Origin of the sequence: Psychromicrobium xiongbiense, assembly GCF_030271165.1 — a bacterium.
In the GTDB taxonomy this organism is placed as follows: domain Bacteria; phylum Actinomycetota; class Actinomycetes; order Actinomycetales; family Micrococcaceae; genus Renibacterium; species Renibacterium xiongbiense.
The window spans coordinates 170,264-213,756 of the sequence record NZ_JASSZH010000005.1 but is presented as its reverse complement, the minus strand read 5'-3'; the positions used below and the strand labels follow the sequence as shown (position 1 = coordinate 213,756).

42 protein-coding genes (1 of these 42 cut by a window edge) are annotated in these 43,493 nt (G+C 63.3%); 24 read left to right on the top strand and 18 right to left on the bottom strand.

The window, feature by feature from the left end:
- Positions 1-34: 34 nt before the first annotated feature.
- A complete protein-coding gene (gene rpsT, locus QQM37_RS02205) occupies positions 35-301 on the bottom strand; it encodes a 30S ribosomal protein S20 (protein WP_285724558.1) in 267 nt (88 codons plus the stop codon).
- A 396-nt stretch (positions 302-697) separates the two neighbouring features.
- Between rpsT and lepA the strand changes: the two genes are divergently transcribed.
- Positions 698-2,554 (top strand): translation elongation factor 4, encoded by a 1,857-nt coding sequence (lepA, locus tag QQM37_RS02200; protein ID WP_285724556.1) that lies wholly within the window; start codon positions 698-700, stop codon positions 2,552-2,554.
- Positions 2,555-2,622: 68 nt separating this feature from the next.
- Positions 2,623-3,849, top strand: coding sequence for a radical SAM family heme chaperone HemW (hemW, locus tag QQM37_RS02195; protein ID WP_285724554.1), 1,227 nt, complete (start codon positions 2,623-2,625; stop codon positions 3,847-3,849).
- Positions 3,850-3,892: 43 nt separating this feature from the next.
- Here hemW and QQM37_RS02190 read toward each other — a convergent pair whose 3' ends face one another.
- Positions 3,893-4,327 (bottom strand): DUF4870 domain-containing protein, encoded by a 435-nt coding sequence (locus QQM37_RS02190; RefSeq protein ID WP_420030108.1) that lies wholly within the window; start codon positions 4,325-4,327, stop codon positions 3,893-3,895.
- A 107-nt stretch (positions 4,328-4,434) separates the two neighbouring features.
- Entirely contained in the window at positions 4,435-5,325 is an 891-nt protein-coding gene (locus QQM37_RS02185; protein ID WP_420030107.1) for a DUF3097 domain-containing protein, read from the bottom strand.
- Between the two features lie 101 nt (positions 5,326-5,426).
- Between QQM37_RS02185 and hrcA the strand changes: the two genes are divergently transcribed.
- From hrcA to QQM37_RS02170, 3 genes are all read left to right on the top strand, one after another.
- Positions 5,427-6,440, top strand: a complete 1,014-nt coding sequence (hrcA, locus tag QQM37_RS02180) for a heat-inducible transcriptional repressor HrcA (RefSeq protein WP_285724550.1) — start codon at positions 5,427-5,429, stop codon at positions 6,438-6,440.
- 117 nt (positions 6,441-6,557) lie between these two features.
- Positions 6,558-7,691: a molecular chaperone DnaJ gene (dnaJ, locus tag QQM37_RS02175; RefSeq protein WP_285724548.1), complete on the top strand. Its 1,134-nt coding sequence runs from the start codon at positions 6,558-6,560 to the stop codon at positions 7,689-7,691.
- Positions 7,692-7,700: 9 nt separating this feature from the next.
- Positions 7,701-8,474 carry a 16S rRNA (uracil(1498)-N(3))-methyltransferase gene (locus QQM37_RS02170; RefSeq protein ID WP_285724546.1) on the top strand — a complete coding sequence of 258 codons (774 nt, stop codon included), beginning with the start codon at positions 7,701-7,703 and terminating at the stop codon, positions 8,472-8,474.
- A gap of 23 nt (positions 8,475-8,497) precedes the next feature.
- Here the strand turns inward: QQM37_RS02170 and QQM37_RS02165 are convergent, their stop codons facing one another.
- Positions 8,498-9,376, bottom strand: a complete 879-nt coding sequence (locus tag QQM37_RS02165) for a GerMN domain-containing protein (protein WP_285724545.1) — start codon at positions 9,374-9,376, stop codon at positions 8,498-8,500.
- Between the two features lie 370 nt (positions 9,377-9,746).
- On the opposite strand from QQM37_RS02165, the gene QQM37_RS02160 reads away from it, so the two are divergent.
- The 5 genes from QQM37_RS02160 (at position 9,747) to QQM37_RS02140 (ending at position 15,548) form a co-directional block, all read left to right on the top strand.
- On the top strand, positions 9,747-10,925 hold the full coding sequence (locus tag QQM37_RS02160; protein WP_285724543.1) for a PhoH family protein: 1,179 nt from the start codon (positions 9,747-9,749) through the stop codon (positions 10,923-10,925).
- Entirely contained in the window at positions 10,922-11,395 is a 474-nt protein-coding gene (ybeY, locus tag QQM37_RS02155) for an rRNA maturation RNase YbeY (protein ID WP_285724541.1), read from the top strand. Before QQM37_RS02160 ends, ybeY begins: the two co-directional genes overlap by 4 nt.
- A gap of 8 nt (positions 11,396-11,403) precedes the next feature.
- A complete protein-coding gene (locus tag QQM37_RS02150; RefSeq protein ID WP_285724539.1) occupies positions 11,404-12,831 on the top strand; it encodes a hemolysin family protein in 1,428 nt (475 codons plus the stop codon).
- Entirely contained in the window at positions 12,821-13,750 is a 930-nt protein-coding gene (era, locus tag QQM37_RS02145; RefSeq protein WP_285724536.1) for a GTPase Era, read from the top strand. Before QQM37_RS02150 ends, era begins: the two co-directional genes overlap by 11 nt.
- A 364-nt stretch (positions 13,751-14,114) precedes the next feature.
- Positions 14,115-15,548, top strand: a complete 1,434-nt coding sequence (locus QQM37_RS02140; RefSeq protein WP_285724534.1) for an LCP family protein — start codon at positions 14,115-14,117, stop codon at positions 15,546-15,548.
- Positions 15,549-15,677: 129 nt separating this feature from the next.
- Here the strand turns inward: QQM37_RS02140 and QQM37_RS02135 are convergent, their stop codons facing one another.
- A complete protein-coding gene (locus tag QQM37_RS02135) occupies positions 15,678-17,633 on the bottom strand; it encodes a M13 family metallopeptidase (protein WP_285724532.1) in 1,956 nt (651 codons plus the stop codon).
- A gap of 320 nt (positions 17,634-17,953) precedes the next feature.
- Here QQM37_RS02135 and leuA point away from each other — a divergent pair, with 320 nt between their 5' ends.
- The 3 genes from leuA to QQM37_RS02120 all read left to right on the top strand — a co-directional run bounded on the left by leuA (position 17,954) and on the right by QQM37_RS02120 (position 21,372).
- On the top strand, positions 17,954-19,708 hold the full coding sequence (gene leuA / locus QQM37_RS02130) for a 2-isopropylmalate synthase (protein WP_285724530.1): 1,755 nt from the start codon (positions 17,954-17,956) through the stop codon (positions 19,706-19,708).
- A gap of 84 nt (positions 19,709-19,792) precedes the next feature.
- Positions 19,793-20,548, top strand: coding sequence for a DNA repair protein RecO (gene recO, locus QQM37_RS02125; RefSeq protein WP_285724528.1), 756 nt, complete (start codon positions 19,793-19,795; stop codon positions 20,546-20,548).
- Positions 20,548-21,372: an isoprenyl transferase gene (locus QQM37_RS02120; protein ID WP_285724526.1), complete on the top strand. Its 825-nt coding sequence runs from the start codon at positions 20,548-20,550 to the stop codon at positions 21,370-21,372. Before recO ends, QQM37_RS02120 begins: the two co-directional genes overlap by 1 nt.
- Before the next feature lie 6 nt (positions 21,373-21,378).
- Here QQM37_RS02120 and QQM37_RS02115 read toward each other — a convergent pair whose 3' ends face one another.
- Positions 21,379-22,557: an alpha/beta hydrolase gene (locus QQM37_RS02115; RefSeq protein WP_337250227.1), complete on the bottom strand. Its 1,179-nt coding sequence runs from the start codon at positions 22,555-22,557 to the stop codon at positions 21,379-21,381.
- Positions 22,554-23,609, bottom strand: a complete 1,056-nt coding sequence (locus QQM37_RS02110; protein WP_285724524.1) for an alpha/beta hydrolase — start codon at positions 23,607-23,609, stop codon at positions 22,554-22,556. Before QQM37_RS02110 ends, QQM37_RS02115 begins: the two co-directional genes overlap by 4 nt.
- A 159-nt stretch (positions 23,610-23,768) precedes the next feature.
- Here QQM37_RS02110 and QQM37_RS02105 point away from each other — a divergent pair, with 159 nt between their 5' ends.
- Positions 23,769-24,845: a quinone-dependent dihydroorotate dehydrogenase gene (locus tag QQM37_RS02105; RefSeq protein ID WP_285724579.1), complete on the top strand. Its 1,077-nt coding sequence runs from the start codon at positions 23,769-23,771 to the stop codon at positions 24,843-24,845.
- A gap of 49 nt (positions 24,846-24,894) precedes the next feature.
- On the opposite strand, the gene QQM37_RS02100 is transcribed toward QQM37_RS02105, so the two are convergent.
- Entirely contained in the window at positions 24,895-25,506 is a 612-nt protein-coding gene (locus QQM37_RS02100) for a DUF3043 domain-containing protein (RefSeq protein WP_285724522.1), read from the bottom strand.
- Between the two features lie 105 nt (positions 25,507-25,611).
- Here QQM37_RS02100 and QQM37_RS02095 point away from each other — a divergent pair, with 105 nt between their 5' ends.
- From QQM37_RS02095 to QQM37_RS02075, 5 genes are all read left to right on the top strand, one after another.
- Positions 25,612-27,102, top strand: a complete 1,491-nt coding sequence (locus QQM37_RS02095; RefSeq protein WP_285724520.1) for a dipeptidase — start codon at positions 25,612-25,614, stop codon at positions 27,100-27,102.
- Positions 27,103-27,205: 103 nt separating this feature from the next.
- The gene (locus QQM37_RS02090) at positions 27,206-27,571 is read left to right on the top strand and encodes a HesB/IscA family protein (protein WP_285724518.1); all 366 of its coding nucleotides are present in this window, start codon (positions 27,206-27,208) and stop codon (positions 27,569-27,571) included.
- A gap of 219 nt (positions 27,572-27,790) precedes the next feature.
- On the top strand, positions 27,791-28,663 hold the full coding sequence (gene ctaC, locus QQM37_RS02085) for an aa3-type cytochrome oxidase subunit II (RefSeq protein WP_285724516.1): 873 nt from the start codon (positions 27,791-27,793) through the stop codon (positions 28,661-28,663).
- Between the two features lie 13 nt (positions 28,664-28,676).
- A complete protein-coding gene (ctaD, locus tag QQM37_RS02080) occupies positions 28,677-30,395 on the top strand; it encodes an aa3-type cytochrome oxidase subunit I (RefSeq protein WP_285724514.1) in 1,719 nt (572 codons plus the stop codon).
- Positions 30,392-30,793, top strand: a complete 402-nt coding sequence (locus tag QQM37_RS02075; RefSeq protein ID WP_285724512.1) for a cytochrome c oxidase subunit 4 — start codon at positions 30,392-30,394, stop codon at positions 30,791-30,793. Before ctaD ends, QQM37_RS02075 begins: the two co-directional genes overlap by 4 nt.
- A 77-nt stretch (positions 30,794-30,870) precedes the next feature.
- Here QQM37_RS02075 and QQM37_RS02070 read toward each other — a convergent pair whose 3' ends face one another.
- A complete protein-coding gene (locus QQM37_RS02070; RefSeq protein ID WP_337250226.1) occupies positions 30,871-31,179 on the bottom strand; it encodes an HPr family phosphocarrier protein in 309 nt (102 codons plus the stop codon).
- Between the two features lie 99 nt (positions 31,180-31,278).
- Between QQM37_RS02070 and QQM37_RS02065 the strand changes: the two genes are divergently transcribed.
- A complete protein-coding gene (locus QQM37_RS02065; protein WP_285724508.1) occupies positions 31,279-32,061 on the top strand; it encodes a GntR family transcriptional regulator in 783 nt (260 codons plus the stop codon).
- Between the two features lie 116 nt (positions 32,062-32,177).
- Here the strand turns inward: QQM37_RS02065 and qcrB are convergent, their stop codons facing one another.
- From qcrB to ctaE, 4 genes are all read right to left on the bottom strand, one after another.
- On the bottom strand, positions 32,178-33,872 hold the full coding sequence (qcrB, locus tag QQM37_RS02060; RefSeq protein ID WP_285724506.1) for a cytochrome bc1 complex cytochrome b subunit: 1,695 nt from the start codon (positions 33,870-33,872) through the stop codon (positions 32,178-32,180).
- A gap of 2 nt (positions 33,873-33,874) precedes the next feature.
- Positions 33,875-34,906 (bottom strand): cytochrome bc1 complex Rieske iron-sulfur subunit, encoded by a 1,032-nt coding sequence (gene qcrA / locus QQM37_RS02055; protein ID WP_285724504.1) that lies wholly within the window; start codon positions 34,904-34,906, stop codon positions 33,875-33,877.
- Between the two features lie 65 nt (positions 34,907-34,971).
- Positions 34,972-35,760 (bottom strand): cytochrome bc1 complex diheme cytochrome c subunit, encoded by a 789-nt coding sequence (qcrC, locus tag QQM37_RS02050; RefSeq protein WP_285724502.1) that lies wholly within the window; start codon positions 35,758-35,760, stop codon positions 34,972-34,974.
- A 93-nt stretch (positions 35,761-35,853) separates the two neighbouring features.
- Entirely contained in the window at positions 35,854-36,492 is a 639-nt protein-coding gene (ctaE, locus tag QQM37_RS02045) for an aa3-type cytochrome oxidase subunit III (protein ID WP_474198333.1), read from the bottom strand.
- Positions 36,493-36,718: 226 nt separating this feature from the next.
- On the opposite strand from ctaE, the gene trpD reads away from it, so the two are divergent.
- The gene (gene trpD, locus QQM37_RS02040; protein WP_285724577.1) at positions 36,719-37,735 is read left to right on the top strand and encodes an anthranilate phosphoribosyltransferase; all 1,017 of its coding nucleotides are present in this window, start codon (positions 36,719-36,721) and stop codon (positions 37,733-37,735) included.
- 49 nt (positions 37,736-37,784) lie between these two features.
- Here the strand turns inward: trpD and QQM37_RS02035 are convergent, their stop codons facing one another.
- The 3 genes from QQM37_RS02035 to QQM37_RS02025 form a co-directional block, all read right to left on the bottom strand.
- Positions 37,785-38,066, bottom strand: coding sequence for an Lrp/AsnC family transcriptional regulator (locus tag QQM37_RS02035; protein WP_285724498.1), 282 nt, complete (start codon positions 38,064-38,066; stop codon positions 37,785-37,787).
- A 14-nt stretch (positions 38,067-38,080) separates the two neighbouring features.
- Positions 38,081-38,572, bottom strand: a complete 492-nt coding sequence (locus QQM37_RS02030) for a DUF3054 domain-containing protein (RefSeq protein WP_337250225.1) — start codon at positions 38,570-38,572, stop codon at positions 38,081-38,083.
- A 104-nt stretch (positions 38,573-38,676) separates the two neighbouring features.
- A complete protein-coding gene (locus tag QQM37_RS02025; protein WP_285724496.1) occupies positions 38,677-39,549 on the bottom strand; it encodes an alpha/beta fold hydrolase in 873 nt (290 codons plus the stop codon).
- 117 nt (positions 39,550-39,666) lie between these two features.
- On the opposite strand from QQM37_RS02025, the gene QQM37_RS02020 reads away from it, so the two are divergent.
- Both QQM37_RS02020 and QQM37_RS02015 read left to right on the top strand, forming a co-directional pair.
- A complete protein-coding gene (locus QQM37_RS02020; protein ID WP_285724494.1) occupies positions 39,667-40,332 on the top strand; it encodes an ArsR/SmtB family transcription factor in 666 nt (221 codons plus the stop codon).
- Entirely contained in the window at positions 40,316-41,032 is a 717-nt protein-coding gene (locus tag QQM37_RS02015; protein WP_285724492.1) for an SRPBCC family protein, read from the top strand. Before QQM37_RS02020 ends, QQM37_RS02015 begins: the two co-directional genes overlap by 17 nt.
- 12 nt (positions 41,033-41,044) lie before the next feature.
- On the opposite strand, the gene poxB is transcribed toward QQM37_RS02015, so the two are convergent.
- Both poxB and QQM37_RS02005 read right to left on the bottom strand, forming a co-directional pair.
- A complete protein-coding gene (gene poxB, locus QQM37_RS02010) occupies positions 41,045-42,769 on the bottom strand; it encodes a ubiquinone-dependent pyruvate dehydrogenase (protein ID WP_285724490.1) in 1,725 nt (574 codons plus the stop codon).
- Between the two features lie 103 nt (positions 42,770-42,872).
- Entirely contained in the window at positions 42,873-43,355 is a 483-nt protein-coding gene (locus tag QQM37_RS02005; protein WP_337250224.1) for a VOC family protein, read from the bottom strand.
- A gap of 131 nt (positions 43,356-43,486) precedes the next feature.
- Here QQM37_RS02005 and QQM37_RS02000 point away from each other — a divergent pair, with 131 nt between their 5' ends.
- On the top strand, positions 43,487-43,493 hold the 5' end (the start) of the coding sequence (locus QQM37_RS02000) for a helix-turn-helix domain-containing protein (protein WP_285724486.1). It continues 818 nt past the right edge of the window; 7 of the gene's 825 nt are visible here — the first part of the coding sequence; its start codon is at positions 43,487-43,489; the stop codon falls past the right edge of the window.

Genomic DNA, 43,493 nt, shown 5'->3' with positions numbered 1-43,493 from the left:
CCCCCCCCCCCCCCCCCACGCCCAAGGTACAAGATTAGCCAGCGAGGCCGTTGACCTTCTTGGCAATGGCGGACTTGCGGTTGGCCGCCTGGTTGGCGTGAATCACGCCTTTGCTCACGGCCTTATCCAGCTTGCGGCTGGCGGTAGCGAGCGCCGTGCTTGCCGTCTCCTGGTCGCCCGAGGCAACAGCCTCGTTGACGGCCCGAACAACGGTCTTCAGCTCAGACTTGACCGAGACATTGCGCTGACGCGCCTTCTCGTTGGTCAGAATGCGCTTCTTCTGGGACTTGATATTAGCCACGTGGTGAACTCTTCCATCTATGTCTTGCGTCAAACATTTGGTCTAGAGGGCGTTGGATCACCCATTGACAGAGTGGGGAAACTCGATTTCGGTGAACGTCCGGGGATCCATCGTGCCCGCCGACCTGCACGGACACACACAGCAGTAAACTTTAGCAGATCAACTGCTGTTCGTCAGGACCGCAGTCGATCCACTCATGCGGGCGCGTCGCGGCGGGGCCTGTCACGGCAGATCCGGACAGAACAACGAACTGACCAATGCTGAGCAATCTGCGCGCTCGTGGGAGAATCGAAGGTGCGTATTTCGCAGACCGGCCCCGCGACAGGGGTGAAAGTCTCCGAAGGTGCTGCACCCAGCTCTACCGCTTAAACCGTCGACAGTGAGGAAGTCTCTGCAGTGTCACCCATGGCCCGCACCGCACCGGTGCCCGCCGCGACCGATCCGGCGATCATCAGGAATTTCTGCATCATCGCCCATATCGACCACGGGAAGTCCACCCTGGCGGATCGGATGCTGCAACTGACCGGCGTCGTCGCGCAACGCGATATGAAGGCGCAGTACCTGGACCGGATGGACATTGAACGTGAGCGTGGCATCACCATCAAGTCCCAGGCTGTGCGTATTCCCTGGGAAGTGGATGGACAGGCCTACTGCCTGAATATGATCGACACCCCCGGCCACGTCGACTTCACCTACGAGGTGTCTCGCTCGCTGGCCGCCTGCGAGGGCGCCATCCTGCTCGTTGATGCAGCACAGGGCATCGAAGCGCAGACCCTGGCCAATCTGTACCTCGCGATGGAAAATAATCTCACCATCATCCCGGTGCTGAACAAGATCGATCTGCCGGCCGCCCAGCCGGAGAAGTACGCTGCCGAACTGGCCAACCTCATCGGCGGCAGGCCAGAGGATGTCCTGAAAGTATCCGGCAAGACCGGCATGGGCGTTGAAGCGCTCCTGGACCAGATCGTCCACGAGCTGCCCGCTCCGACCGGGAATCCGGACGCCCCTGCCCGCGCCATGATTTTCGACTCGGTCTACGACTCCTACCGCGGCGTGGTCACGTATGTCCGTGTGGTGGACGGCAAGCTCTCGCCGCGCGAGAAGATCCAGATGATGTCCACCCGTGCCACCCACGAACTGCTGGAAATCGGCGTGAGCTCCCCGGAGCCGACCCCGTCCAAGGGCCTGGGCGTGGGTGAGGTGGGCTATCTGATCACCGGGGTGAAGGACGTCCGTCAGTCCAAGGTTGGCGATACGGTCACCACCTTGCACAAGCCCGCAGCAGAATCCCTGGGCGGCTACGAGGACGCCAAGCCGATGGTGTTCTCCGGCCTGTACCCACTGGACGGCACGGATTATCCGGTATTGCGTGACGCGCTGGAAAAGCTGATGCTCAATGACGCTGCACTCGTCTACGAGCCGGAGACCTCCGCTGCGCTGGGCTTCGGCTTCCGGGTCGGCTTCCTGGGCCTGCTGCACCTGGAGATCACCCGGGAACGTCTGGAACGCGAATACAACCTGGATCTCATCTCCACAGCCCCGAACGTGGAGTATGAGGTGACGCTGGAGGATAAGAAGGTGGTCCACGTGACCAACCCCAGCGAATACCCTGTCGGTAAGATCGACGAGGTCCGTGAGCCCATGGTCTCGGCGACGATTCTTGCCCCTAACGAGTTTGTCGGAGCCATCATGGAGCTCTGCCAGAGCCGCCGGGGCATTCTGGGTGGCATGGACTACCTTTCCGAGGACCGGGTGGAGATCCGCTACCGGCTGCCGCTGGCGGAAATCGTCTTCGATTTCTTCGACATCCTCAAATCCAAGACCCGTGGCTATGGCTCGCTTGACTGGAAGGCCGATGGCGACCAGGTCGCTGATCTGGTCAAGGTGGACATTATGCTCCAGGGCGAGCAGGTGGATGCCTTCTCCGCTATCACTCACCGCGACAAGGCCTACTCCTACGGCGTGATGATGACCGGAAAACTGCGTGAGCTCATTCCGCGCCAGCAATTCGAGGTGCCCATCCAGGCCGCGATCGGCGCCCGGATCATTGCCCGCGAGAACATCCGGGCCATCCGCAAGGATGTGCTGGCCAAGTGCTACGGCGGTGACATCACCCGAAAGCGCAAACTGCTGGAAAAGCAGAAGGAAGGCAAGAAGCGCATGAAGATGGTGGGCCGGGTGGAGGTCCCCCAGGAGGCGTTCATCGCGGCGCTGTCCTCCGACGAATCCTCCAAGGACAAGTCGAAGAAGTGATCCACCCGTGGATCTGAAACCGATGGATCTGAAACCCGTGAATCTGAGTCAGGCCACCGAGGATCGTCATGCCCAGCATTCTTCCTGAGGGCGAGCCCGCCCCCGCTGATGGTCTGCTTCCGGCCCAGGCTGCGGAGGGTGCGTCGTCCCGAGCCTTCGGGCTCTACGCCCACATCCCGTTCTGCGCTGTCCGCTGTGGCTACTGCGATTTCAACACCTATACCGCGCTGGAACTTGGCGGGGGTGCTTCGCAGGCAGCGTACGCCGGCACCGCAGAGCGGGAAATCGAGCTGGCGGCGCGTGCCATCCGGGCCTCAGGCCTTCCGGAACGCCCGCTGAGCACGGTCTTCTTCGGCGGAGGAACACCCACCCTGCTGCCAGCGGGTGAGCTGGCGGGGATGTTGCGTGCCGCCATCGAACGCTGGGGGTTAGTGCCCGGTGCAGAGGTCACCACCGAGGCCAACCCGGATTCGGTCACTCCGGAGTCCTTGCAGGAACTGGCGGAGAGCGGGTTTACCCGGGTGTCCTTCGGTATGCAGTCAGTGGTACCCCATGTGCTCAAGGTTCTGGACCGTACGCACCAGCCCGAGCGGGTTCCGCAGGCAGTTCAGTGGGCCCGGGATGCCGGGCTCGCGGTGAGCGTCGACCTGATCTACGGCACACCGGGGGAGTCGATGTCGGACTGGCGAGCCTCGGTGGAAGCCGCACTGAGCTACCAGCCCGATCACGTGTCCGCCTACGCGCTGATCGTGGAGGAGGGCACCAAACTGGCCGGGCAGATCCGCCGCGGCCAGGTCCCCGCCGTGGACGATGACGACCACGCCGATAAGTACCTGGTGGCCGATGAGCTCCTCGGCCAGGCTGGCTTCCAGTGGTACGAAGTCAGCAACTGGGCCCGGACGCCACAGGATGCCTGCCAGCACAATCTTGCCTACTGGCGCGGTGACGACTGGTGGGGGATTGGCCCCGGGGCTCATTCACACATCGGCGGGGTTCGCTGGTGGAATGTCAAACACCCCATCGCTTACGCCCAGCGCCTGGAAGCAGGCGAATCACCTGCCGCGGCGCGCGAGATCCTGGATGTACCGACCCAGGAGCTGGAGCGGGTCATGCTCGCCGTGCGGCTGGCCGACGGCCTGCGCATCGAGTCACTGAGCGCCGCCGGCAGGCAGGCCATCGCCAGTTTGATCGCCGAAGGCCTGATCGAGCCGAAGGAAGCCTTCCGGGGCACCCTGGTCCTCACCCTGCAAGGACGGCTTCTGGCCGACGCGGTGGTCCGGCGCGTCCTGGACTGAGTGTGCTTTCGCTTCCGGACCGGGGTCGCTCCTGCGCCCGGAGCTAGTGGATCCAGCGCAGGTTGAAGCGATAACGGTAGGGGTTACCCCGATTGACCGCAACGGCGGCAATGACCGAGTACACGGTCAGGAAAACCCAGATCAGCATGGCCAGAACGGCAAAAATGCTGCCGATGCCCGGAAGGAGCACGGCCGCAATATTGGCGATGGCGGCCAGAATGGACAGCGGCAGGGTGAAGTTCAGCGCCTCTTTCGACTCCTGCGCAGTAAAGGGACCACGATGCCGGAAGATCAGAAAGATCACCAGTGAGGGGATGAATCCGAGAATGCCGCCGCAATGAGCCAGAAAGGCATACTGCTTATCCTCAGCCGCCGTGAGCGGAGCCGCGTTCTCTGGCACCGGGTCAAACCGGGAATCCGAGGCGGCTGACTTCGGATCCGTGGAACCGTGGTTCCTGGATCGTTCCGGCGTACTCACCCGACTCACCCGCCCCTTCTCCAACGTTGCCCATCGCGCATGTCATCCTGTGCACTCAGGCTACCGCAGGCCAGCCGCAGAATCTGTGAGGCAACCCGCACATCGGCTCAGGGAACCGTCAGGAAGTCGATCACTTCCTCGACTCGGCCCAGAAGGCTGGGCTCGAGGTCGGAGTAGCTGCGGACGGCGCTGAGCAGTCGCTGCCAACCGCGGGCAATGTCCTGGTGGTCATGGGCCGGCCAACCGAAGGCCTGCATGATGCCCATCTTCCACTCCACGCTGCGCGGCACCGTGGGCCAGGCGGCGATGCCCAGGGCGCTCGGTTTGATCGCCTGCCACACATCCACATAGGGATGCCCGACGATCAGCAGGTTGTCCCGGGCTCCGGGAACCGCCAGGGCTTCCGCGGCGATCCGACTCTCCTTGGAGTTCGGGACCAGATGGTCCACCAGCACGCCAAGTCGGCGTTGTGGCCCCGGCTGAAAGTCTCGGACGGCGTCGACCAGATCGTCGATGCCGCCCAATGGTTCCACCACGATGCCCTCCACCCTCAGGTCGTCGCCCCAGACCTTCTCGACCAGCTCGGCATCGTGCTTGCCTTCCACCCAGATCCTGCTGGCGCGGGCCACCCGGGCTCGCTCCCCGGTGACCATCACCGATCCGGAGGCGGTCCGTCTGGCGGGAGCGGGGCCAGCTGGCCTGGCCACGGGAGCCACTACTTCAACCGGGGAACCATCCAGCAGGAAGCCGAAGCCGAGCGGGAAGGAGCGCGTGCGTCCCAACCGGTTTTCCAGAACGAGAACGTGCATACCGCCCGATTTTTCGGTCCGGGTCACCGCACCGACCCATCCGCTGGTCACGTCTTCAAGGACCAGACCCGCCCGCGCTTCCACCTGCGGGAGCTTGGCTCGCTTGCGGCCTGCGGAGAGTACTCCGGAGGATTGCGGACCCCAGCTGGTGTAATCAAATCCTTCACTCACCGTTGTAGTCTGGCCCATTGCTGCACAGAGCCCCAGCGGACACGCGGGTGCGCGCCGGACGAAGGCGTACTAGAATTAGCACTTGGACCAGGAGAGTGCTAACAACGGTGGGAGGTTTCATGAGCGAGGGACGCAGGCTCGATGTGCTCCGGGCCATCGTTGATGATTATGTGCATTCGGGGGACCCCGTGGGTTCAAAGGCCCTGGTGGAGCGGCATCAGCTCGGTGTATCCAGTGCGACCATTCGTAATGATATGGCGGCTCTGGAAGAGGAAGGCCTGATCGCGGCCCCGCACACTTCTTCCGGGCGGATCCCCACCGACAAGGGCTATCGGCTCTTTGTGGATCGCATCGATGAGGTCAAACCGCTCTCCGCAGCGGAGAAGCGCGCGATCGCCGCGGTGCTCAGTGGTACGCACGATGTCGAAGACCTGCTGGAGCGCACGGTCCGCACTCTCGCTCAACTGACCAACCAGGTCGCGGTGGTCCAGTTCCCGCTCTCCTCTCATGCCTCGGTGCGTCATATCGAGGTGGTTCAGCTGGCCGCCCACCAGGTGTTGCTGGTGCTGATTCTTGATACCGGCAAAGTGGAGCAGGGCGTCTTCGACGTCGGCCAGCAGCTCAGCGAGGCGCAGGTCGCCATCCTGCGAGCCCTGTTCCTGGAGCACTGCGGCACTCAGCCGGTGGCGGATCTCTCCGCCCGGAGCGAGATGGTGGGCCAGGTGGTCCCGCCCGCTCTGCGGATCGCGGCGCAGGCCATCGGCAGGGGACTGCGCTCTCTGGCGGAGGAGTTGCAGGAGCAGCGCTTCGTGGTGGCCGGGACGGCCAACCTGGCCCGGGCACGCGGTGACTTCCCGCTGAGCATCGGCCCGGTGCTCGACGCTCTGGAGGAGCAGGTCGTCATGTTGCGTCTGCTCTCCGACATGGCCCAGGACTCACGGGGTATGGCAGTGAGCATCGGTCGGGAGAACCTGGCCGATTCACTGTCCGAGACCTCCGTCATCGCGGCCAGCTATGGTGCCGGTGACGGCGCCAAGCTGGGCGTGCTGGGTCCGTTGCGGATGGATTATCCCTCCACCATGGCGGCCGTGCGCGCCGTCGCCAGATATCTTTCCCGCATTCTGGCCGGATGAGGGTGTACCGGCCTCATCCGGCCGTCCCCGGCGTCCGTTCTTCCCGGCAGCTGCTTTCCGGCAACTGCTTACCGGCAGGGCCGGCCCTGAGCCACAACAGAAAGTGAACTGCAGTCAGTGAGTAACCACTACGAAACCCTGGGGGTCACCCGGGACGCCACGGGCGAGGAGATCAAGAAGGCCTACCGCAAATTGGCCCGAAAGTATCACCCCGACGTGTATGAAGGCGCGGACGCCGAGGAGCGTTTCAAAGAGGTCAGTCACGCCTATGACGTGCTCTCCGACCCACAGAAACGCCAGGTCTACGATGCGACGGGCAATGAGAACGGCACCCCCGGAGGCTTCGGTGGTGGCAGCGGCTTCCAGGGTGCCGGTTTTGCCTTCCAGGACATCTTCGAGAACCTCTTTGGCGGGCAGGGTGGCGGTCAGGGACCCATCCCACGGACCCAGCGTGGTCAGGACGCATTGATCACCGTGCGTATCGACCTGCGTGATGCGGTCTTCGGTGTGAATAAGAAGATCGAGGTGGATACCGCAGTACTCTGCCCTACCTGCCAGGGGTCCTGTTGCCGCGAAGGCACCACGGTACAGACCTGTGAGATCTGTCGGGGGCGCGGGCAGGTCCAACGTCCGGTTCGCTCCATTCTGGGCCAGGTGATGACCGTCACTGCCTGCACCGCCTGCCAGGGGCACGGCACCATCATTCCGGATCCCTGCAACGAATGTGGCGGTGAGGGACGGGTCCGCTCCCGCAAATCGCTGACCATCAAGATTCCGGCCGGTGTTGATACGGGTAACCGGATTCAGCTCGGCGGGCAGGGCGAGGCTGGCCCGGCGGGCGGGGCCCCAGGTGACCTGTACGTGGAGATCCGGCTGAACAAGGATGCACAGTTCACCCGGCGGGGCGATGACCTGTATGCCAGCATGACGGTCCCGATGACCGCGGCCGCGCTAGGCACCGAGCTGACCATCGACACCTTTGACGGTACTCAGCAGATCATCGTGAAGCCCGGCACCCAGTCGGGCGAGGTGAGCACCCTGCGCCAACTGGGTGTGACGCATCTGAGGGGGCAGGGACGCGGTGATTTGCTGATCGAGCTGGTGGTGGAGACCCCCACCAAGGTCGATGCCGCCCAGGAAGAGCTGCTCAAGCAGTTGGCCAGGCTGCGCGGGGAGGAGTTCACCGAAGGGCGGCTGAACACCGCCAACGGGGTCTTTGCCAAACTGCGGGACAAGCTCGGCCACCTCTGAGCGACTGCCATGACCAGACCACTTTTCTACGCTCCAGCTCCGGAGATCGGCTCCCTGGCCGTGGGTGACCGGTATCTGCTGTCCGGGACAGAAGCCCATCACGCAGCCACCGTCAGGAGGCTCGTCGCGGGGGAAGAGTTTCTGCTTTCTGATGCCGAGGGACTGCGGCTGAGCTGCGTCGTGGAGCAGGTGAGCGCCGGGCGGCCCAGCGAGGCCAGTCTGCTGCTGGAAGTCACCGGTGTTGACCGGGAGGAATCACCTGCTCCTCAACTCACCCTGGTACAGGCTCTGGCCAAAGACAGCCGGGATGAGCAGGCCGTGGAGACCGCTACGGAGTTGGGCGTCGATGCCGTTTACCCCTGGCAGGCCGAACGCTCGATTGTGCGATGGAAGGCAGAGCGGGCGGCGAAGGCTCTCGCCAAATGGCGCTCGGTGGTCTGGGCTGCTGCCAAGCAGTCGCGCCGCTCCGTGGTCCCCGCCGTCCATCAGCCGCTGGACAGCGGCACCCTGGCCGACTGGGTGCGCGCCGGCGCTGGAACTCGACTGGTGCTGATGCTGGACGAAGAGTCTGCTCAGCCGTTGCGCGAGTTGGTGCCTGTCGATTCCACACTGCAGGAGGTGGCCGTCATCGTCGGACCGGAAGGCGGCATAAGCCCCCGGGAACGTGACCTCCTGGCGGCCGCTGGGGCGCTGAGCGCCAGCCTGGGGCCGCATGTGCTGAGGTCCTCCACGGCAGGACCGGCCGCCATCGTGCTGCTGAACGAGATCCTGAGACGCTGGTAGTAGCTCCGGCTGAAGGCAGCCCGTCACACTACGGTGAAGTCCTTGGTATCCAGACCATGCTTCGTCGTCGGGCTGTCCGCTGAGGTCCAGAACATCTCCAGGCGGTAGCTTCCCGGCGGGAGAGTCAGTGTGATCGTGAAGCTTCCCGTCGTAGGGTCGGCCGCCGGAGCCGTTCCCGTCTGGATGATCGCAGATGTGTCCCGGGCAACCACGGACCAGGATACCGGTCCGGACGTGTTGGTTGTCCGGCCGGTCAGTGTCTGCGGGCGGCCTTTGTATTGCTGACCCTGCTGCGGGTTGATGATCCACAGCGGTGCCGGTGCAGTTCGGTCCCGGATCAGCGGGCCATCCAGTTTGACCCTGTCGAAGGCCAGAAAACCGGTATGGCCGTCGACCAGAACACTGACCGGAATATTGGTTCCGGTGTCCAACAGACCCGCATTAGTAGCCGCCGCCGTGGCCGTGTACACCAACTGCTGAAGAGCCAGCCGGGCGGTGGATTCGTCCAGCGAGGTGTTGAAGGCATCGGCTGAAAGATCGACCGTGATGCCGCCGCTGGCCGAGATGGAGGCCGTCACCTTGGACGCTTTGGACCAGGGCGTGGAATAGTCCGGGTCCAGCGGTTTGCTCCCCGTCATCTTCTCGATGGCTGTTTTGATCGGGTCTGCACCCGGAGCCAGCGGAAGGAATTCCCGGTAGAGAACTTTTGCCCCGTCCGAGCGACCGATCCAGTACACCGGAACGATGGGTGCCGCCTGCGTCGACTCCTGAGGCGCGTTGCTGGCCTGAGTGCCCGTCACCACCACGGGAGCGCTGTTGCTGCTCACCGCAGGTGTGGTTGCGGTACAGGCCGCCAGGGAACACGCCAAAGCAAGCGTGCTGAACACGGCGAGGATGCTCACCATGTACTTCTTCAGCACGTGCACCAGGCCGATGATGATCCCTTACGACGGACGGAGCCTCCCGCTGGACGCCAACGAGGCAGGCGGAAAAGGCAGTGGATTGCTGAAAGTCTGACACAGCGACGGTTCCCGTCAGGGCCGAAAATGGGGCTGGGCTGGCAACTGCAACCGGATCGCAATCCTTTCGATACCGGCCCGAGACCTCAGACCGGAATGCGCCCCAAGCGCATCGGGGCACGTCGGGGAGCAGCGGGGGTTGGGTGGCTGGCGGGTACCATGGAAGAGGTACAGGAAAACTGTGCCCGTCAGAGTATGCCCTGACTGCTGATTGAGCATCGAAAGCGAGCATTGAGGCCCCTGGGCCGCCGTCATGAACAGCGCAACACCTCTTGAACCCCCGGAAGAGGAGACCAACCGGTCTCATCCCGAGGAAGCACCGTCCGGGACCTCCTGGGATGATGCCTCCGGACCCGTTGGCCCCAATCTGCTCAGTGATCATCTTCTGCTGGCCTCTGCGGATCGCCAGGAGACGTATACCTTCGATTCCGCCGAACAGATGGTCGCGGCCCTCGGCACTCATGACCAGGCGATTCGCCGACTCGAAGTCAGTTTTCCGCAGGTCGACTTCCACTTGCGGGGCAACCAGATCGTCGTCACCGGACCCAACCAGCAGGTACAGAGGATCATTCGACTTTTCGGCGAGGTCCGTGCCATCGTTCTGCGCCAGGGCGTCATCACGCCTCATGCTCTGGATCAGTTGCTCGCCATGCTCCAGGCTCAGCCCGATGCCCGTTCCGGCTACGATCCGGTCGAGGTGCTGACGCAGACCATTGTGAGCAGCCGCGGCAAAGCTGTCCGGCCCAAGACGCTCAATCAGAAGCGCTATGTCGATGCCATCGACCGCAATACGGTGGTTTTCGGCATCGGCCCCGCGGGCACCGGCAAAACCTACCTGGCCATGGCCAAGGCGGTTCAGGCCCTGCAGCAGAAGGAAGTCAGCAGAATCATTCTGACCCGTCCTGCCGTGGAAGCGGGGGAACGCCTGGGATTCCTGCCCGGGACGCTTAACGACAAAATCGATCCGTATCTGCGCCCGCTCTATGATGCCCTGCACGACATGCTGGATCCCGAAAGCATTCCGCGGCTGATGGCTGCCGGGACGATCGAGGTGGCACCGTTGGCCTACATGCGCGGGCGAACCCTGAATGATGCCTTCATCATCCTGGACGAGGCGCAGAACACCACTCCGGAGCAGATGAAGATGTTCCTGACCCGTCTGGGCTTTGGCTCCAAGATGGTGGTCACCGGTGATGTCACCCAGGTGGACCTGCCTCACGGCGTGCGTTCCGGGCTGCGGGTGGTCGAAGATATTCTGCATCAGGTGGATGACATCGCTTTTATGCGCCTGGAGGCCGCCGACGTCGTCCGGCACGAACTGGTGGCACAGATAGTCACTGCCTACGCACAGTGGGGCGAGGACAACCCGCCGAGATACCAGCCGGGCGCCTCCAGCGACCGCCACGACGACGGAAAGCGAGAGCCTCGATGAGCATCGAAGTGAACAACGAGTCCGGCATGGAGGTCGATGCCGAGGAGCTGACGCGGCTGGGACGGTACCTGATCGAGGCACTCTACCTGCACCCGCAGACAGATCTGTCCATCCTGTTGGTTGACCCGGCGGCAATGGAGACCCTGCACATCGAATGGCTGGGCGAGGACGGCCCGACGGACGTGATCTCGATCCCGATGGATGAGTTGCGTCCTGGAACGCCGGGGGCCCAGGCCTCCGCCGGTGCTCTGGGCGATCTGGCCATCTGTCCTCAGGTCGCCGCCGATCAGGCCTCGGCGGGCGGGCACAGCACACTGGATGAGATCCTGTTGCTGGCCACCCACGGCACCCTGCATCTGCTCGGCTACGACCACGATGACGAGGAATCGCGTGCCGAGATGTTCGGCCTCCAACGAGCCTTGCTCAGTGGTTTCCTGGGCCGTCCGGCCCCGGCTGAAACCATCGCCTGAGGACCCAGGTGAACGTCGTCGTCCTGCTGGGCATGGCCCTGATCTTCCTGGCCGCGGCTGCTGTGTTCACTGCGGTGGAGTCGGCACTGAGCTTCATTTCGCATCACGATGCCGAGGCGGTGCTCCACGAGAGCGACCCTGGCACGATCCAACGTCAGCGGGCGCTGAGGAAGGTGCTCGCCAACCCGATCCCGTATGCCAATGCGCTACGTTTCTGGCGTATCTGGTTTGAAATGGCCACCGCAGTCGCTCTCGCGGTGTTGTGTCTGAGCCTGATTCCGGTGATCTGGCTGGCGGGGCTGATCGCCACGGTGGTGATGGCGGCTGTGGGCTTCGTTCTGGTCGGGGTCTCGCCCCGGCGCTTTGGTCGGGCCTATCCTTTGCCGATTCTGCGCGCCACGGCCGGCCTCGTCTGGTTCCTTTGCGCCGCACTCGGCCCTATTCCGGAGTGGCTCATCGCGGTGGGCAATGCTGTTGCGCCGACTGCCCTCTCGGGTGAGCGGACCATTGCCAGCGAAGAGGAGTTCCGCGATTTCGTGGAACGGGCCAGCGAATCCGAGCTGATCGAGGATGAGGACGCCGAGATCATCCAGAGCGTCTTCGAGCTTGATGACACCCTCGTGAGGGCGGTGATGGTTCCGCGGACCGACATTGTCAGTATTGATCATGAGGCCACGATCGATGAGGCACTGACCCTCTTCATCGATTCCGGTTACTCCCGCGTTCCCGTGCTGGGGGAGAGCAGCGACGACGTTCTCGGCATCCTCTATCTCAAGGATGTGGTGGCCGCTGAGCATCAGCCAACTGTGGACCCGGCCCCGGCGCTCTCTGTTCAAAAGCTGGCCAGAGAGGCGCGCTATGTGCCTGAATCGAAGCCTGTGGGGGATCTGCTGCGGGAATTGCAGCGTGAGTCCACCCATGTCGCCATCGTGATCGATGAATATGGCGGAACCGCCGGACTGGTCACTCTGGAAGATCTGATTGAGGAGATCGTCGGTGAAATCGTCGACGAATATGATGCGGCTACGCCGGACGTCCAGATCCTGCCGGATGGAGGATTCCGGGTCAGCGCGAAGATGAGTGTCGAAGACCTCGGCGAGTTGTTCGACCAGGATCTGGACGATGACGAAGTCGATACCGTGGGCGGCCTCCTGGCCAAACATCTGGGCCGGGTCCCGATCGTGGGAAGCTCGGTGGAGGTGGAAGGCATCCGCCTGGTGGCTGACCGGCTGGAAGGCCGCCGCAACCGCGTCGGTCAGATGATTGCTCACAGGGTCGAGCCGGTCGGGGCAGGGGTTCCGCTGGCCGAGGCAGAAGATCCTCCGAGCGATGGTGGCCCGGAAAATTCCGGATCCTCCACCGGTCCCAGCATGGCATCCACACCCGAACACCCCACAGACAGCCCCACAGTCAAGGAGAAGCACCATGGTCGCTGAGAATCACCGCGCAGGCTATGCCGTCCTGGTAGGGCGCCCGAACGCAGGAAAGTCAACACTGACCAACGCCCTGGTGGGTCAGAAGGTGGCCATCACCTCGGCCAAACCGCAAACCACGCGGCACACCATTCGTGGCATCGTCACTAGGGAGGATTTCCAGCTGATCCTGGTGGACACCCCCGGTCTGCACAGGCCCCGCACTCTGCTGGGCCAGCGGCTCAACGACGTGGTGGCAGCCACTCTTTCCGAGGTCGACGTGATCGGATTCTGCCTACCGGCGACGGACAAGATCGGCCCCGGCGACCGGTTCATTGCCACCCAGCTGGCCCAGTTCCGTCGTACCCCGGTCGTAGCCCTGGTGACCAAGATCGACCTGGTCGACAAGGGGGCGCTGGCCAGCCATCTGATGGCTGTTGATGCTCTGGGCCAGGAAATCCTCGGTGGCACCGGATTTGCCGACATCGTCCCGGTATCAGCCCTCGGAGATGAGCAGGTGGATGTGGTGGCTGAGGTGCTGGCGGCCCATATGCCACTTTCTCCGCAGCTTTATCCTGATGGCGAGGCCACCGACGAGCCGACCGAGGTGATGGTGGCCGAACTGGTGCGGGAGGCTGCCCTGGAAGGGGTGCGCGACGAGATGCCGCACTCGCTGGCTGTGGTGGTGGATGAAATTCTTCCGCGCGAAGACCGGCCGGCAGACAAGCCCTTGATGGATGTGCGGGTGAATCTCTTTGTGGAGCGCCCTTCGCAGAAGGCCATTATCATCGGCAAAGGTGGTTCGCGGCTGCGGGAGGTGGGATCGCGGGCCAGGGCCGGCATCGAAGAGCTGCTGGGCATGAAGGTCTATCTTGACCTGCACGTCAAGGTGGCCAAGGACTGGCAGCGGGATCCCAAGCAGTTGGGCAAGCTCGGTTTCTGAGAGTTGACCTGAGCGGGAGCCTCAGTTTTTGGCCGCGGGTCCTCAGATCTTACGGGGATCTTCCGGCGATGAAGGCCCCCGGTCATAGCGCGTTCTCAGGGCTCTTGTAGAGTGCGGCAGAGCCTGGAATCCGCCAACAGGCTTTGCTGGCTCTAGAATGGTCAAAACCTGTTGTCGACGAAAGGCCCACCCTATGGATGGTCGCCGAGGGAGTCGAACGCGCGCTGAGGCTCGACGTGCTCAGTCTGCGCAACCCGAAACGCCTGCCGCTTCCGCGGAACGATCCACCGCTTACCTGGGTCGTCCGCGTCATATGCGTGTCCGACGCCGGACGCCGCTGTGGATCAAAATCACTGCCTCTGCCGTGGCCGTAGTGCTTCTGGCTGCGGTGGGGATCGGCGCTGCTCTCTTTCTGCACCTTCAGGGCAACATTCAGGTCCAACAGCTCAACGTGGGCCTGGACCCCTCCGTGGCTCCGGTCGGCGATGACAACCACGATGCCATTCAGATCCTGATCATGGGCACCGACACCCGCTCGGGTAAGGACGCCGCCTACGGCAGCACAGCGGATTCGGGCGGCTACGGCAACTCCGATGTCATGTTGCTGATGAACCTCTCCGCCGACCGCAAGCGCGTGACCATGGTGAGCTTCCCACGCGACCTCATGGTGCCGTTCCCCGGCTGCAAGGATCCCAACACCGGCAATGTGTATCCCGCTCAGCCCATCATCCAATTGAACTCGGCGCTCAGTATGGCTGGACCCGGCTGCACGGTGGCCACCATCAACAAGCTCACCGGTATGACGATCGACCATTTCATGATGGCTGACTTCAATGCGGTCAAGGACCTGACCACTGCCCTCGGCGGGGTCGATGTGTGTGTTGACGCTCCGGTGGTGGATCCGGCTTCCGGGCTGAACCTGCCGAAGGGAACCTCCAGCGTCTCCGGTGACCAGGCCCTGGCCTTCCTGCGGACCCGCCATGCCTTCGGCGATGCCAGCGATCTGGCGCGCATTGCCGCCCAGCAGTCCTTCCTCGCCTCAATGGCACGCAAAATCAAAACCGAGGGAACGCTGACCAATCTGCCCAAGTTGTACTCCATCGCAGATATCATCACGCAGAATCTCACCGTGGATCCAGGTCTGGCCAATGTGAGTTCGTTGATCACCATGGCCGGGCGTCTCAAGGACGTGGACCTGGCCAAGACGGCCTTTGTCACGGTGCCCTGGACCACCTACGCCCCGGATCCGGGACGGGTCGCTCTCTCGGAGCCAGGAGCCAGCCAGCTGTTCTCCTTGATCCGGCGCGACGGCGACGTCACTGCAGGTGCGACCACGGCCAGCGCAACGGCCAGTGGTACTGCGACCGGCACTCCTGGCTCGAGCGCCCCGGCGACGACGACGGCTCCACCGGCACAGGTGGCCTACAACAAGGCGATCCAGCCGATCATTCTCTCGGATGCCTCCGGAGCACCCACCCGGGCGCAGGAAATGCTGACGAGTCTGGCATCGTTCGGTTACACCGACGTCCGAATCAGCAATACGGTGGCCCAGCAACCTAATACTCAGCTGCTGTATGGGGCGAATTTTGCCGATGTGGCCCAGGACCTGGCAGCGACCTACCATCTACCCGCCGACGCCCTAGTGTCTGCCCCGGCCATCAATGGGGTGCAGTTTATTGTGGGTCAGGACTTCGCCAGCGGAACGGACTACACCAAGGCGACCGTGCCCTCGGACATCGTGGCTCAGACGGCCCAGGACCCGGCCAAATGCCAGGCGGTCAACAACCTTCCGCGCTAGTTGCGGGCAGAGACGAGCTGCCAGTTGCAGGTTTATTTACCAGTTGTGCAGGGTGTCTGAGTGTTCCACCCTGCACGACTGGTAAATAAGCGGAGAGAGGCTTCGCGCACTAGCTGCCTCAACTCCGGCTCACCAGATGCTGACGCGCTCCTCGGGGTCCAGCCATAGACCGTCGCCGGGAACCGTGCCGAAGGTCTGATGGAAGGCATCAAGATTCTTGACCACCTGGTTGCAGCGCCACTCATTGGGAGAGTGCGGATCGATGCTGACCCGACGTGAGGCTTCCTCCGGCCGGTTCTTCCCGCGCCAGCACTGAGCCCACGAGTAGAAGAAGCGTTCGGATCCGCTGAGCCCATCAACCTCCGGAGCCGCCGTGCCGTTCAGGGAGGCCTGCCAGGCCTTGTAGGCGATGGACAGGCCACCCAGATCGCCGATGTTTTCACCCAGGGTCAGCTCGCCGTTGACCCGCTGCTCGGGGGCGGAGACCGGGCTCAGAGCACTGTATTGCGCCACCAACTGGGCGGTTCGCTTCTCGAACGCCGCACGGTCCTGTTCGCTCCACCAGTTCTTCAGGGCACCTTCACCGTCGAACTGTGAGCCCTGGTCATCGAAGCCGTGCCCGATCTCATGCCCGATGACCGCTCCGATACCGCCGAAATTGGCGGCATCGTCGGCATCGGCCGTAAAGAACGGCGGTTGAAGGATCGCTGCGGGGAAGACGATCTCGTTCATCGTGGGGTTGTAGTAGGCATTGACCGTCTGGGGCGTCATCAGCCATTCTTCGCGGTCAATGGGCTGGCCGATCCGTCCCAGCTGTCGACGAAGCTCAAAGAGATGTGCCCGTGCCACATTGCCCAGCACATCGTCGGGGCTGATCTGCAACGATGAGTAATCCCGCCAGGTATTGGGGTAGCCGATTTTGGCGACAAATTGATCCAGTTTGGCCAGTGCCTTCTGCCGGGTCTCCTCACTCATCCAGTCCAGTTCCAGGATCGAGGCACGGTAGGCCTCAATGAGGCCCGCCACCAGGGACTCCATCCGCTCCTTGTGGGCCGGCGGGAAATTCTCAGCCACATACAGCTGTCCGACCGCTTCACCCAGTGCATCCTCGACGAGAGCCACCCCGCGCTTCCAGCGGTCCTTGATCTCGGTGGCACCGGTCAGCGCCGTGCCATAGAAGGCGAAGTTCTCGTCGACGAACCGGCTGGAGAGATACGGCGCAGCAGAGGAGATGAGGCGGAGGGTCAACCAGTCCTGCCAGTCGGACAGCGGGGTGTCCAGTAATTCCTGGTGCAGGGTCTGGAAGAACTGGGGGGTCAGGACGATCAGCTCGTCTCCCACAGAGTCCTCGGCACCCAGGCCCCTGAGCCACTGCGGGAACTGAGGGAACAGCTCATCCACTGCAGACCTACTCAGCAGATTGTAGGTTTTCTGCGGATCGCGCAGCGTCACATTGTCCCAGTGGCCTGCCGCCAGCCGGGTTTCCAGCGCGAGGATCTTCTCCGCTGCAGCATCCGGCTCCGGATGCCCGGCCAGGCTGAGCATCCGGCTCACGTGCTCCTGATACTTCTGCCGCAACACGGCGTGCTGCTCTTCGCGATAGTAGGACTCATCAGGAAGACCCAGGCCTCCCTGATAGATCTGGAAAAGATAGCGCTGGGGATTGCCGGGATCGTTGTACACATAAAAGCCCAGCGGGCCGGCGGTCAGCCCCCGCTGCAGTTCCCCGGAAAGCTCCACCAACCCGTTGATGTCCGCACAGCCCGCTATCCGGTCCAGGGTGGGCCGCAGTGGGCCCAGGTCGGCAGTCTCAATAGCCTCCTGATCCATGAAGCTGGCGTAGAGGTCGCCGATTTTCTGGGCGACCGCATCCTCCGCCCCGCGGCTGGCCGCGCTTTCGATAATGGTGCGCACCGCCTCCTCGGAGGCGTCGCGCAGGCTCAGGAACGTCCCCACCGAGGCCCGGTCCGCCGGGATCTCATTCTCGTCCAGCCAGAGGCCGTTCACGGTGCGGAACAGATCATCCTGAGCCCGCACCGCCGGGTCGAAACTGCTCGTGTCAATACCTGAGGTCAGGCTGGCCATGGCTGCGCTCCTTAGAAATATCCTGAGAAATAAGAGTGGTCCCGATACGGCGTCGATGCCGTCACGATGCTCTGAACCCACCCGGTCAGCCGGGTTCTCTGTCATCCTAGCCGTCCTGTCTGGTCTTCCCGTGGAGCGTGCTAGGCTGACTGCGTGCGTGCAGGCTTCCTTCTCCTTAGCCGCCGCGGCGAGGCCATAACCCGCTGATTGCCGGACCTGATCATCAGATCACGGAGCAGCGCCAGGCCGATTCCTCGCCGCGGAGTTTTGACGTACCCGGCCGCCAGGAACATTTCACCCAACAGATGAGGCCATCAAGCATGCGCAACGCCCAAAAACCTTCCGGTATGCCGATCCACCGCTACGTCCCCTTCCACGAGCAGATCACCGTCGAACTGCCGGACCGGACCTGGCCCGACCGCCGCGTCACTACGGCTCCGCGCTGGTGCGCGGTCGACCTGCGGGACGGCAACCAGGCACTGATCGACCCGATGAGCCCGGCCCGCAAACTGAAGATGTTCGACCTGCTGGTGAGCATGGGTTACAAGGAGATCGAGGTCGGTTTCCCCTCGGCATCTCAGACCGACTTCGACTTCGTCCGCCAGCTCATCGAGGGCAACCACATCCCGGATGACGTCACCATCCAGGTGCTGACTCAGGCCCGCGAACACCTCATCGAACGGACCTATGAGTCGTTGGTGGGGGCCAAGCAGGCCATCGTCCACCTGTACAACTCCACCTCCGTGCTCCAGCGGCGGGTGGTCTTCAACGAGGATCAGGACGGCGTGCTCGCCATCGCCGTTCAGGGTGCTCTGCTGTGTAAGAAGTACCAGGAGACCCTGGTCGACACCCAGATCACCTATGAGTACTCTCCGGAGTCCTTCACAGGTACCGAACTCGACTACGCCGTGCGGGTCTGCAATGCAGTGGCCGACATCTTTGAGGCGTCAGCGGACAGCCAGGTGATTATCAATCTGCCCGCCACGGTGGAGATGGCCACCCCGAATGTCTACGCGGACTCGATCGAGTGGATGAGCCGCCACCTGCACCCCCGTGAGGGGATTGTGCTCTCCCTGCACCCGCACAATGACCGCGGAACCGGCGTCGCCGCAGCCGAACTCGGATATCTGGCTGGCGCAGACCGGATCGAAGGCTGCCTGTTCGGCAATGGTGAGCGCACCGGCAACGTCGACCTGGTCACCCTGGGACTGAACCTGTTCAGCCAGGGCATCGATCCGATGATCAACTTCTCCAACATCGATGAGATCCGCCGCACGGTTGAGTACTGCAACCAGCTGCCGGTCCCGGAGCGGGCGCCGTACGGGGGCGATCTGGTCTTCACTGCATTCTCCGGATCGCATCAGGACGCCATCAAGAAGGGCCTGGAAGCCCTGGAGCGCGATGCCGCCGCCGCAGGTCAGAGCGTCGACGAAGCAACATGGGCCGTGCCGTACCTGCCGGTCGACCCGAAGGATCTGGGCCGCAGCTACGAGGCCGTCATCCGGGTCAACTCCCAGTCAGGCAAGGGCGGCGTCGCCTACCTGCTCAAGAATGATTACAACCTGGACCTGCCACGCCGGGCCCAGATCGAGTTCTCCGGAGTCGTACAGCGCCGTACCGACACGGTCGGTGGCGAGGTGAGCGCCGCTGAGCTCTGGGAGATCTTCACCGATGAATACCTGCCCAGCCCTGCCGACGGCCCGCATGAGCCCTGGGGCCGCTACGCTCTGGGCTCGATGACGGCCGAAACCCGGGAGGACGGCTCGATGACGCTGAGCGCGAATATGCGCATCGATGGCGTCGAGCAGCGTCGCGTCGGCGTAGGCAACGGACCCATCGCGGCTTTCCTCGACATTCTCCGCCAGGACGGGGTGGATCTGCGCGTGCTGGATTACTCCGAGCATGCTCTCTCCGAAGGTGGCAATGCTCTGGCAGCAGCCTATGTGGAGGCTGCCGTGGGGGAGCGGGTGCTCTGGGGCGTCGGCATCGATGCCAACACCGCCGTTTCATCGCTCAAGGCCGTGATCTCGGCAGCCAACCGGGCGATTCGTGACGGCGCCCGGCCGCTCGGCTGAAAGCCCCGACGCTGAGGGACTCTTCCAAGGTGCTGGTGGGTGTGGCTCAAGCCGGGCCACGCCCACCAGTGGGAGAATGGAAGGGTGCCACGATCCTCAGGTTTCGCCGCCCAGACCTACCGGGTGGACGCCGTCGTGCTCAGAACACACAAACTGGGCGAGGCGGATCGCATTGTCACGCTACTGAGCAATAGTCAGGGTCTGATCCGCGCGGTCGCCAAGGGCGTCCGCCGTACCACCAGTAAGTTCGGTGCCCGTCTGGAACCCTTTATGGTCAATGACCTGCAGCTCATTCCCGGCCGGAGTCTGCACGTGGTCACCCAGGCGGTCAGCCGTAGCAGCCACGGACAGGCCATCGCCGCTCACTACGGCAAATACACCGTGGCCACCGCCATGGCGGAGACAGCGGAACGACTCACCGATACGGATGCCGAGTCCGCGGGTGCTCAATACCGGCTGCTGATCGGTGCCCTGGGTTCCTTGGCCCGTGGCGAGCACGCTCCGGAGTTGATTCTGGACTCCTATCTGTTGCGTGCTCTGGCCACGGCAGGCTGGGCGCCCAGCTTCACCGATTGTGCCCGATGCGGTGAACCGGGGCCGCATCAGTCCTTCTCTGCCCCGCTGGGCGGAGCGGTCTGCGTGAACTGCCGGCCGCCGGGTGCCTCGTCGCCTGCCCTGGCCACCATGGAACTGCTGGCTGCGCTGTTGAGCGGTGACTGGGGCACGGCGGACGGCTCTGAACCGACCAACCGCCGCGAAGCTGCCGGGCTGGTGGCACATTTTGTCCAATGGCATCTGGAACGTTCCGTCCGCTCGCTCAGTCTCGTCGAAAGGCCCTGATGGCTCGCCGTACCCGCTCCTCGGTCACACCCGGAGATTTCACCGTGCAGGCTCCCTGGCCGCACCCCTCGGGGGAGACCAAGCCGCAGATTCCCCAGGAACTGATTCCCCGGCACGTGGCCATCGTCATGGACGGCAATGGCCGGTGGGCCAACCAGCGCGGACTGACCCGCATCGAGGGCCACCGCGCGGGCGAGCCGGCGTTGCTGGATGTGGTGGCCGGCGCCATCGAACTCGGGATTACGCATCTGAGCGTCTATGCCTTCTCCACCGAAAACTGGAAGAGGTCTCCCGAGGAGGTCCGTTTTCTGATGGGTTTCAGCCGTGATGTGCTGCGCCGCCAGCGCGATCAGCTGGACGCCTGGGGTGTGCGGATCCGCTGGGCCGGGCGGCGCCCCCGGCTCTGGGACTCCGTGATCAAAGAGCTGCTGGTGGCGGAAAAGCAGACCCAGCACAACAGCACGCTGACCCTCACCATGTGTGTGAACTACGGTGGGCGCGCTGAAATCGCCGATGCCGTCCGGTCGATCGCCGACGACGTCGCCGCTGGGCGTCTGAAGGCTGGCGCGATCACCGAGAAGACCATTCAGCGCCATCTCTATCTGCCAGATGTGCCGGAGGTCGATCTGTTCGTGCGTTCCAGCGGGGAACAGCGGCTGTCCAACTTTCTGCTCTGGCAAAGTGCCTACGCCGAATTCGTCTTCCTGGACACGCTGTGGCCGGATGTCGATCGCCGGACCCTCTGGCATGCGGTCGACGAGTACGCCCGTCGGGACCGCAGATACGGGGGAGCGGTGGATGCGGCCCCCGGTGCCGAGGCCTGAGGCGCTTCAGTCCTGATGAGTCAGTCCCGATGAATCAGTCCCGATGCGCCACAGCAAGGGCACATCGGTCCGGGGACGATAGGCGGACAACCAGTCGTGGAGGTCGCGGTAGGCCAGTTCACGGACGTCGCGGCGTGAGAGAAACACGTCATGCAAGGCACCCGGGTAGCGGTTGACCATCACCCGGCGGCCCAGTTTCAGGGCGATCCTGGACATCTCGCCCACGTCGATGACGGCATCGACCTCCATCATCTCCGCACTCCAGTCGGCCTGGATCAGGCTCCGTCCGGAGAGCATCATGAGCACGGGGACATCGATGTCGAGCCCCTTGGACACCTCGGCGTGACCGTTGAGCACGGCCTTGACCCAGCCGGCCCGGATCGGGAATGAGGCAGCCGGGCGCCACCGCGGATCAAGATCCCATTCACCGTGTGCCGTGATGCTCACCGACTGCCAGTACGCCGTCATCTCAGGCAAGGGGAAAATGCGGCGCGGCGCCGCCCTGACCCAGGGGCCCACCAGCTGGCTGGCTACCTGACGAACAAAGCGGCTGCCTTGCAACTCCAGCCAGGGAGCGTTGAGGATCAGCGAGGTGAGCTCGCCAGGATGCCGTTCCGCCCACAGCGTGGCGATCAGCCCACCCAGCGAATGTGCGAGCAGGTGAATCTGGGTCGATTGGCCTTCCTCGGCGCGAATGACGGCCATCGCCGCGGCCAGATCGGCATCGTAGACCGTCAGGTCCTCGGTGTACCCTTCCTCCTGCCCCGGCTGCAGACTGCGGCCGTATCTGCGCAGATCCAGGGCGTAGAACTTCACGCCATGCTCCGCCAGTGTCTCGGCAAGCTCCGTCTGGAAGAAGTAGTCAGCCCAACCATGGAGGTACAGCACACAGGGTGCCTCCGGTTGGCTCTGTTCGTCCCGGCCGGGACGGAAGCCGTCGGACCACGGCAGATGACGGTGCAGGGTGTGCAGCGACCCTGAATGAAGCGTCGGGGCCGGTGGACGATAGCGGACCAGGGTTGCCGTGACCGGACCGTCGTCGTCCGTCCCCAGATCCAGGGCCTGTTTCTGATATCCCGGACCCAGATAGTCCTCGGTCCAGGAATGCTGTTGCTGATCAGGCCCGGTATGACGGTCCTTGCGCCGATGCTTTCGGTTCTGGTAATCCCGGTTCTGGCCGCTCACTCGTCCTCACTTTCAGTCAGCAGGTAGCCGTGAATCCATCGTCTGAGCCTTCGATACGCATCCTGACGCACTGACTTTTCGCTGAGCAGGACGTCGTGCAGCCCGCCGTCGATGCGTTCCACGGTGACGCTGTCGCCCAGAATCAGCGCGCGGCTGGCCATGGTGCCAATGTCAAGAACCGCATCGGCGCTGCGCATTCCCTCCCGCCAGCGGGGGCCGTTGAGGCTTCTGGCACTCATCAGCACCAGAATCGGCACTGTGATGTCGAGCCCCCGGGCAACCCTGGCATGTCCGGCCAGAATGGCACTCATCCAGCCCGCGCGTACCGGAAAGGCGTTGGGCGGCCGTAGACCGGTATCGAGGTCCCATTCGCCCCCGGCCTGGGCAGCGATGCTGCGCCAGTAGAAGTTACGCGGTGGCAGTCGCATCCGGGCGGTCGGGCGCCACCGAGCCAACGGCTCCACCAGAGAATAGGTGGCGTGCCGCACCAGTGAACTGCCATGCATCTCCAGCCAGGGGCTATTGAGCATCAGGTGGCTGGCTCGCAGCTGCGGCGGACGTTCGGCATTCCGTGCTGCCCACAATGCGGCCACCAGCCCTCCGGTCGAGTGGCCCATGAGCGCGATGCGTGCCGTCGAACCGGCGCTGAGGGGCGCATCAGGATCTGAATCCAGATCCTGATGGATCACGGTGAAGGCGGCACTGAGCTCACCGTCATAGTCGTTGAGATCGGCGACAAAGCCGCCCAGATCACCCTCACGCAGACTCCGCCCGTGATTGTGCAGATCCAGGGCATAAAAGGCGATGCCCTCGGTACTGAAAAAGTCCGCAAGTTCCCGGTTGAAGAAGTAGTCGCTCCAGCCGTGCAGAAAGAGCACTGCCTGAGGCGGGCTGAGTCGGCGGTCACCACCGGCCGGAAAGTGCCGGACCAGGGTAGAGACGCGCCCCTCACCCAGGTGCAGGGTCAGCGACTCATAGCCCGCACCGAGCACATCCGAGTGCCACTGCGGGCTCCGACCGGCGGCTCCGAGGAGATCATCAGATTCCGCCACGCCGGTCACCACCGTCACTGGGCGTCTGGCTACACATAGTTCCATGCTAAACCTGAGCACCACGCTGACGATGGCGCACTCCGGGTGCCGGGGCAGGTCTTGAACCTGCCGCGATTTTGCCCCGCCGAAGGGAACCGGAAGACTAGTGCCATGGCCTCCTTGCGCGTGTATCCGACCGTCTTCCGTCTCGTTTTTTCCCGGATGGACGCAGAGCAGGCGCACCACCTTGGCTTTTCGATGATTCGCCTCGCTCATCGCCTGGGTGTTGGCGTCGTCCTGCGCGCCATGACCCGTCCCGCCCCCGAGCTGCGCTGCACGGCGCTGGGCCGGACCTTTCCTTCGCCCTTCGGCCTGGCAGCTGGATTCGATAAGGACGGCCATGGGGTCCAGGCGTTGGCCATGATGGGATTCGGCCACATCGAAGTGGGCACCATCACCGGGCAGGCCCAGCCGGGCAATAACCGGCCGCGCCTTTTTCGTCTGGTCCAGGACCGGGCGCTGATCAACCGGATGGGCTTCAACAACGATGGCGCAACTGCCGTCGCGCCGCGGCTGAGGGCGGCCCGCGCCGGGCTGGAGCGTCGGTATGTACCCGCCCGTCCGGTGATCGGCGTCAATATCGGCAAAACCAAGGTGGTCAATCTGGCTGATGCGGCCTCTGACTACATCGCCAGTGCCCGCCAGCTCGCCGCCGTCGCCGATTATCTGGTGGTCAATGTCTCCTCGCCCAATACGCCCGGTCTGCGGTCCCTGCAAAGCCCGGAGGCGCTGCGTCCGCTGCTGGAAGCGGTCCGCACCGCAGCTCAGGAGGCGGCAGGGCGCACGGTTCCGCTGCTGGTGAAGATTGCGCCTGATATGTCAGATGAGGACATCGATGGTATCGTCGGCCTGGCTCTCAGCCTGAGGTTGGAGGGCATCATCTGTACTAACACCACCATCACTCGTGAAGGGCTCAGTGCCGATCCGCAGATCGTGGCGTCCTACGGCGTCGGCGGACTCTCCGGTGCGCCGCTCAAGGAGCGCTCGCTTCAGGTTCTTCGACGGGTCCGTCAGAGCAGCAACGGCGCTCTGACCATCATCTCCGTGGGCGGGGTGGAAACGGGGGAGGATGTCAAGGAACGGCTGGAGGCCGGGGCAACCTTGGTGCAGGGCTACACCGCGTTCCTCTATAAGGGGCCGTTCTGGGCGGCCAGGATCAACCGTTATCTGGCCAGGAACTACCGGCCGTCAAAATAGCGGGGACCGGTAGCCGGCCGGAGCCGGTCCATCATGGAGCCCCTCGGGTTTAGAGATGGTCGTTGAACTCGCCGCGGGCAACCTGCGGCTTGGGCAGGCGCAGGCGGCGGAACTGCAGGGAGCGCATGACGCCGTACCAGACCACGCCGGGCTCCACGGAACCGAACTTCGCGGCCAGCCGCTGGCGCATTTTGCGGCTCATCAGCCAGGAGTCGAAGGCGACAATCAGCACGATCACCCAGAAGCCAAGGAACAAGTAGGACTGGAGCTCGAGCGGCACCATCACGGTAAGTACCACGATGGCCAGAGCGATGAACATAACATATTCACCGAGGCTCAGCCGATTGTCCACAAAGTTCCGCGCGAAGCGCTTCTGCGGACCCTTGTCCCTGGCGGGGAGGAAGCGCTCGTCACCGGTGTCCAGCGCCGCGCGCATTTTCATCTGTGCTTCCCGGCGGGCTTCCCGGTCTGCTGCTTTGGCGGCGCCACGGTCTTGGGGCACCAGAGGGCGCTTACGCAGTGCTTCCTGTTCCTTGCGCCGGGGCGTGGGAACACCCTTGCCTGCGCGTGGATCGGCGGCGCCGGAAGCCTGTGCAGCCTTCTGGACGTCGTTCTGCGCGGCAGCAGCTGCCCTGTCTTTTCCCTTGTTTAGCCCAAACACCCCCCAAGCTTACCGGCTGTGCCGCCACTTCCCGGCAGCGCTGCCCTCCGTGACCTCCGGGAGATGAACTCGAACCTCGCCGTCGTCGTGGAGTAGGTTCGCAGTATGACTTCTCCTTCTGAGACTTCCTCTTCTGAAACGTCCCCCGCTGGCCTCGGCGTCCCCGTGGAGCAACTGCGGCAGGCCGTAGACCGGGCCTTTCCTGACACGGTCGAGCGGCTGTGCACGCTCGCCAGCATTCCGGGCATCGCCTGGGAGGCCTTCGATGCCGCAGAGCTGGAGCGCAGTGCCGAAGCCGTCGCAGAGCTGATCCGGCAGAACGGTCTGGAGGATGTGCGCATTCTCCGGGTGCCCCGACCGGACGGTGAGCTGGGCGGCCCCGCCGTAGTGGCCCGGAAGCCGGCTGGCCCCGGCAGACCCACCATCCTGCTGTACGCGCATCATGACGTCCAGCCGCCCGGAGACCCGGCCCTGTGGAACAGCGAACCCTTTACCCCGGTGGAGCGGGAAGGACGCCTCTGGGGGCGGGGCGTTGCGGATGACAAGGCCGGGGTGCTGGCTCACTGGGCCTCGCTGCGGGCCCTGACCGAGGTGCTCGGTGAGCTGCCGGAGCTGGGCATCACGTACTTCATCGAAGGAGAAGAGGAGGCGGGCTCACCGAGCTTCCGCGCTTTTCTCCAGGAGCATCGTGAACTGCTTCAGGCCGACGTGATCGTCGTGGCGGACAGCGCCAACTGGCGGGTGGGCATTCCGGCTCTGACCACCAGTCTGCGTGGCCTGGTCGACGGCGTGATCGAGGTGGAGGTTCTGGACCACGCGGTTCACTCTGGGATGTTCGGCGGCCCAGTGCTGGATGCGCCCACCCAGCTGGCCCGGCTGCTCGCGACCTTACACGATGACGACGGGGCGGTGGCGATCGAGGGTCTGCACCGAGGGCCGGAGCCGACTGTCGATTACCGGGACGCTGATTTCCGGGCTGACGCTTCCGTGCTGGAGGAGCTGGAGCTGGCCGGGCGCGGCAGCCTGACCTCGCGACTCTGGGCCCAGCCAGCGCTTTCCGTGATCGGCATCGACGCGCCAGCCATCGCGGTGAGTTCCAATACGATCGTGCCCAGGGCGCAGGCGAAGGTCAGCCTCCGGCTGGCTCCAGGGCAGGACCCCGTTGCGGCCGAGGAAGCGCTGAAGCGCCATGTCGAATCCCATGCTCCGGCCACCGCCAGGGTGCGGTTCATCCCGGGGGAGCGCGGGCAGGCCTTTGCCACCGACACGTCAGCACCGGCCGCGCAGGACATGTTGTGGGCCTTGAGCACCGCCTGGCAGGCCGATGCCGTGGAGGCGGGGATGGGTGGTTCAATCCCGTTTGTTGCCGATCTGGTGGAGCTCTTCCCGCAGGCACAGATCCTGATCACCGGTGTGGAGGATCCTGATTCCCGCGCGCACAGTGCGAATGAATCTCTGCATCTGGCCGAGTTCCAGCGGGCCATTCTGGCCGAGGCCTTGCTGCTGGCCAGACTGAATGGTCGCTCCGGGGGAGCCGCTGATTCTAAGGGAACAATCGGCGACGGCCCATTGTTGAAGCCATCAATTGACCGGTAGTGGCAGGTGGCCTGCAGTGGCCGCCTTCGCCGGGGCTTCGACCAGAAAGCCTCATGGGATGCACGGCGTACCATAGAGGTGTACCGAGAGTAAGGAAAGCAGCATGAGCTCCACGACTGAAGTAGTCGAGACCGAATTGCCGACGCACGGAGTGGCGTTGAGCGATGTCGCGGCCGGTAAAGTCCGTAGCCTTCTGGAACAGGAGGGGCGCACCGATTTGCGATTGCGAGTCGCCGTGCAGCCCGGCGGATGTTCTGGGTTGATCTACCAGCTGTACTTCGATGAGCGAGTGCTGGACGGCGATGCCGTTCGTGATTTCGACGGCGTCGAGGTCGTGGTGGACAAGATGAGCGTCCCGTACCTTGAGGGGGCGAGCATCGACTTCGAGGACACCATCTCCAAACAGGGGTTCACGATCGACAATCCCAATGCGCAGGGCTCCTGCGCCTGCGGTGATTCCTTCCACTGATCCGCACGTAAAACACCCTGCGAATGGCCCGGTTTTCCGGGCCATTCGTGCGTTCCAGGGCCGAGTCGCTGACTCACTGGACAGGGTGTGCGCAAAAAGTTCCCGGGCGCGGTAAGCTCTAAGGGAATGCCCTCTACAGGCAGTAGTAGAACTCAGTTTTTGAAGATATCTGGCCGCCGTTTCGGCCCAGGCCAGAAGCAACAACAGGAAGGGCCGTCTGTGAGTTCGCAGAACCGAAACGGCAGCCGTTACACCAAGATGGTGGCGGTGATTGCCACCGGGCTGATCACAGCATTCGTGCTGTCGGCATGTACTCCCGAAGCGAAGAATGGCTGGTTGCCCAGCGAACCCGGAGTCACCAACCACACAGGATCCGTTATTGACCTCTGGGTCAATTCCTGGATCGCTGCGCTGGCAGTCGGTGTGATCACCTGGGGCCTGATCATCTGGTGCATCATCGCCTACCGTCGCCGCAAGGACACCGTGGGGTACCCCCGGCAGATTTCGTACAACCTCCCGCTGGAGGTCTTCTACCTGACGATCCCGCTGTTCATGGTGCTGGTGTTCTTCTACTTCACCGATCGCGACCAGCAGGCGATCGACGCCCGGGATCCCAACCCTCAGGTGACCATCGACGTCCGCGGCAAGCAGTGGTCCTGGGACTTCAACTACGTGGCGGGTAACGACGTGAAGGAAGCCGTGTACGACGGCGGCGTGCAGGTCACGCTCGGCAACGGCCCGGTTGATCTGAACAAGATCCCCACTCTCTACCTGCCGGTCGGCAAGACCGTGGAGCTTCAGCTCAACTCCCGTGATGTGATCCACTCCTTCTGGGTTCCGGCCTTCCTGCAGAAGCGGGACATGATCCCCGGCAAAACGAACTACATCACGTTCACTCCCCAGAAGGAGGGCACCTTCGATGGTAAGTGTGCTGAACTCTGCGGTGAGTACCACTCGGAGATGCTATTCCGGGTGAAGGTAGTCTCGGAGCAGGAATTCCAGGCACATTTGGCTGATCTGAAGAAGGCCGGCAACATCGGCAACCTTGGCGATCAGTACAACCGCAATCCAAACCTCAACGAGAAGAAGTAAGGGGCTCGGACAGGTGTCGACCTACGAATATTCAGCCACCGGCCACGCCGGTATCGAGGCTCCGGTGGTTCCGGTCTCCAAGGGGCGCATCGTCGTCAACTGGATCACCTCGACCGACCACAAGACGATCGGGTATATGTACCTGATTGCCTCGTTCATCTTCTTCTGCATCGGTGGGGTGATGGCCCTGCTGATCCGCGCCGAGCTCTTCGAGCCCGGTATGCAGATTCTGCAGACCAAAGAGCAGTACAACCAGCTCTTCACCATGCATGGCACGATCATGCTCCTGATGTTCGCCACCCCTTTGTTCGCCGGGTTTGCCAATGTGGTGATGCCACTGCAGATCGGTGCTCCTGACGTTGCCTTCCCGCGACTGAACGCGCTGGCCTTCTGGTTCTTCCTCTTCGGCAGCACGATCGCGGTTTCCGGATTCATCACTCCGCAGGGCGCAGCGTCCTTCGGCTGGTTCGCCTATGCGCCCCTGTCGAACACCACTTTCACGCCCGGTGTCGGCGGCGACCTCTGGGTCTTCGGTCTGGCGCTTTCCGGCTTCGGAACCATTCTGGGTGCGGTCAACTTCATCACCACGATCATCTGCATGCGTGCCCCTGGTATGACGATGTGGCGTATGCCGATTTTCACCTGGAACACCCTGGTGACCGCGATTCTGGTCTTGATGGCCTTCCCGCCTCTGGCTGCCGCCCTGTTCGCACTGGGTGCTGATCGACGCTTCGGAGCTCATATCTTTGACCCGGAGAATGGCGGCGCCATCCTGTGGCAGCACCTCTTCTGGTTCTTCGGCCACCCCGAGGTGTACATCATCGCCCTGCCGTTCTTCGGCATCGTCTCCGAGATCTTCCCGGTGTTCAGCCGCAAGCCGATCTTCGGTTACAAGGGTCTGGTGTACGCCACCATCTCCATCGCAGCGCTCTCGGTCACGGTGTGGGCTCACCACATGTACGTCACCGGTTCGGTTCTGCTGCCGTTCTTCTCCTTCATGACGATGCTGATCGCGGTCCCGACGGGCGTGAAGTTCTTCAACTGGATCGGCACCATGTGGCGCGGATCGATCACCTTCGAGACACCCATGCTGTGGAGCCTCGGCTTCCTGGTGACCTTCCTCTTCGGAGGGCTGACCGGCATCATCCTGGCCTCGCCGCCGCTGGACTTCCACGTCTCGGACACCTACTTCGTCGTGGCGCACTTCCACTATGTGGTCTTCGGCACTGTGGTGTTCGCGATGTTCGCCGGATTCTACTTCTGGTGGCCCAAGTGGACCGGCAAGATGCTCAACGAGCGTCTGGGTAAGATCCACTTCTGGCTCCTCTTCCTGGGTTTCCACGGCACCTTCCTGATCCAGCACTGGCTGGGCGTCCTCGGTATGCCGCGTCGTTACGCGGACTACCTGCCGCAGGACGGCTTCACCTGGATGAACCAGTTCTCCACGATTTCCTCCTTCGTGCTGGGCGCTTCGCTGATTCCGTTCTTCTGGAACGTGTACATCACCTGGCGGTCCAAGAAGAAGGTCACGGTGGATGATCCCTGGGGCTTCGGTGCCTCGCTGGAGTGGGCTACATCCTGCCCTCCGCCGCGGCACAACTTCACCTCGCTGCCCCGTATCCGCTCCGAGCGTCCCGCGCTGGACCTGCACCATCCCGAGCTCGCCCAGTGGGCCGCTCCGAAGCATGAACTCGTCGCCGTAAGCGGCTCGACATCGGAGGAGTCCAAGTGAAGGTTGAGTCAAAGCTCTTCTACATGGGCATCCCGTTCTTTCTGATCGTGGATGTGGTCTACGCCTTCATGACCAACTGGTCTGAATGGGTCGGCATTCTTGGGATCCTGCTGGTGGCTGGTCTGGCCGCCATGATCGGGTTCTACCTGGCTTTCACCGCCCGGCGCGTCGGCGACCGTCCTGAGGACCGTCCTAATGGTGAGATCTACGAAGGCGCCGGCGAGCAGGGCCACTTCAGCCCATGGAGCTGGTGGCCACTGGTACTGGCCTCAGCCTGCGCCTGTGGCTTCCTCGGACTTGCTGTGGGCTGGTGGATCGTCTTCATCGCCGCAGGTCTGGCCGCCATCGGTCTGGTCGGCTGGGTCTTCGAATACAGCCGAGGCGATCACGCACACTGATTGACCTGAGCACTCGGTTCTGAGCGTTACATGCCGGAGGGCCCGCACTGACAGTGCGGGCCCTCCGGCATGTAGCATTAATTTTGTTCGGACAGAAAGGTTCCCAACTCCTCCAGCATGAGGCCGATGGCGCTCTGATCCTGTTGCTGGACGCCCACCAACTCCGCATCGTCCACGCTCAGATAGACAGCGTCGCCATGCGCGAAGTCTGCGGTCATGACTTCCAGGAGGCTGCGCGCATCGGCCTCCCTCGGTCTGGAGCCATCCGTGGGCTCCTGGACCGCCCGGATGCGTACCGGAAGCGCCGTCTGGGTGACAGCCCGGACGAATTCGGCTGCTGGCCGGGCGTGCAGGCCGATGGCCGAGCCGATGACTGTTTGACGCATGAGCATTGCTCAGGTTTCCTCTCTGGACACGACGGTGCAATGGCGAGTTCCCGGAAGCGAAACTCGCCGGTGATGACCCCCGACGCCTAGGCTTACCCCATGGCAATACGGCTGCGGATCACCGGCGGGATCGATCGGACATCAACCGTTCCAATTTACCGCCAACTGGCTGACTTCCTGCGCGCCTACGCCGCGAACGCGAAGCATGACGCGTTGCTGCCCTCGGAGCGCGAACTCTGCGCCCACTTCGGCGTCGCCCGGATGACCGTGCGCCAGGCCATCGATCTTCTCGTGGCGGAGAACCTTCTGGAACGCGTGGTGGGGGTGGGCACCTATCTGCGGCGCCCCAAGCTGGACCTTCAGGTGAAGCTGACCTCGTATTCGGAAGAGATGCAGCGTCGGGGGATGGTGCCGGACGCCAAGGTCCTTGATTTTGAGCTGATCCCGGCTGGGCCTGCGATCGCCCGGGAGCTGCAGCTGGGCGAGTCACAGCTGGTGGTGCGGTTCCGTCGTTTGCTGCTGGCCGACGGAGCCCCCATGAGCGTCGATGAGAACTTCATTCCGGCCTATCGTGTCCCTGGTATCACGGAGGAGCCACCTCCCAGTTCCCTCTACAACGTGCTGGGTGAGCGGTACGGCCTGGTGATGGAGTGGGGAGAGGACATGATCGAAGCGGCTGCAGCGAACCCTGTCCTGGCCCGACAACTGAAGGTGGATGCCGGCTCGCCTCTCCTGAAGATCCAGCGCCATGCCTTCGTCTCCGGGATCGTCGTTGACTATTCGGTCTCCTACTACCGGGCGGACCGCTACAAGCTCTGGGTGCCCCTTCAGCGGCCCGGGGTACGGAGCACACGCCAGATGCAGGCCCGTCGTCGCGGCTGAAGGGCAGCCAGCAGTCTGGGAAAGCCTGCACCGATATGACTTCGAACCGGCATGCCTACACACAGAAGAGGGTGGACTCCGCTGTAGCGGAGTCCACCCTCTTCTGTCAGACCTGACTAGTGAGTCAGCGCCTTATCATTGGCCTCCAGGGCCTCGTGATCGGCGTGCTCCTCATGGTGTGCATGCTCCAGGGCTGCACGGTATTCGGTGGGTGTCACCGGGGCAACACGGTCCTCGAAGAACCAGCGGGAGAACAGAGCGCGTCGCTTCTCCTTGCGGTCCACGATGCCCTTCGCGTTGGGCTGGCCAGGCAGCACGGTGGGGGATTCAAAGCTGACCAGACGGTAGCGCTTGAACTCATCGAGCTGAGCGTGCTTTTCCTTGTACTCGCCGTGGGGGAGTCGGATGATACGACCAGTCTCCCGGCCGTGCAGCACGATCTCACGGTCCTTGCGCTGCAGCGCCAGAGCGATGCGCTTAGCCACCTGGTAGCCGATGACCGGGCCGATGAAGAACAGTGCGCGCAACCAGTAGGTCACGTCGTTCAGCGAAACGTGGAAGTGGGTTGCGATCAGGTCGGAGCTGGCAGCTGCCCACATGACGCAGTAGAAGACGATGCCGGCCACACCGATTCCGGTACGGGTCGGCGCGTTGCGCGGGCGGTCCAGCACATTGTGAACACGATCGTCGCGAGTGATCCACCGCTCGATCCAGGGGTAGGTGAACAGCACCGTGAACACGATCCCGGCCGGCACCAGAGCGGGCAACAGAATGTTCAGCGACAAGGTGTTTCCACCCCAGGGAGTGGGGATGTGGTATTCGAAGGGGAAGTCCCAGAGCCAGCCCGGCATCAGGCGCAGAGCGCCGTCCACCCAGCCGATGTACCAGTCAGGCTGCGTACCCGCGGACACCGGTGAGGGGTCGTAGGGGCCATAGTTCCAGATCGGGTTGATCGTGAAGGCCGCTGCCATGATGGCGACGATGCCGAAGACGATGAAGAAGAAGCCACCGGCCTTGGCGGCGTACACCGGGCCGAGCGGGTAGCCGACCACGTTGTTGTCGGTGCGACCGGGGCCCGGGTACTGCGTGTGCTTGTGCACCACCACCATGAAGAGGTGGATCACCACCATCAGCAGGATGATGGCCGGAATCAGCAGGATGTGCAGTACGTAGAGGCGACCAATGATGGCCGATCCCGGGAACTCGCCACCGAAGAGGAAGAACGAGATATAGGAACCGATGATCGGGATCGACTTGATCACGCCGTCGATGATGCGCAGACCGTTGCCGGAGAGCAGATCATCGGGGAGCGAGTAGCCGGTGAAGCCTGCCGCCAGGGACAGGATGACCAGCGTGCCACCGACCACCCAGTTGAGTTCGCGCGGCTTGCGGAAAGCACCGGTGAAGAACACACGGAGCATGTGGACCGCCACCGATGCCACGAAAAGCAGAGCCGCCCAGTGGTGGATCTGGCGGATGAACAGGCCACCGCGGACATCAAAGGAGATGTTCATCGAGGAGGAGAAGGCCACTGAGGTTTCAGCGCCCTTCAACGGAACATACGAACCGTGGTAAATGGTCTCCGCCATCGAGGGGTCGAAGAAGAAGGTCAGGAAGGTGCCCGAGAGCAGCAGGATGACGAAGCAGTACAGCGCCACCTCACCGAACATGAAGCTCCAGTGATCCGGGAAGACCTTACGGCCGAACTCCTTGAGAATGCCGGAGCCACCGACGCGCTGATCGACAAAATCGGTGATTCGCCCCACCTTGGTGCTGGGGGTGAATGTGGAATCAGTTGTTGCGCTGCTCATGATCAGCCACGCTCCCAGTAGCTCGGACCGACAGGTTCATGGAAATCGCTCTGCGCCACCAGGTAGCCCTCGGAGTCCACCGCGATCGGCAGCTGGGGCAGCGCCCTGTTGGCCGGGCCGAAGATGACCTTGCATTCCTGCGTCAGGTCGAAGGTTGACTGGTGGCAGGGGCAGAGCAGGTGGTGGGTCTGCTGCTCGTAGAGTGCCACCGGGCAACCGACGTGGGTGCAGATCTTGGAGTAGGCAACGATGCCGTTGTAGCCCCAGTTTTCGCGACCGGGCGAGGGATGAAGCTCATCAGGATTCAGCCGCATCAACAGAACGACGGCCTTGGCCTTCTCGTTAAGCTTGTTCTCCTTGAGCTCGTTGAGCCCATCGGGGATGACGTGGAACGCGGAACCGATGGTCACATCGGAGGCCTTGATGGGCGTACCGGTGGGGTCGCGCACCAGACGGGTGCCCTCTTTCCACATGGTGTGACGCAGCTTGTCGACATTCAGCGTCTGGTCCAGATCGCGGAACATGATGATCGCCGGAAGAGGTGCGATGGCGATGGCGCCGATCAAGGTGTTGCGGATCAGCGGGCGACGCTTGATGCCGCTTTCCTCAACGATCGTGTCAACGATCTGCACGGCTTCCTTGCGGTCCTCTTCAGTACGCAGAGGGTGCCGCTCTTCGATGACCTCATGATCGGGCATCAGGCTCTTGGCCCAGTGCACGATGCCGGTGCCGATGCCGAGCATCGCGAAGGCGGTACCCAGACCGAGCAGCAGGTTCTGCAGACGCAGAGTCCCGACGGTCTGATCGAGATGCACGCCGAAGTAAGCAAAGAAGGTCAGCAGAGTGCCCAGCACCGAAATGCAGAACAGAATCACGACCTGGCGTTCGGCACGCTTGGCCGCCCGCGGGTTGGTGTCTGCCAGGCGGGGGCGGTGCGGTGGAAGTCCGGGGTTGTCGAACTTCTCCGTCATCGCTTGACCAGCCTTAGCTTCGACGTCCGACCCTGTCGGCCTGTCGTCACTATGCTCGCCCATTGTCCTTCTTCCTTCTAAGATCCCGAGCGGTCGGGAAGTACTTCACGAGTGGGGTCCTGAGGTGATCAGGAGGTTCTGGAGGTCAGCCAGATGGTGAAAGCAATCACCATGCCGAGACCGGCAATCCAGACGAAAAGACCTTCTGAGACCGGGCCAAGCGCGCCCAGGTCAGCTCCACCGGGAGAACCGTTCGCCTCAATCGTCTTCAGGAAGGTGATGATGTCACGCTTACCCTCGGGGCTGATGTTGGCGTCGTTGAAGACCGGCATGTTCTGCGGTCCGGTGATCATCGCTTCGTAGATGTGCTGAGGAGTGACCCCGTTCAGGGTTGGCGCGAACTTACCCTGGGTCAGAGCGCCACCGGCAGCGGCGGCGTTGTGGCACATGGCGCAGTTGACGCGGAAGAGCTCGCCGCCTTCGGTCGCATTTCCCTTGCCGTCCAGGAACTCAGCGGACGGGATGGCGGGGCCGGCTCCCAGGCTCGCCACATAGGCGGCAAGCTGCTTGGTCTGCTCTGCGTTGAACTGCTGCGGCTTCTGGTAGGCCTGAGGTCCCTGCATCTGCAGGGGCATACGACCGGTTCCAACCTGGAAGTCAACCGCGGCTGCGCCCACGCCGACCAGCGAAGGGCCTGCTGCGCTACCGCTGGCTCCCATACCGTGGCAGGTGGCGCAGTTGGCGGTGAAGAGCTTCTCGCCTTCTTTGACGTCATCGGCGCTGTACGTAGCGGTCTCAGCTTTCGCCTGGTTGACCGTCGTCGCGATGCTATAGAGACCACCGGTCACCAGTAGGCCCAACAACAGCAACGAAAGAACCGCCAGCGGATGCCGCCGCTTCTGTGATAGTGCCCTCACCTGGTCGTTCCTTTGCTTCTCGATCCGACGGCCGCTGAGTAGTAGCCGTCCCAGTCTGTAGTAATGTGCAACGCCCACAGGGGACGCCATGGCTTATTTGAGGACATAGATGACCAGGAAGAGGCCGATCCACACCACATCGACAAAGTGCCAGTAGTAGGAGGTGACAATCGCGCTGGTGGCCTCAAAGTGTCCGAACCGCTTGGCGATGTACGCCCTGCCGATGATGAACAGGAAGGCGACCAGGCCGCCGATGACGTGGAGGCCGTGGAAACCGGTGGTCATGTAGAACGCTGAGCCATAGGCGTTGGCGTTGAGCGTGACGTGCTCGGAGGTCAGCATCGCGTATTCAGTCGACTGGCCGGCGACGAAGATCGCGCCCAGGATGAAGGTCAGGATGAACCACTCGTTCATCCCCCACTTACTGAAAGCGAACAGTCCACCGGTGCGGCGGGGCTGCAGCCGTTCGGCGGCGAAAACACCCATCTGGCAGCTGAAGGAGCTGGAAACCAGAACGATGGTGTTCACCAGGGCAAAGGGGAAGTTCAGCTTGGCTGTTTCCTCCGCCCAGAGTCCACCTGAGGTGGATCGCAAGGTGAAATACATGGCGAAGAGGCCCGCGAAGAACATGAGTTCACTGGAGAGCCAGACCACCGTGCCGACCGAAACCATGTTCGGCCGGTTGAGGGTGGGGTGCGCCGGGGTGCCTGATGCTTGAGTCACAGATGTCACAAAGACATTATGTCGGTAAAACCGCCCAGTGCCCAATGCGAAATGCCCTGGCAGGCATCTTTTTCTACAAACGCACGAAATCGACCAGAAGTTCCCGGATCGGCCGGGGGATGCGGGGCCTGATCCGACCTCCGATTCACATTGGCTGGAGGATGGACTCCCTCGATACCATCAGGAGGTGACTGTTGCCCCGAACCCGAGTGGTCCATCCTCCCCGAGCTGGCCGATGCTCCTGACCGAACTGATCGCCGGCAGGAATCTGAGTCGGGAACAGACCAACTGGGCAATGGATGTGATCATGTCCGGCTCCGCCACGGATTCTCAGATCGCAGGCTTCCTGGTAGCGCTGCGGGCCAAGAAGGAAACCGTGGAGGAGCTTGCCGGACTGGCTGACGCCATGCTGGAGAAGGCGAACCCGTTGCCCTTTGACGGTGAGGCGCTCGACATCGTGGGTACCGGGGGAGACAGGCTGAACACCGTCAATATCTCCACCATGGCCGCCCTGGTCTGCGCCGGGGCCGGGGTGCGCATCGTCAAGCATGGCAACCGGGCGTCATCGTCGACCACCGGCTCGGCCGATGTACTGGAGGCTCTGGGGGTCCGGCTGGATCTGCCCATCGATTCCGTGGCGCATGCCGCCGCAGAAGTGGGCATCACCTTCTGCTTTGCGCAGGTGTTCCATCCCTCGTTTCGCTACACCTCGGTCCCACGGCGCGAGATGGCCATTCCCACGGCTCTGAATTTTCTGGGCCCACTGACGAATCCTGGCAGAGTGAGCGCCTCGGCGGTGGGAGTGGCCGATGCGCGGATGGCACCCCTGCTGGCCGGCGTGCTGGCAGAGCGTGGCAGCCGCGGACTGGTGTTCCGGGGAGATGACGGGCTGGATGAGTTGACCATCACCACGAGCTCGCGGGTGTGGGAGTTCCGGGAGGGCACGGTCACTGAAAGCACACTTGACCCCCGTGAACTCGGCCTGCCTCTGGCACAGATTTCCGATCTGCAAGGCAAGGATGCCACCTATAACGCGGAGACCGCCCGTGAACTGCTCCGCGGAAAGCCGGGGCCGGTGCGCAATGCGGTGTTGCTCAATGCCGCTGCCGGACTTGTGTCCTTCGATGCGGAGAGCTCGGGTCCGCTGGAGGAGCGCATGCGGGTGGCTCTGCAGGTGGCAGGTGAGGCCGTCGACAGCGGCGCAGCCGCGCAGGCCCTGGAGCGTTGGGTGGCCTTCAGCTCAGCCCAGTAGCATCAGTGCTCACATCGCCTGAGTGACCGATGACCCACGTGGCAGAGGGTCAGTGTTCGAAGCCGAGCGAAAAGGCAGCGTCGAGGTCGTGCCGAGAGTAGGCCCGGAAAGAAATCTGAGTGCTCGTGGTCTGCACACCGTCCACCTTGGAGAGCCGATCGGCGATCACATCTGCCAGATCATCGTGGCGACTGACCCGGGCGACAGCAATCAGATCCCATTCCCCGGTGACCGAATAGACCTCGCTGATCCCCGGAATCTCAGAGATCTCCTGAGCTGCTTCAGGAATGCGGTCGACGCGGGTCTTAATCAGAACAAATGCAGTGATCACGAGATCAGGGTAGCTCAGTTTGCGGCCCGGCGGCGGAGGATCAGGCCGGCAATCAGCCGATGTCCGAGCAGGAAGACCGCCAGCACCACGGTGGCGACGATGACGAAACTGATCTCCGCCGTTTTCCCCGTCAGCAGGCGCAGGACGACGCCGCCGATCACGGTGATGATGACCAGGCAGACGCCATGGGGCCACACACGCAGCGGAGCCTGCCACAATCGTGCGACGAGCCAGCCCAGAAGCGCGCCGGAGAGAAACGGCCAGGCCGTGGCCAGGGCCCCGAGAATCGGATCGCCCTCCTGATGGCTGCTGCGCCCGATGACGGCAAAAAGCAGGATCAGCACCATATCGGCCACGATGGCATACAGCACGCGCCCGGTGGAGGAGGTGCTACGTTGCCGATCTTCCTCCGGGTGGGCTTCCTCCGGATGGGTTTCCTCTGGATGGGGTTGGGCCGCCGGGCTCAACTCAGGGGATTCGTCAGAAGGCACGTCAGGGGAAGTCACGCTGGCAGGCTAGCAGCGTCTGCGCCGGGACGGTGAATCGCGGCCTGCTGGCGAGCCTCGATATTCCTGGTCTTCGGCAGCGCGTTCAGCCCCGCAACGCCCGATCAGCCGCGCAACACGGCTGCGGTGAGGACGTTCGGCGCTTCCTGCGCCAGATCCTTGCCAACATGCGGGATGAGTTCCCACTGCGCCTGCGGTGCGGCACGCTCGGCCTGCTCCAGCCAGTCGGCTCTGCCTCTCGCCCGGGGCATCGGGCCCGCGTCTGCAGCGAGCAGCACCCGCACCGGCATCGACAGTGTCGTCAGCTCAGCAACCGTGAGGCTGGAGCCTGCGTCTGCACGGCGAAAGCCGATAGCTGCGCGTCGATAGCCTGCAAGTACGGCAGGCTCGCTGGAGTGGTGCCCGGTGCCAGGGAGCAGTTCGCGGAGCAGCGTCCGGACCGCGTGTCCCCATTGCCGCAAAGTCAGCAGGCGCGGGTGACTGTCGGCAAACCATGGCTCGACCAGGGTCAGTCGGCGCACCCCGGGATTGCGGTGGGCGAAGGTTACCGCGGTCGATGCCGCACTGCCGGAGGCGAGCAGGTGGAACCGGCGGGGAGCCGGATTGAGCTGTCTCAGGACGGCATCGAGCCATAAGGAGCCCTGGTGGCCTGGGTGCGGACGCGAGGCTCCGGCCTCACCCAGGGTGTCGATCACGATCACCCTGTGCTCGAGCGCCAGCGCGGGAATGACCCTGAACCAGCTGAAAGCGGGGGAGGCGACTCCACCAAGCAGGACCACGGTCCGTCGCACCCGACGCGTAGGATTTCCGCCCGCAGGCCCCTCGTAGTAGCGCACGGTGCCCGCGCTGGTGCTCAGGTCCGAAGGGGCAAACCCCTTCGGCATCAGCGCATTGAGAGCACGTTGATATGCCCGGTCATGGCGCTGCTGCGACTCGATGCTGGTGAATCCTGTTCTGGTGGGCGTTGATGCTTCCATGGCGGTATGAGACCTTCCCGTCGGAGTCTTTCCAGACTATCGACTCCGTTCCCGGCATCCCTCAGGAGTCTCGGAAACCTATTGACAAGAAAAGTTGTCGGTGAAAGAGTGGGATTCATGCAGGAGTTGATGGTGATCAACGATCCTCGGGCCGCTGAAGCCTCTCTGGACCCCCGGCGGGCGGCGTTGCTGGCAGCGCTGAAGGAGCCGTCCTCGGCAAGTCGACTGGCCGAGCACTTTGACCTGAGCCGACAGAAGATCAACTACTACCTCAAGTCGCTGGAGGAGTATGGTCTCATCACGGTGGTGGAGGAGCGGCGCAAGGGGAACATGACGGAGCGCGTGATGCAGGCGTCCGCTGCCAGTTACGTCATCTCCACCGAACCACTCCGTGGTCTGGCGCCTGATCCTGGTGACGCTCCGGACCGCTTTTCGGCTCGATGGATGATCGCACTGGCAGCCAGACTGATTGAGGATCTCAGCACCCTGATGCGCGGAGCTCAGGCGACCGGGCAGAAACTTGCCACCGTGGCACTGGATGGCGAAGTGAGCTTTGCCTCCCTGGCTGATCGCGCAGCATTCACCGAAGAACTGAGCGTCGGGATCGCCACCCTGCTGGCAAAGTACGACCGCCCTCACGCCCCACACGCCCGGAAGCATCGACTGATGTTCGCCCTGCACCCTTCGGTCACCCGACCGGTACCTGAATCTTCGGCTTCCGCCGATTCCTACCTACAGATGCTCGATTCAACCCAGGAAGGTCATCATGAGCAGGACATTTGATATCAGGACCGAAAACCATCTTGACGCCAGCCCGGAGGTGGTCTGGGATGCCGTGACCACAGGAAACGCTGGCTGGCTCTGGCCCATGGAGGTCGAACCCCGGCAGGGCGGCAGCGGCCCCTTCGGCAGCAAGGTGACCGCCTGGGAGCCTCCGCGTCACTTCGCCAATCACCTCGAGACTCAGGAGGGGTTCTACAACACTCTCGACTACGGCATCGAGCCCGATGGCGATGGCGCCTGGATCCGCTACCAGCACGCGGGCATCTTCCTGCAGGATCTGGACGATGACCAGTGGGCTAATCAGTACGATGGCGTGCGTCTGCATACCGATTTCTACCAGCACACCCTGGGCCAGTACGTGAAGTACTTTCCCGGACGCAGTGCTGCTTTTGCCGAGGTGCGGGGTCCGGAAGCCTCTGGCGCACCTGATGCCTTCCTCCGGGTTCTGGAGGCAGTGAAGGCAACCGAAAATGGCGTGCCGGTAAGCTTCCAGGTACCAGGCAAGGGGCTGGTGGAGGGCACAGTGGACTACCTCACCGATCACTTCCTGGGCGTGCGAACCTCCGAGGCGCTGTACCGATTCTTCGGACGCAACGCCTTCGGCGACGTCGTCGGCCTCACCGTTCACGAGTTCGGGGAGGGCGCCCAAGCTGACGGCGAAGCCTGGCAGGAGTGGCTCAACGGGCTGTACGCGGCGTAGGAGCAGGAGTAGCTAGAGGATCTGCCGGGCGTTGCTCCGGGCCAGGTCAATGAGCTCATCGCCCTTGCCGGACATCACCGTTCGCAGGGCGTACAGGGCGAAGCCTTTGACCTGCTCCGCGGTGATCGCCGGTGGAATCGAGAGCTCCTGGCGCTCGGTGACGACATCGATGACGGCCGGGCCGTCGTGTGCGAAGGCCTCGGCCAGGGCACCCTGAAGGTCAGCCGAGTCTTCCACCCGGATCCCCTTAATCCCCAGGGATTCCGCGACAGCGGCAAAGTTGGGGTTCTCCAGGTCCGTGCCGTAGGTGACAAATCCGGCCGCCTTCATCTCCAGTTCCACGAAATTCAGTGACGAGTTATTGAAGATGACCACCTTGACCGGCAACCGGTTCTGGGTCAGCGTGATCAGCTCGCCGAGCAGCATGGCCACGCCGCCATCACCGGCCAGCGCCACCACCTGGCGATCCGGGTAGCTGGCCTGCGCACCAATACTCTGTGAGAGCGCGTTGGCCATACTGCCGTGGTTGAAGGAGCCGATGATGCGCCGCTTGCCGTTGACCCGCAGATAGCGGGCCGCCCAGACCACCGGCGAGCCGACATCGGGAATGAACACCGCGTCCTCGCTGGCCGCCTCATCGACCAACCGGGCCAGATACTGAGGATGAATGGCCTGGCCTTTGCCCCGGGGCGTCGCCAGGTCATCCAGTCGTTTGCGGGTCTTCGCATAGTGCGCCACAGCTGATTCCAGATGCTTCCCCGGTGACTTCGCCTCAAGCCGGGGGAGCAGCTCGGCCACGGTTTCCCGCACTCCGCCACGCATTCCCAGGCTGATCCGCGTGCGCCGACCCAAGTTCTCGCCCCGGATGTCGACCTGAATGATCGTGGCCTTCTCCGGGTAGAACTGCGGGTAGGGGAAATCGGAGCCCAGCACCAGCAGGGTGTCGCAGGACTCCATGGCCCGATACCCCGAGGCGAAGCCGAGCAAGCCGGTCATACCCACATCGTAAGGATTGTCGTACTCGATGAATTCCTTGCCCCGCAGCGCATGCACGATCGGAGCCTGCAGCACCCGCGCCAGCTCCACGACCTCGTCATGGGATCCCTGGACTCCGGCCCCGGCCAGGATGGTCACCTTGGAGGAGCGGTTCAGCAGGACTGCGGCGTGATCCAGCTCCGCAGCGGAGGGGATGATGTCCGAGTGGGTCGGCAGGATGGCGCTGATCGGCTGCTCCGACGCCCTGGAGAGCGCGACGTCGCCGGAGATCACCACCACGGCTACACCGCGCCGCTCAATGGCGGTGCGCATCGCGATGTTCAACACCCTGGGCATCTGATCCGGCGTCGACACCTGTTCGACAAACACGCTGCACTCACGGAAGAGCTCCTGAGGATGGGTCTCTTGGAAGTAACCCGTGCCGATTTCCGAGCTGGGGATGTGCGCGGCAATGGCCAGGACCGGGACCCGGGAACGCTGCGCGTCGTAGAGTCCGTTGATCAGGTGGAGATTACCCGGACCACAGCTGCCCGCACAGACGGCCAGTTCACCGGTCAGCTCGGCCTCCGCGGCGGCCGCGAAGGATGCGGCTTCTTCATGGCGAACGTGCACCCATTCAATGCTCGGCGTGACACGCAGGGCGTCGGTGAAACCGTTGAGCGAATCACCCGGAATCCCATAGACGCGTTTCACTCCGCTGGCCGCCAGCGTCTGAACGATGGTGTCTGCCACTGTGCTCATGGTGCTCTCCTCGTGGTTAGTCAGCCCCGTTCCGAGTCTAAGCAGTTGTCGGACAAAAGTGCTGTGAGGTGAACCACTCGGTGGCGTTCGGCCCTGACGGTGTTCAGCCCTGGGTGGCCGCCCACTCAGCGACCCGGCGGGCGCTTTCCTCGAAGGAGAGATCCTCGACGCGGGTCATGATGGACCAGCGGACGCCGTAGGGATCGAGGATGGAAGCAAAGCGATCGCCGGTGACGAAGGTGGCGGGCGGTTCGCGGAGCGTGGCGCCGGCGGCGACGGCCGCCTCGGTGGCCCGATCCACCTGCGGAACATACACGGCGAGGGAGAAGCTACTGGGCGCACCCTGCTGCGGTGCGGCCAGACCGTAAGACTCGATCGGATCACTGAGCGTCAGCATGCCGGAACCGAAATCCAGCACGGCGTGGGCAACCGCATCGCCGTCGGGGAAGGTGGTCAGGTCCAGCAGCCGGGCACCGAAAGCCGAGACATAGAAGTCGATGGCGGCGCGCGCGGGGCTGACCACCAGATGCGGTGTCAGCGAAGTGCTGCCGTGAGGGATGCCGTTCGTCGTATGGGCACCAGTCACACCGGTTGTGTTCGAATCTGTGGGTGAGGAAGAGTGGGTATCAGTCATAGTTCCAACCTAGGGATGCGAGCAGGTTCACTCTTGTACTTTTGCGTCAGTTCTTGGCCGCCCCTGTTGCCCCGGGGCCTGTGGTGACCC

Coding starts and splice junctions, on each gene's coding strand:
- hemW (WP_285724554.1), top strand. CDS start 2,623: ATGCCCAGCATTCTTCCTGAGGGCGAGCCCGCCCCCGCTGATGGTCTG.
- QQM37_RS02185 (WP_420030107.1), bottom strand. CDS start 5,325: ATGGGCCAGACTACAACGGTGAGTGAAGGATTTGATTACACCAGCTGG.
- hrcA (WP_285724550.1), top strand. CDS start 5,427: ATGAGCGAGGGACGCAGGCTCGATGTGCTCCGGGCCATCGTTGATGAT.
- QQM37_RS02170 (WP_285724546.1), top strand. CDS start 7,701: ATGACCAGACCACTTTTCTACGCTCCAGCTCCGGAGATCGGCTCCCTG.
- QQM37_RS02160 (WP_285724543.1), top strand. CDS start 9,747: ATGAACAGCGCAACACCTCTTGAACCCCCGGAAGAGGAGACCAACCGG.
- ybeY (WP_285724541.1), top strand. CDS start 10,922: ATGAGCATCGAAGTGAACAACGAGTCCGGCATGGAGGTCGATGCCGAG.
- era (WP_285724536.1), top strand. CDS start 12,821: ATGGTCGCTGAGAATCACCGCGCAGGCTATGCCGTCCTGGTAGGGCGC.
- QQM37_RS02135 (WP_285724532.1), bottom strand. CDS start 17,633: ATGGCCAGCCTGACCTCAGGTATTGACACGAGCAGTTTCGACCCGGCG.
- leuA (WP_285724530.1), top strand. CDS start 17,954: ATGCGCAACGCCCAAAAACCTTCCGGTATGCCGATCCACCGCTACGTC.
- QQM37_RS02120 (WP_285724526.1), top strand. CDS start 20,548: ATGGCTCGCCGTACCCGCTCCTCGGTCACACCCGGAGATTTCACCGTG.
- QQM37_RS02095 (WP_285724520.1), top strand. CDS start 25,612: ATGACTTCTCCTTCTGAGACTTCCTCTTCTGAAACGTCCCCCGCTGGC.
- QQM37_RS02090 (WP_285724518.1), top strand. CDS start 27,206: ATGAGCTCCACGACTGAAGTAGTCGAGACCGAATTGCCGACGCACGGA.
- QQM37_RS02070 (WP_337250226.1), bottom strand. CDS start 31,179: ATGCGTCAAACAGTCATCGGCTCGGCCATCGGCCTGCACGCCCGGCCA.
- QQM37_RS02065 (WP_285724508.1), top strand. CDS start 31,279: ATGGCAATACGGCTGCGGATCACCGGCGGGATCGATCGGACATCAACC.
- qcrB (WP_285724506.1), bottom strand. CDS start 33,872: ATGAGCAGCGCAACAACTGATTCCACATTCACCCCCAGCACCAAGGTG.
- qcrA (WP_285724504.1), bottom strand. CDS start 34,906: ATGGGCGAGCATAGTGACGACAGGCCGACAGGGTCGGACGTCGAAGCT.
- trpD (WP_285724577.1), top strand. CDS start 36,719: ATGCTCCTGACCGAACTGATCGCCGGCAGGAATCTGAGTCGGGAACAG.
- QQM37_RS02025 (WP_285724496.1), bottom strand. CDS start 39,549: ATGGAAGCATCAACGCCCACCAGAACAGGATTCACCAGCATCGAGTCG.
- QQM37_RS02020 (WP_285724494.1), top strand. CDS start 39,667: ATGCAGGAGTTGATGGTGATCAACGATCCTCGGGCCGCTGAAGCCTCT.
- QQM37_RS02015 (WP_285724492.1), top strand. CDS start 40,316: ATGAGCAGGACATTTGATATCAGGACCGAAAACCATCTTGACGCCAGC.
- poxB (WP_285724490.1), bottom strand. CDS start 42,769: ATGAGCACAGTGGCAGACACCATCGTTCAGACGCTGGCGGCCAGCGGA.